This window comes from Ruegeria sp. BB10 (genome assembly GCF_056535725.1).
This window is the reverse complement of record NZ_JBQFIW010000001.1, coordinates 1,972,336-2,025,380: the sequence shown is the minus strand read 5'-3', so window position 1 is coordinate 2,025,380 and position 53,045 is coordinate 1,972,336. Positions and strand designations below refer to the sequence as shown.

Sequence of the window (53,045 nt, the reverse complement as noted above, 5' to 3'; positions counted from 1 at the left end):
CTATCCTCATCGGCACACATACCCTGTGCGCCGGGTTAAGTAGGGGCATTCGCATCCGGATGTGCCGCGGCAAAGGCGGGATGGTCGGCACAGGCGGCCTCGACTGCAAGGAGGCGGGGCAGGTCTGACAAATCAACCTGCCAGCGCCGCGCATTATAGAGCTGCGGCATCAAGCATAGATCGGCCAGCCCTGGGCTGCTGCCCGTGCAATAGGGTGTCTGGTCAAATCCCGCCAACAGCGTTTCAAACGCCAGCAGGCCGGGTCGGATGAAGTGGCGCATCCAATCGCCCGGCATCCCTTCGGCACCGTTGCTCAGCGTTGTGGCATATTGCGCCACCGACAGGTTGCAGACCGGGTGGATGTCCACCGCGATGGAGTGTGCCAGCGCCGTTGCCTTGGCGCGCAATGCAGGCTCGGCAGACAATAAGCCCAACCCCCGGCTTTGATCCAGATAGTCGATGATTGCCAAAGATTGCGTCAATCGCAGCCCGTCAATATCCAGCACCGGAACCAGCCCCTGCGGGTTACGCGCAAGATGGTCTTGTGACTTCTGGTCCCCGGCCTTTAGATCAACAAAGACAGGACGATAGGCAATTCCCGCCAAATTCAGCGCGATGCGCACCCGGTAGCTGGCCGATGAGCGCCAGAAATCAAAAAGAACCACTTCGCCCATTGTTTCACGTCTCTCTAAGGGCCGCGGCTTCGACTGCCTGGTTCAGCACGTCGGAGTCCCCGATATGGTTCGCCAAAACCAGAACCAGACGCGCGTTCAGCGCGTCGCTTGCGGATTTGTCCAACCCGTCATGGGCGGCCAGCAGTCCGGCATAGAAATCATCGGCATTGTCGAGATTGGGGGTGAGGATCAGATCAGTCATTTTCTTACTCCTTGCCGGTGGCCCGGCGGATCGCCTGCCGGAACGCGTTTTCTTCGTAGCTGTCACGCCGCGCGGCAACATGCTGGTCGGGGCGGATCAGGTAGACCGCGCCGGCGGCATCGCCCAGATACCGACGCTTGAGTTCCAGCGTCAGGTCATCCTTGACCGACAACGCAAGCCGGGTGGCTTCAACCCCGTCTTCTTCGATCCGCTCGGGGGCGTCGGCGTCAATGGTCAACAGGGTGAACTTGCCTGCCAATTTTGGCAACAAGAATTCATCGCCCAGCGGCGCATCCGAGCAGGCCGAGCCCGGTCGCGTGATATCCGGGCCGTCCAGTGCATCGGCTGAGCTGAGCGAAGACCCCTGATAGGCGCAGGGCGTGCTCAACCGTCCGGAATTGACCAGAGGGCGGGCAAATTCGAAATGTTCGCTGAGGTCCAGAACCGCGTCCCGCAACAGTCGCGACATCTGGGACTTCGGCGTGATGAAGTCGGTCGAGCGGCTGGATTTCGTGATATTCTCATCCGCTGCCTGCACTCGCTCGCGGCTATAGCTGTCCAGCAAAAGCTCGGGCGCTTTGCCGTCCAGAACCAGTTTCAATTTCCAGCACAGGTTATCAGCGTCCTGAATTCCTGTGTTTGCCCCAAGTGCCCCAAACGGGCTGACCTGATGGGCGCTGTCCCCGGCAAACAGAACGCGCCCATGGCGGAACCGCTCCATCCGGCGGCATTGGAACGTATACACCGATACCCATTCCAGATCGAAATCCACATCCTCGCCCAGCATCGCTTTGAGGCGGGGGATGACATTCTCGGGGCGTTTTTCGCGCTCTTTGTCGATGTCCCAACCCAATTGCAGGTCAATGCGCCAGACATTGTCGGGCTGCTTGTGCAACAGAGCCGACTGCCCGCGATTGAACGGCGGATCGAACCAGAACCAGCGCTCGGTTGGGAGATCGACCTCCATCACCACGTCGGCGATCAGGAAGTTGTCTTCGAAGACGCGGCCATCGAAATCCAGCCCCAGCATGCGACGGGTCGGAGAGCTGGCACCGTCGCAGGCAATCAGCCACTCGGCTTCGACGTTATAGGGCCCCTCGGGGGTTTCGACCTCAAGCACCACGTGGGTGTCATGGGTGCCGATGGCCTCGACCTTGTTGCGCCCACGGATTTCGATGGGCGCGCCCGAAGCCTGCAATTGCCGCACACGGTCGACCAGAGCATTTTCGAAATAGTATTGCTGAAGATTGATGAAGGCCGGGTTTCCAAAACCCGTGTCGGGTTGCAGATTGAACTCATAGACCTGGCGATTGTCGAAATAGACCTTGCCGACATTCCACTGCATGCCCTTGTCCACCATAGGGCTACCCGCGCCCAGACGGTCAGCAATATCCAGTGTACGTTGCGAAAAGCATATGGCCCGGCTGCCGAAGCTGACCTTGTCATTGTCATCCAACACCACGACCGGGACACCTTGCTGGGCCAGATCTATCGCAGTGACCAGCCCGACCGGCCCGGCACCGACCACAATGACCTTGTGCCGGATGGCGATGGCAGCGTCCTGATCCGGGCTGCGTTCGTAGGCGTAAAGTGGGACTTCGAAAATCTTGTTCATGGGTTCTCCCCCGATACATATGCGCGCAAGACGCAAATCTCCTGTCCTCTGACGCGGCCACGCCCGAGACCTTGCCCAATGCTTTCATTGATTTTTCCGACGCAAAACGATCTGGATCAAATGCGACGGAATGTCCTTAACTTTGCAGATCCGACCACATCTCAAGGTCGCGCTGGGCGGTCCAGATGCGTGGGGTGTCAATGCCGCGTGCCTCGTCATAGGCGCGCGCGACGTTGAAGGGCAAACAGTGTTCATAGATCGCATAGTCGGCGAATTTGGAGTCGCATTCAGCGCGCACAGCATCCCAGGCCTGTTTTAAGGTGCCGCCGCCCGCAGCGACCCGTGCCGCCGGTCGGTAGGTGCTGTTGACGAAGTCGCGGGTGCTTTCAATCGCTGCGTTCACCATGTCTGCCCCGATCAGCGCATCTCCGCGCCCCGGGGCGATGGCATTCAGATCAAACGCCTTGATTGCGTCCAGCGTACCGCCCCAATCGCCGAAATGCCCGTCACCGCAGTAGCAGGCGGAATGATATTCGACGATGTCGCCAGTAAACATCACGTTCTGGTCTGGCACATGAATCACGATGTCCCCGGCAGTGTGGGCGCGACCCAGGTGCATGAGGTCGACCCTGCGATTGCCCAGATAAACAGTCATCCTGTCCCGAAATGAAGTCGTGGGCCATGTCAGGCCGGGAATGCTTTCGTACCCTTCAAACAGGCGGGGAAAGCGCTGAAACTCGCTATCCCAATCCTCTTGCCCGCGTTCGGCAACCATAGCGCGGGCCTTGTCCGACATGATGATCTGCTGCGCCTCATAGGCACTGGCGCCCAGTACACGGACCGCGTGATAATGCGTCAGCGCCAAATGTGTAATCGGCTTATCCGTGACCGAACGCACGCAGTCGATCACCTTGCGTGCCAGCCGTGGTGTGGCTTGTGCTTCGATAATCATCACGCTGTCGTCGCCGATGATTACGCCGGAATTTGGATCGCCCTGCGCTGTAAAGGCATATAGGCCCTTGCCAATTTCGGTGAACGAGATCGCCTTCTCAGAAAGATCCGATTGCGAGGCGAAGGCCTTTGTCATCAGTTTGTTTCCTGCAGGATCTTTGCCAGCTCAGGTGTGACTTGTAACGTCACGCGCTGCATGTCAGCGGACAGGGCTCCCATGGTTTGCTGCATGAACGGCTGCATTTTGCCCATGATGGCGCTGCCATGCTCTGATCCGTAGAAATCGATCAATGCAGACAGTTCTTCGGCCGAGAACAAGTCAGCGCTGCTGTCGATCATCTGCTGTTCCAATTTCGGACGCAGGCTTTGCATCGCGCCAGACATCACAACACCGATACGCTGCAACTGATCCTCCGTCACAGTAACGCCCGGCGGGAGAGTGGCCGCAACCTGCGCTGCCATACCTTCGGGTGAAAACATGTTGTCCATCATCAATTGCACATCCGGCAACTTCACATATTCCTCGGCTAAGGCTTGATTATCCGCGGCCAAGGCCGAATGGCTGAACCCGATGGCCAGTATCAGAGAAGCAACAAGAGTTTTCAGGGTCACGTTTGATCCAATCACGTTTGGGCACGATTCATCGTGCATATGGGGTGTCGAGCGCGGCGAGAACGGTTCCGGTGCAATTGCCGAAGCCAATCGTGTAACCGTCACCTTTGGCAGCGCCCTTCAACTCTAGCGTGTCGCCATCTTCGATGAAACTGCGGGTTTCACCGCTGTCCAGAGTCAGGGGTTCCTTTCCTCCCCAGCTTAGCTCCAGCAGTGAGCCGCGTTCGGGCTTGGTTGGGCCCGAAATGGTCCCAGACCCAAGCAGATCGCCGGTGTTCATCGGGCAGCCGGATGTGGTGTGATGCGCCAGTTGTTGCGCGGCTGAATAGTACATTTCCTTGTAATTAGTTCGCGTGATGATTGTGGGGGCCTTGCCATTGGGCGCCATGGAGATTTCCAGATCGATATCATACAGCATCGGGCCGCAATCTTTCAGGTGATCCAGCAGTTCGACCTCACGTTCCGGAGTGTCGCAGCGGAACGGCTCCAACGCCGCTTTGGTGACGATCCACGGGCTAATCGAAGTGGCCGTGGCCTTGGCCTGAAACGGGCCGAGAGGCTGGTATTCCCAGGCCTGGATATCACGCGCGGACCAGTCGTTCAGCAGGACGTAGCCAAAGATGTTGTCGTCAGCCTCCTGCACCGAGATCGGACCCTCCGACGGGGTGCCGACGATGGCGCCCATCTCAAGTTCGATATCGAACCGTGCCGAGGGGGCAAAGCGGGGCGTGTCGTCATTTGGCCCTTTCAGCTGACCCCACGGGCGGCGAATGTCCGTACCCGAGACAACAACTGACGACGCCCGGCCGTTATAACCGATCGGGATGTGTAGCCAGTTCGGCGGCAGCGCGTTTTCCGGGCCGCGGAACATGGTTCCGACATTCTGGGCGTGATGCCGTCCCGCATAGAAATCGGTGTATTCGCTGACGGCAAACGGCATGTGCATTTCAGCCTCTGCCTGCGCGATAAGCAGGGGTTCGACCTTGTCTTGCTCTTCCGACCCTTCGGTCAGCAAATCTGTCAGCCGATCGCGCAGGGCAGCCCAGACGGCGGGGCCCTGCTCCATCAGCGGGTTCCAGAAGGGCAGGTCAAACAGCGGCTCATCGGACAGGTCGATCAAACCCTCGGCTTCGGCCGTGGTGACATCCAGGATCAAGTCTCCGATGGCGACACCACAGCGGGGCTCGTCGCCCCCGGTCGAAAACACGCCATAGGGCAGGTTGTTCAGTGGAAAAGGGTGGGCCGCGTCATTGGCCGAGGCCACCCAGGATTTCATCAAAGGCATCTGTGATCCTTGTTTGTCTGATCTATTGCGCGTCGCGCAAGGATTTTAGCCCCAGCAAAAGCGCGGCCACTATCATGAACCCGCCCCCAGCCCGGTCCAGCCACAACCGCGCTGCACCCTTGAGCCGCGCAGCCAGCCAGCTGGCGCTGCCGCCATAGGCAGTCAGAAACAGCCCATCGATGGTCAGATAGGTGGCAGAGAGGATTGCGAATTGCGGCCAGAATGGCAGCGCGCCGTCAATGAATAGCGGGAACAGGGCCGCGAAGAACACCACAGCCTTGGGGTTGGCGGCCGAGGTGATGAAACCCTGCATCCACAGCGCCTTGCTGCTGGCGCGCGGCGCGGTCTGCGTGGTCTTGCGGTCCGCCTTTATGATCATCTTCACCCCAAGGAACACCAGATAGGCCACGCCCAGCCATTTGATCACCGCCAGCACTGTGCCCGAGGCCGCAATGATCGCGGCCAGACCAAGCCCCGCAGCGAGCATTTGCAACAGATTGGCCGTCAGGTCTCCGGCTGCCGTGAACACGCCGCGTTTCAGGCCATTGGTTGCAGAATTGGACAGCATCAGCAATTGGCTGGGGCCGGGTGTGCTCATCAGCAGCAAGACGGTGACGACATAGGTGATCCAGATATCAAAGCTCATCTCAGCCTCACTTTTTGCCAGGGGTTCCGTCGAACTTTTTCTCAAGAGAGGTCCAGCAGTCAATGTAATCGTCCTGCAAGGGGGCCTCGTTGGCGGCAAAAGGCGTCAGATGTTGTGGGAAGCGGGTCTCGAACATGAAGGACATGGTGTTGTCCAGCTTGTCGGGGCCCAGGTTGGCATTCGAGGCCTTTTCGAACGCGTCTCGATCCGGCCCGTGCGGCAGCATCATGTTGTGAAGGCTCATCCCGCCGGGAACAAAGCCCTGCGGTTTGGCGTCATACTGACCGTAGATGTTGCCCATCAGCTCGGACATGATGTTCTTGTGATACCATGGCGGGCGGAACGTATCCTCGGCCACCATCCAGCGTTCGCGGAACAGGACAAAGTCGATATTGGCCGTGCCCGGCTGCCCCGAGGGCGCAGTCAGCACAGTAAAGATCGACGGGTCGGGGTGATCAAACAGGATCGCGCCGACCGGGCAATAGGTGCGCAGATCGTATTTGTAGGGCGCATAGTTGCCGTGCCAGGCAACCACATCCAGCGGGCTTTGACCGATCTTCGTAGTATGGAATTGCCCGCACCATTTGACGGTCACGGTCGAGGGTACCTCGCGGTCTTCAAACGCCGCCACCGGCGCTTTGAAGTCTCGCGGATTGGCCATGCAATTGGCGCCGATCGGGCCACGACCGGGCATCTCGAATTTCTGACCGTAATTCTCGCAGACAAAGCCACGTGCGGGGCCTTCCAGTACCTCGACGCGATAGACCAGTCCGCGCGGGATGATGGCAATCTCTTTAGGTTCCAGATCGATGATCCCCAGCTCGGTGGCAAAGCGCAGGCGGCCTTCCTGCGGCACCACCAGCAGCTCGGAATCGGCTGAGAAGAAGTAGGCATCCACCATCGACTCGGTAACCAGATAGATATGGCTGGCCATACCCACCTGCGTGTTCACATCGCCCGCCGTGGTCATCGTGCGCATGCCCGTCAACCAGGTCAGCCCCTGATCGGAATGAGGCACTGCATCCCAGCGATACTGGCCCAGGCTGATCACATCCGGATCAACGCAAGGCGCGGATTTCCAATAGGGCAGGTCGATCTTCTCGTAGCGATGCGAATGCTTGACCGAGGGCCGGATGCGGTAACACCACGTCCGCTCGGGCGGGTTGGCGGTAAAGGCTGTTCCGCTAAGCTGTTCGCCATAAAGGCCATAATTACAGCGCTGCGGGCTGTTCATTCCCTGCGGTAACGCGCCGGGCAAGGCCTCGGTTTCAAAGTCATTTCCAAAGCCAGGCATATAGCCTGCATGGGTGCCCACGGGCGTGCTGGCCTGGGTCATTTTGTGCGGATCAGTCGGATGGTTCATCCTGTGTTCCTCCATTTGCTGCTTGAGGAATAATAGTTGTTTTTGTAACTAACAAGCATGACAGATGATCAATTCAGCGAAAATGATGGCTTTGATCTGCAAGATTTCCTGCCCTATCTGCTGAACCGCGCGGCCGAGGAAATCTCGTTAGAGTTCCAGCAGATCTACAAGGATCGTTACGGTATGCTGCGCACCGAATGGCGGGTTCTGTTTCATCTGGGCAATTATGGAGAGATGACAGCCAAAGAGATCGGCGAACGCGCCCGATTGCACAAAACTAAGATCAGCCGCGCAGTACACAGGTTAGAGTCCCGCCGGTATCTGGTGCGCAATCGCAGTGAAACAGACCGCAGGGTCGAAAACCTGATGTTGACCCACATGGGGCAATCCGTCTATCGCGAGCTAAGCGGTATTGCCGAGCAATATGACGCAAAACTGACGGCCCAATTTAACCCAGATGAAGTCGTGCTGTTGCGCAATATGCTGCGGCGGCTGGCACATATGGATTGAGTACTGGTAATCGCGGCCTCTGGTCCCCAGATGACAACCAGAGCGGACACTGGAATAAAATAAAAATGACAACCCTGACTGCCGAAACGGCAAAATCCAATGATCTTATTGACTGGTTGGTTACACGCGGCCTGGAAGGGGCAGCGAAAGAAGAGCTGCTGGATGGCTATTGCAACAAACTTTTGGAACTTGGCGTGCCGCTAATGCGTTTTCACGCCGCGCAGTCGGCCTTGCATCCCGTGTACGGCGGGACCGGGTTCAGCTGGTACGAGGGCAGAGGCGGAGAATCCGAGACCTTTGAGTATTCCGAGCAACCCAGCGAACAATGGCAGCAAAGCCCTTTGTTTGCGATCTTGAACAATGAGATAGACGAGATCCGCGAACGCCTGGTCGATCAAAATGAGCCCAGCCGTTTTCCCCTGTTAAACGACCTGCGTCAGATCGGTGCGACCGACTATTACGCCACCGGTGTTAATTTTGACGTTCCCACCCACAACGCTCCGAAAGACGCCAAAAAGGCGGTGGACGGGGTGCTGTTGTCTTGGACATCGAACGCCCCCAAGGGGTTCGAGGACAAAGATCTGGAATTGATCCACACAGCCTTGCCCCATCTGGGGTTGGCGCTGAAATCTGCTGCAAGTGCGCGTGTTTCCAAGGATTTGATGCGGGTCTATCTGGGTCGCGATGCGGGACGGCGGGTGCTGTCTGGTGAAATCCGGCGGGGATCACTGCAGCAGATCGATGCGGTGATGTGGAATTTTGACCTGGAAGGATTCACCAGCCTCTCCGAAGAGCTTCCGGGTGCTGAAATCATCGACATGCTGAATGACTATCTGGCCGTAGCCGTTGGTGTCGTTCACGACAATGACGGCAATATTCTGAAATTCATGGGCGATGGGCTGATGGCGATGTTCGACGTCGGCGAGATCGACGAAGACGCGCGCGCAGCGCTGAAGGCTGTACCGATGTTGCAGCAGCGGATGGAGGCCCTAAACGCCCGCCGTAAGGCAAACGGTTTGCCAGTGGCCAACTTTACTCTGGCCCTGCATGCGGGCGAGATTCTGTATGGCAATATCGGGTCCGAGACCCGGTTGGATTTCACTGTTATCGGGCCAGCAGTAAACCAGACCGCACGGATCGCTGGGATGCACCGGTCGCTGGGGCAGAGAATTCTGATCTCGGATGATGTAGCCCGCGCGGCTCAGCCTTGCGGTCAGGACCTGATCTCGGTTGGGCGTTACATGTTGCGGGGTGTGTCCGAGCCGAAAGAGTTGTTTACGGTCTACAATGCCGCCGAGGCCTAGCCGGGGCATTTAACTGGCTGGATTGATTAGCTCTCTGCCGGTGAAACGGCCCGCTGATACAGGTGCCAGGTGGTGTGGCCAAGGATCGGCAGAGTAAAGATTAAGCCCAGAAACGCCGGAACCATCGATAACAGCATGGTGACCGAGATGATCGCCGCCCAACTAAGCATGACCACCGGGTTTTCCGTGACGACGCGAATGGACGTTATCATGGCAGAAACAAAATTTGTTTCCCGGTCCAGCAGCATGGGCATGGCGATGACGGTCACCGAGAACAGCACAGCAGACAGAAAGCCGCCTACGCAGGTGCCAACAGCCAGAAAAGTCCAGCCCTGCGGCGTGAAGAAGACAGTGTTCAAGAACCCGTCAAAATCCGAGAAGGATGCATTCTGCAGGATAATCGCCAGCCAAAGCCGAACCTGATATACCCACACCCAGAATATGAACAGGGTGACGAAGGCCATCCAGCCCAGTTCACGCTTGCGTTGATTGGCCATGACGGTGAGGATTTCAGACCAGCCGAAGCTTTCCCCTTTTTGCAACCGACGGGACATTTCATAAAGCCCGGCCGCGGCGAAAGGCGCGACCAGTGGAAAGCCTACAATGGCGGGAATGATCATCCAAATCTTGCCGAGCCAGACCAATCCCCAAACAAACAGGATTCCGAAAACGGCATAGAAGAGGCCGAAGAAACCGCTCATTAAGGGGCGAGCTAAAAAGTCGGAAAACCCGGCCTTAAGCGACGCAGTGATATCACCGGCGGTTACTTTGTTGACTTTGGGCAAAGCCTGCTGCTGCGGCGTCAGTTTGTCAGGTGGCGTGGAACCAGCGGTCTTGGATGTCATGACATACCTCCTCCGCAAACAAGTTTGCGTCAGTGGCAGCGCAAGAGCAAGGGTGGAGTAGCACGGCTTGGTTGCACCGCCTTGTCAGAACAACTTCTAAAAGTCGATCTCGACCCCAGGCAGGTTCAATTCCTTCATCATGTCGCGCAGTTCCTGCCGGGCTGCGATGTTCGAGATGTTCAGCTGTTTGACCCCGATATCCTTGAGGTCCAACAGTGTCAGGCCACGCGGGAACAACTCGCGAAAGATAACCCGCTCGGAAAAGCCTGATGCGACGCGGAAGCCGATGCGCTGGGACAGCATTTCGATCGCGCGCTGCATCTTTTCCTTGTTGACCATACGCTGTGTACCGACGCGGTTACGCACGACCACCCAGTCGATAGGTTTGAGCCCGGCCTGCGCCCGCAATTGCCGCGCGTTCCAGACCATTTCGGAATAGACCGAGGGCCCAAGGATTTTCTCGCCCTTTGAATCGATCCGTGCCAACAGGTCAAAGTCGATGAAGCTGTCGTTCAGCGGTGTGATCAGCGTGTCGGCCAGCGAATGCGCAACCTGACTGAGGCGGGTATGCGAGCCGGGGCAGTCGATCAGGATAAAATCGCTGTCGCTTTCCAGTTCAGAAACGGCGGCGGACAGGCGGTGGTCATAGATATTCTCACCGGGTTTCAGCTTGGAGGCGTCGATCTCGGGCAGGTCATGGTGGCGCGGGCTGGGCAAGGGGACCTCGGACCCGTTCATGAATTTGCCGCGATTTTCGAAATACCGCCCCAGGCTGCGCTGTCTCAGATCCAGGTCCAGGGTGCTGACTTTGTGACCCAGCCGTGCCAGTGCGGTGGCCACATGCATCGACACGGTCGATTTGCCTGCGCCGCCCTTCTCGTTTCCGACTACGATGATATGTGCCATGCCTGTATTCCCATGTCCCGCCGTGCTTCGCACACGTTGTTGCGAACCACTATATGTTGTGGAAACCGAGATGGGAAGAACCTCAATCGGTGATTTCAGGCTCTAAATTGGAAAACTATGACGTGGAATAGGGTTAAGCTGTGTGCTTGTCAAAAGTGGTGCCCTGTTTCAGTGTCAGACGCAAAGAATTGCGATAGGGGCGACCGGTGGATCATCTGTTTCTGAACGTTCTGAACGTGGTCCTACCCGTCCTGATCTGCGCCGGAATCGGATATTGTCTGGCCCTGATCAAAGCGCCGTTCGACAATAAGGTGATCGGGGGGATCGTGTCGCGGGTGGGGTATCCGACGCTGATCATCTCGCATCTGACCGCTACCAGTATCGCTATTGGTACTTTTCTGGATGTAATGGCCGCCGCTGCACTGGCCATCGCCGGATTCGGAGTGCTGGGGTTCGTCGCCCTCAAGGCAATGCGCCTGCCGGTACGCGCATTTCTGACACCGCTGATGCACAGCAACGTGGGTAATATCGGCTTGCCGATCACGCTGCTGGCGTTGGGGGACGCAGGCATGGCCTATGCGATGGGGTTCGTTGTCGTCGTGCTGATCAGTATCTTCACCATCGGTATGTGGATTCCGGCCGGAGAATTCTCGCCCCGTAAAATTGCCACCTCGCCGATCATCTACGCTGTGACCCTTTCGCTGATTTTAATGGCGACCGGGTACAGCCTGCCGCAACCTATCGCCAAGTCCTTCGACATTCTCGGCGGGTTGTCGATTCCGCTGATGTTGCTGACGCTGGGCCATACACTGGCGACTTTGCGGATCAAACGTCTGGGTCTGGCGGTGGTGCTGACCCTGCTGCATCTGGTTATGGCGGTTGCGATCTCAAGCGCGCTGGTCTGGGCGTTTGGCTTTACCGGGGCTGAACGCGGCGCGTTTATCCTGTGTTGTCTGATGCCATCTTCGGTTGCGACCTACCTGTTCATTGATCAGCACATGCCGGAATACGGCCCGGATGTGGCCGGATTCATTTTGGTTTCGACACTGACCACGATTGTTGTTCTACCGGTTGCGCTGGCCTACTGGATCTGACGCGCACCCTATGCGAAGCGAAAAAAACTGCTAAACTGCTGATAAATTGGATTAAAGACCTAAAATTTAAGGGACGTTGATGACTGACAAGACCTCGGAAGAAGTCACCCCGCAGGCTCGTGCCCGCGTGGTGCTGGCGATGACAGCGATCTGTATGATGGTTGTGGGGTTCAATACCACCGCCGTGACAACCATCCTGCCCAACTTGAAGGCCGAATTCGACCTGACCCCGTCCGGGCTGCAATGGGTGATGGCAACTTATTCCGTGGCCAGCGCGACACTTGTTACCATCGTCAGCCGTCTGGGCGACATTACCGGCAAGATGGGCGTTTTTTTCTTTGGTATGATCGTCTTTGCGATCGGGTCGGCCTTGGCGCTGTTTGCTCAGGATGGGGTGATGCTGCTGATTGGTCGTGGTGCGCAGGGGGCAGGGGCAGCAGCGCTGTTCGGCACCTCTTTGTCCTTGTTGACCGCCGCTACGCCCGAAGAACAACGCGCCAGTGTCACCGGGGCCTGGGGCGCGATCGTTGGTCTGGCCATCGGTGTCGGGCCTATCGTCGGCGGAGCCTTTGGTCACTATGTCAGCTGGCGGGCCGTTTTCGCGGCTGACTTGGTATTACTAGCTGTGGCCTTTGCCATCGGAATGCACGTCAGCAAGCGAAACTATATACCCGATACCCGTCTTGCAGGTGCGAAATTCGACTATCCGGGGGCGGTTGCCATCCTGTTGTTCCTTGGACCACTGTCCTTTGCACTCAGCAATGGGGAAAGCGGTGGATGGGACACGCCACTTACGTTGGTTCCGCTGGCCATCGCGGCGATGGCGACCATCGTGCTGGTGATCGTCTCACGCCGCAGCTCAGATCCGCTGGTTGAACTGCGGTACTTTCGCCATCCGCGCTACTTTATGGCTGCGGCGGGCATGTTTGTTACCGGTTTCACGCTGTTCTGCTTCTTTGTATATTTCAACACCTTCGTGCAGTCGCCGGACGCCTTCAGATACAGCTCTATCGGGGCAGGGCTGGCGATCATGCCGCTCAGCCTCAGCATGTTCGTCATCTCGGTGACCGCGCCCCGCTTTTTGGCGCCCTACAGTTTCCGGTGGCCCGTTACAATTGGCCTGGGGGCGATGGCCTGCGGGTTCCTGTTGCTGATGACAACCAACAATTCCACGCAATATGCCGAGATTTGGTGGAAGCTTTTGATTGTCGGCGTCGGTATGGGCATCTGTTTTTCCTTGCTGCCGCGCCTCGGCCTGCGTCTTCTACCCGAAGAACATGTTGGCCAGGGGTCAGGCGTGATCAACGCCTGCCTCTATTTCGGAGCCACCCTTGGAGCGGTGGTCGGTGGTCTGGCCGAATCTATCACCATTCGTCGCGGTCTGTCCGAGGTGATCGCTGCGCTGCCCGCTGGGTCAACCCAGCGCGAGGATCTGGCACATGCGCTGACCCACGGCACGCCCAGCCAGATCCAGCAATTGATCGCGGGGATGGACCCGTCGACCAGCTCTGTCGTAGCCAAAGCTTTGCGCGAATTGCAGGACAATGCCTTTGACAGCGCCATGTTGGTCGCCGCGGTTGCCGCGCTTGTCGGCATGGTACTGGCCTTGCTGCTACTGCGCGGGCCGGTGCCGCCGTTGCACAGTGCGGCAGAGCTGACGCGCGCACCCAGGTAAATGCATTAGCGGAAAAGGACGTCGACCGGTCTGGATCAAATGGGTTTAACCTCCAAGGTACACCCCATCTTTGGGTCGATAAAAAACCTTCTGATCGTGCAGCTTGCCAAGAAGATCATGGACGCGGCGCAGGGTGTTTTCGCGATCCACTTTCCCATCATCCGTTTCATCTGGTGTTGCCAGCGAACGGGAGGCAGCCAAGCCGCGCAAGGCTGTTTCGATCAGATCCATATCCTGCACCGAAAGTTCGAACATATCATTGTACTTGGGCATTTCAGGGTCTCCGTCGTATCAGGGCGGTTCTTGGTGCCAAGTGTAGCACCTTTTCAGCATTGTGCGGCGGTTACTGAGGTTGACGAGTGAGATCCGCGAGGGTGTCTTCAGGGGCTTCCTTTCTGGCAGGCCCATTGCACCGTCTCACATGCCTGCCCTGAAAAGAAAAAGGCCGCCCCAAGGGACGGCCTTTCGCATCTCAATCGGGTCAGGTTTAGAAGCCCAGACCTTCGTATTTCTTCTTGAACTTCGACACGCGGCCGCCGGCGTCCATCAGGCGCGACGAGCCACCGGTCCACGCGGGGTGCGAGGAGGGGTCGATTTCCAATGCCAGCTGGTCGCCTTCGCTGCCCCAGGTGGATTTCATCTGAACCACGGTGCCATCGGTCATTTTGACGTTGATGAAGTGGTAATCGGGATGGATGTCTTTTTTCATCTTTCCGCTCCTTACGCCTCGGCGCCAGCTTTGGGCTTGTAGTTTGTGACCTCTGCGATACGTGCGGATTTACCGCGACGGGTGCGCAGATAGTACAGTTTGGCGCGACGGACGCGGCCACGGCGGACAACGGTGATGCTGTCGATGTTGGTCGAATGCAGTGGGAACACACGCTCCACACCTTCGCCAAACGAGATTTTGCGGACGGTGAACGATCCGGCGATGCCCTCGCCACCTTTGCGCGCGATGCAGACGCCTTCGTAGTTCTGCACACGGGTGCGCGACCCTTCGGTCACTTTAAAGCCGACACGGATGGTGTCACCGGCTTTGAAATCGGGGATGTCTTTCCCCAGGGCGGCAATCTGTTCCGCCTCAAGCTGTGCGATCAGGTCCATCGCAGTTACTCCTATCTGCTCGTGGTTGGTCCACGAAGTTAAGCACGGCCTGAGAGCTCTTGGTCTTCACCGGGTCCTGCGTACAGCCCGCCAGAGGTCAGATCGAATGTTCCTTTGGTCTGGCCTGCCCTGACACGCCGTGGCTGAAGAAAGCTGAGCGATGCGCCATGATGAAAACCAAAACACCGGAGTCGCGTTACGCGGCACCGGATTGCGCTGCTTTACGGGGTTTGCGATCAGGGATCAAGATAAAAACACCATATTTTCAACGCAAGGGTGGTGGGTTTTCGCCGTAAGCAAACTGCACCGTTGCGTTATCAGGCGGATCAGGCATTCTGGGGGCAATTATAAGAGCAGTAATTTAAAAACAGGAACCGATCATGCGCATTGCATTGATGCTGGCCGTCATGGCCTTTGCGACCCTGTCCTGTGGTCGCAGCACACCTCCGCCTCAAAAGGTCGAGGCCAAAGCTTTTCTAAGTACAACTTCCCCTTCAGTCATCTACCCGGCCTTTGGCGACGCCGACCCGCATGACTGGGATGGGCGGCATCCTGGCCACTATCCGGTGCATGGGCTGGATGTCTCACGCTGGCAGGGGCCGATCGACTGGCATCAGGCCAAGGCATCAGGCGTCAGTTTTGTGTTCATCAAAGCGACCGAAGGTGGAGATGTCGCCGACCCCTTGTTCGAAGACCATCGCCGTGGCGCGCAAGCTGCGGGCGTGCCGTGGGGGGCGTATCATTATTATTATTTCTGCCGCCCAGCGCATGAACAGGCCCGATGGTTCATCAAGAACGTGCCAAAAGGGGCTGACCTGCCGCATGTGCTGGATATGGAGTGGACGCCGCATTCCAGAACCTGCAGGTTGCGCCCCGATGGTGCCACCGTCCGGGCCGAGGCTAAGCGGTTCTTAGATATCTTGGAACGTCACTATGGACGCCGTCCGATCGTCTATACAACGGTGGATTTTCATGGGGATACAGAAATAGGACGTCTGCGCGGGACCGAATTCTGGCTGCGATCCGTTGCCGGACACCCCCATCAGGTTTATCCGAGATCGTCCTGGCGGTTCTGGCAATATACCGGCACCGGGCTGGTGCCTGGCGTGCAGGGCAAGGTGGATATCAACACGTTCAACGGCCACCCCGAAAGCTGGGCGCGCTGGAAGGCGGGGGGCTAGTCCCGCACTTTTCGGTAGATCTCCCACAGATCGGGTCGCCGTTCGCGGGTGATCCGTTCTGACATTTCGTGCCGCCAATCGGCAATGCGCCCGTGGTGGCCGGACATCAGAATGTCGGGGATTGGGCGGCCCTTCCATTCGGCGGGGCGCGTGTATTGCGGATGCTCCAGCAAACCAGACGAAAAGCTCTCTTCCTCGGCCGAGGCTTGATTGCCCAATACGCCGGGGATCAATCGCACCGTGGCGTCGATAAGTGCTTGCGCTGCGATCTCACCACCGGTCATAACGAAGTCGCCCAAGCTGACCTCTTGGACGCCATAATGTTCCAGCACCCGCTCATCGACACCCTCGAAGCGTCCACACAGCAGAGTCATGCCGTCGCAGCGCGCGAGGTTTTGCATCATACGTTGATCCATCCGGCGTCCACGCGGGCTGAGATAGATCAGCGGCCAATTGCCCTGAACACCCGCCATCGTGTGTTCGATCGCCTCTCCAAGAACGTCGGCACGCAGCACCATGCCTGCACCACCACCCGCAGGTGTGTCGTCGACGTTGCGATGTTTGCCGATGCCGAACGGGCGCAGATCAACGGTTTCCAGCTGCCACAAACCTTCCTGTAATGCCTTTCCGGTCAGGCTTTCGCCCAGCACCCCAGGAAAGGCTGAAGGAAACAGAGTGATGATCTTGGCCTTCCACACCCCGTGCAGATCAGGCGTAGGAGTCAACAGCTCGCGCGGTTTCAAGGTTGGGCGGATCGCCTTGCGACCGTGGGATTTACTGGGTTTGTCTGTCATGTCGTGCCGGTCAGAGCGCCTTTTGCGCGTTCAATTATCGCCGTCTTTTGCGCGATCAAGGCGGCTTCGTCCAGACGCGAGCGATTCAAATCCAGCAATTCCGCCAGAACGTCCTCGGGTAGGCGATTGTTCACCCGGGAAGGCGGCACCAGACGTTTGGTCTTGTCGCGCGACAGGTTCAGAAATTCGGCGAACGGGGTGCCGGGACCAAAGCGTTGCAGTTGCAATTCCTCAAGCCAACCTGTCTTCACCGTGACTGAAGGCAACCGATCGCGGATTTGATCTGCCGTGTCTTGCAAAGATGGCAGATGATTCATGCTCGCCCGGAAGGCTTCGAAGTCATGGACCTGACGCATGCGTTCCAGATCATGCGCCCAGAGGCTGCGCAGCCAGCCGCCGCGCTGGCGTAAGGACAGGTAGATTGTGATCTCGGCCTCTTGCTGGTCAAAGCGGTGCCGGACCGCGTCCACCATACAAGCGGCAAGTTCCGGTGCGGCTGCGTAGCCCTGTTCGATGTTGCGGCTAGGGCGTAATCCGGCAAAGTTTTCTTCGCTGACGATCAATCCGCGTCTGGTGCCGAAATCCAGTGTTTCGAGAAAGGCGCGCATCCGGGTTCCGAATTCGGACAACGTACCCACGGTGCCATATATGGAATGTGTGGTTGCCGCGCGGGACAGGCCCGAGTTTCGGGTGCGATAGGGCAAGATCAGCGAGAAATGCGGCCAGATCAATTCGCGGTTGTCATACAGGAAAGATTGGGCCGCGGTGGTGCCGGTTTTGTGCAGCCCTAGATGCAACAAAACCCTCCGCATCAGATCAGCCCTTCGGGCGGATCAGCGACAATGCGGCCCTTGTCCAGATCAACCGTCGGAACAGCCTCGCGCGTAAAGGGCAGCAAGACCGTAGATTTCAGACCCGGACCGTGCAGTTCCAGCAAGTCGGCTGCGCCGTGGTTCTGCACCGATTTCACCCGGCCCAGCAGAGTGCCGCCTGTATCATAAACCTCAAGCCCGATCAGATCGGTGTGATAAAATTCGTCGTCGGGCAACGAGGGCAGCTGATCGCGACGGGCATACAGACGCAGGCCATTGATCGCGTCCGCTTGTTCTTTGGTTTCAATCCCGCCCAATCGGGCGGCGAACCCGTTCTTGATGGGGCGGGTCAAAACCAAGGGGTAACGCTCGCCGCCGTTTTCGTCCGTCAGTGGGGAATAGGCCTCGATATCCTCGGGGACCGCGCAAAAGCTTTTCAGGCGCACTTCGCCGCGCACCCCGTAAGAGCCCGCAATGCTGCCGACACAGATCAGATCACTCATTTGGCTTGTCCACCGTCACACATAATCCGTCCTGCCAATCGCCGCGTGCCTCACAGGCCTCGCGCTGGTTCGAGCGTTCAAAGAACACGCCCACAATAAATGCGATCATCAGCAGGATGGGAAGTCGAATAAGCCCGAACATTCTTAGCGCACCTCAATCGGCAGCGTGTCGTGGCGGCTTTCCCAGCCAACACGTTCCAATTCGGGGGTGTCGGAAAACTCTTCCGGCTGCCCGACGCAGAAATAGCCGATCAGCCGCCAGTCGTCCGACACGTTCAAGTCACGGGCCAGCCGGTCAGGGTCCAGGATCGACACCCAGCCCAACCCCAGCCCTTCGGCCCGCAAGGTGAGCCAGAACAGGGTAACGGCCGACACAACAGAATAGCGCCGCATCTCGGGCATGGTTCCGGCACCCAGACCTTGCCCCTTATCGGTGGCATCATCGCAGAAAACGGCCAATTGTACCGGGGCTTCTTGCATGCCGGACAGTTTCAACTGGCTGTAAAGTTGCGCTTTTTCGCCGGAGTAACCGTCCAACGCCTGCGCGTTGGCGGTTTGGAAATTCTCAAGCGCCGCGGCACGCGCGGCTTCGCTTTCGACGCGGATCACACGCCAGGGTTCGCTAAGCCCCACCGAAGGGGCCAGTCGAAACGCGTCGAGGCAGCGCGTCAGCACTGCCTCGTCTATCGCATCGGTGCGGAACCGGCGCACATCGCGCCGGAGCCGCATCAACAGATCGAACTGCGTGCGGAAATCGTCAGTGAAAGTCTGATCCTGCACGCGCTCGCCTGCTTATTCTTCTGCTGCTGCTTCTTCAGCCGGTGCAGCAGCTGCTTCGGCAGCTTCAGCAGCCTTTGCAGCTTTCTCTTCCGCGCGTTCCTGAGCTTTCTTGCCCGGGGTCCCCTTGTTGGGGTTGTTACGCTCGGCTTTGTCACGGGTGCCAGCGGCTTCCAGCATGCGCGCGATACGGTCGGTGGGCTGTGCGCCCTGATCCAGCCAGTACTGGATGCGCTCCATGTTCATTTTCACACGCTCTTCGCTGTCTTTCGGCAGCAGCGGGTTATAGGTGCCCAGTTTCTCGATGAAACGACCGTCGCGAGGCATACGGCTGTCAGCAGCCACGATGCGGTAGAAAGGACGTTTTTTCGAGCCGCCGCGGGCGAGACGAATTTTCATTGCCATGGTGGTATCTCCTTTGGATGGCGTTTACCGGGATCGTTTCCGGTTAATTCTGGTGTTTCTTGTGGTGTCGGATGACTTCCTGAATGATGAAATTCAGGAAAGCCTTGGCGAAGTCGGGGTCTAGATCGGCCTCTTTCGCCAGGTCTTCTAATCGTGCGATCTGCGCAGCCTCGCGCGAGGGATCGGACGGGGGAAGGTCGTGTGCGGCCTTGAGCTTGCCAACAGCCTGCGTGTGCTTGAACCGCTCGCCCAGCGTATAGACAAGGATCGCGTCCAGCCGGTCGATGCTTTCGCGATGCTCTTTCAACAGCGCGGCAGCCTGTGTCACGGGGTTGGTCATTGGCCGTTCCTCTTTGCGGGCAAAGCGATGTGGGTCATGCGTAGGCCTCCATGCCGCCATTCACCAGATCGGCGGGGGCAGGGTGGCGCCAGATTTCGGTCGCGCCGAATTTCGGGTGTTCGTAGTGGTAGTCGAGCTTAGCGCCCAGCCGTTTGGCCACGGCCTTGCTGGCGTGGTTTTCCGGGTCGATCAGTGAAATCGCCGTGTCCCAGCCCAATATGTCATAGGCATGGGCGCGCGCGGCCAGAGCGGCCTCGGTCGCATAGCCCTTTCCGGTCGCATGATTCATCAGGGTCCAACCGACCTCGGGCTCGGGCCAACCTTCGGGGAACCAAAGGCCGATCCGCCCGACATAGTTGCCAGAGTCTTTTTCGTCGACGCTCCAATATCCATAACCACGCAGAGCCCAATGGCCAAAATGCATGGCAATGATCCGCCAAACTTCATCCCGACGCAGAGGTCCGCCGACATACTTCGCAGCATCGCTGGCAAAGAATGCGGCGTCCGCGTCCAGATCAGTTTCAGATGGTGCGCGCAGGATCAGACGTTCGGTTTCCAGAGTCGGTATGGCCAGAGCAAGTTTCATGCCGGCACCTCGCCATAGCGCCAGACATGCTGGTCTGCATCAAATGCACGTTCGGCAACTGCGTCGCGCGAAGCACCCAGGCGCTTTGCCAACGCATTCGAACGGGCATTTGAAGCCGATACATAGCTTACGAATTGCCCCGATCCCAACAGGTCAAAACCGAAATCGCGAACAACTGAGCACGCCTCGGTGGCGTAACCCTGCAGTCTGTGATCCGCGCGGAACAAGTAACCAAGCTCGGGCTCCTGATCGTCCCATTCGAGACCCAGAATGACAAAGCCAATGACCTGAGCATCCTCTTTCAGTGTGACGGTGAACAGACCATGTCCGTGCAACAGCCAGCCGGAGGTATAGTAGGAAAACTCGGTCCAGGCGTCCTGATTGGTGTCGCCAAAGCTCTCTTTGCAGATCGACGTCCACACAGGAAGGTCGTCCAGGGTGGGCGCGCGCAAAGCCAGCCGCCGGGTCTGAATGACCGGCAGGGCCGCGCGATACTGCGCTGCTGCCATCGCCGCCTTGCCGGACGGGGGCTGGGTGCAGCGTGCTGACGTCACTTCTTCTTCCCGAACCCGCTCAGACCCGGGGGCAGACCCATGCCGCCGCCCATGCCAGGCATACCGGGCATCTTGCCGCCCATTGCTTTTGCGGCTTGTTCCAGCGCCTTGGGGTCCATGCCTGCGGCCATGTCTTCAGGTGAGGGGCCGCCTTTGCCGAACATGCCTTTCATGGCCTGTTTCAGCATCTTGCCTTTGCCCATCTTGCCCATCTTCTTCATCATGTCAGACATCTGTCGGTGCATCTTGAGCAGCTTGTTGAGGTCGCTGACCTCCATCCCCGAACCGGCGGCGATGCGTTTCTTGCGGCTGGCTTGCAGCAATTGCGGGTTGGCGCGTTCGCGTTTGGTCATCGACTGGATCATGGCGATCTGCTGGCGCAGGATCTTGTCGTCCAGACCTGCCTGATCCATCTGTTTGGCCATTTTGTTCATGCCCGGCATCATGCCCATCATGCCCTGCATGCCGCCCATCTGGATCATCTGTTCCAGCTGCATCTTCAGGTCGTTCATGTTGAACTGACCTTTGACCATGCGCTTCATCATGCGCTCGGTCTGCTCCATCTCCATCGTTTCCTGGGCCTTTTCGACCAGGGCCACGATGTCGCCCATGCCCAGAATCCGACCGGCGATCCGGTCCGGCTCGAAGGTTTCGAGCGCGTCCATCTTTTCGCCCAGACCGACGAAGCGGATCGGCTTGCCTGTGACCGCGCGCATCGACAGCGCCGCGCCGCCGCGTCCGTCACCGTCCATCCGGGTCAGGACCACGCCAGAGATACCGACCTTGGCGTCGAACTCCTCGGCCACTTCAACGGCGACCTGACCGGTCAGGCCGTCAACAACCAGCAGGGTCTCGCGCGGGTCAACTGCATTGCGGACCTGCTCGACCTCGTCCATCAGGACTTCGTCGATGTGCAAGCGGCCCGCAGTGTCCAGCATATAAACGTCGTAGCCACCCAATGTCGCCTGCTGCTTGGCGCGTTTGGCGATATCGACCGGTTTCTGGCCCGGCACGATCGGCAGCGTATCGACGCCAACCTGCGTGCCCAAAACCGCCAGCTGATCCATCGCCGCCGGGCGATAGACGTCGAGCGAGGCCATAAGGACCTTCTTGCCCTCTTTCTCTTTCAGGCGCTTGGCGAGTTTACCGGTGGTGGTCGTCTTACCCGAACCCTGCAGACCGACCATCAGGATCGGGGCAGGCGGGTTGTCGATCTTCAACGCACCGGGGTCTTCCTCGCCGCGCAGCACGTCGACCAGCGTATCATGCACGATCTTGACGACCTGCTGACCTGGGGTGATCGACTTGGTGACCGCCTGACCGGTGGCCTGGCTTTGAACCTTCTTGACGAATTCACGGGCAACCGGCAGCGAGACGTCAGCCTCAAGCAGCGCAACCCGAACCTCACGCAGGGCGGTCTTGACGTCTTCCTCGGACAGGGCGCCCTGCTTGGTCAGCCGGTCAAAGACGCCGGAAAGGCGTTCGGATAGATTTTCAAACATGCCTTCGGCCTCCTTAGCCGGTTATCTCGTGGCGCCTCTTAGATAAGAAACACCGGTTAAATGCACAATTGCCCCCTCCCACTGAATTAGACGTGGGGGTAATGCCAAATGGCATTGCCCCCACGGGCGAAACTCGCTGGTGGGGGGCGATCCCTGAACGACTCAAGGGACCGGAAGATCAGACGCTTCCGGATGTTTGCGGCGATTTAGGCCGATTGGCTGGCAGAGTCAACCTTGCGTGCCGGAAGCCATTCATTGACCGCATCCACCAGCCGATGCGCGCCGCGCCCACTGGAATAGGCCTCAACAATGGGGTGCCGACCCGCGCTCATGCCTTTGTCCAGTATGAGTACGGGGCGATACAGCGTAGATGAGCCCTTGTTGCTGCGCGAAATCGTTGTTTCAATCTCGGCATGGGACAGGTTCGACAGCATGTGTTCGACGGCATCATAGCCAAAAACCGAATGCCTGCGGATCACGATGCTGTCTTTGTCCCGGTCCAGAATGACCTGAACACGCCGTACAAAAGCGCAGAAGGCCCCAAATCCTAACCCTCCGCCGCCGAGGGCGAATATCAGGCCGAACAGGATGGCCTCGCCCCCCTCGGTCATCAAGAAGAGACCGAGGCCGACAAAGATTAGAATAAATAAGACGAGTGTGATGCCTATGAACCATGGGGTATCTGACAGGATCAGTTGGTTCGGTGTATTGCGCGTGACATTCATGGCGGCACGCTAGCACTGTGTCGCGGGTCTGTCGTGCCTTGAATCTTGTTCCATGTTGCGCGAAGAGCGCGTTACATAGGAGGTTCCCATGGACGCATCATCTGCCTTTCAAGATACATTGCCGCTCAGCTCTGACGCGCTGCTGACGCAGTTGGGCGATTGGGCGCTGGCCTATCGGTTGCACAGCCATATCCCGCTGCGCACGGTCGAGGATGCGAAAGGGGTTGAGGATCAGTTTCTGGTGCCCGGAGAAAATACGCTGCGGCTCAAGAACCTGTACCTGCGTGACAAGAAAAAGCGGAACTATCTGGTGACGCTGGAACAGAGCCGCGAGATTGACCTTAAAGCCCTGGGTGCGGAGTTGGGTGTCGGGAACCTGTCCTTCGGTTCGGCGGATCGTCTGATGCAGAACCTCGGTATCCGGCCCGGCGCGGTCAGCCCACTGGCGATGATCAATGGGGTTCAGAACGAAGTGCGGTTCTTTATGGATAGCGCGGCGCAGAATTCAGACGTGATCAACATGCACCCGCTGGTGAACGACCGTACCGTAGTAATGACGCGCGCCGATCTGATGGCGTTCTTTGACCGGATCGGCTGTGAAGTGACCTGGTTGCCCTGATCAACCCTCCAGCGCTTCTTTCAAAGCCGCCTCGACATGCGCTGCGGACGGGTTAATGAATAGGTGTCCGTCGGACTTGAAAACGGGATCGTCCAGATGATCAGGAAAGGCCAGGGGTAACTCGGTGCAGGCCAGGAGGATGGCGGTGCCGGGGGTGGCATGTTTGTTGCAAAAGGTCAGTAGTCGTGTGCGGGCCGTGTCCGACGCGCCGCCGTAGAATTCGCTGTCGATCATGGCCTGCATCTCGGCAATCTCGGGTTCCGGCAGGCGGTCGTTGGCCGTGATGTCCTCTTTGGCCAGCCGATCGGCATAGTCAGTCGCCTGCATGGTCACCGCCGTCCCCAGAACCAGAGCGCTTGATGCTCCGGCAGAGGCAGTGGCTTCGGCGGTTGCGTCAAAAATGCTCAGAATTGGCATCGCCACACCTTGCCGGATCGCGTGCAGCCTTGCGTGTGGCGTGTTCGAGGCGATGATGCCGAAATCGCAGCCTGCGCGTTCCAACGTCAAAAGGGCCTCGCGGAAGACGGCGTCGAATTCGGCCCAGCTGGCCTCATCCCCTGCCACACCGCGCAGGGCGCGGGTTTTGGCCTGTGTGACGGATTCAATGGTCATGGGCGGGATGGGTAGTGGCGAGCCGTGACCGAGGTCAGCAAAATACCGGCCCGCGCCCTGTGCAATCGCCCGGTAATAATCCACGGTCGAGGCCCAGCCCACTCCGCCCAGAATTCCGATCTTTTTCATAACTAACGCCCAGCCTGCCAATTCCCGTTCGGGAGGCAGACTGGACGTTTCGGCGTATAAAGACCAGAGGCGATCAGGCCGCCAGCTCAGTTACTGCCTTGTGGGCGTTGTTCAGCGTGGCCTCGGCGTCCAGCGCCATTTTGTCGGCGGCGACCACGTCGATATTGGTGATGCCAATAAAGCCCAGAACGTGACGCACATAGTTGGTAGCAAAATCGATCTCGGACCCAACGGCAGTGCCGCCCGAGGCGATGGCCAGAACCACGCGTTTGTCTGTCAGCAGTCCCACTGGGCCGTTCTCAGTATACGAGAATGTCAGGCCGACGCGGGCAACCAGATCAATCCAGGCTTTGAATGCGGCAGGCACCGAAAAGTTATAGATCGGCAGACCGATGACGATGGTGTCGGCCTGTTGCAGCTCACCCACCAGGGCATCGGACAGCGCCAGATGCTTGCGTTGCGCGTCATTGCGCTGATCGGCGGGGGTGAAATTGGCGCTGATCCAGTCCTCGGTCAGCAGGGGCAGGGGGGAGGCCAGATCGCGGCGGATAATGCGTGCAGCACCCAGATGGTTGACGATACGGTTGGACAGATCGCGGGTAGCTGAACCTTCACGGCGGGCCGAGGCGTCGATATGCAGGATGGTCTTGGTCATTTCACTTGGTCCTTCTGATAGGATTTTCGTCTGCGACCAATATGGATATTGCGATAATGAACAAAACTCGGATATATCAACACTGACTGTTGGAATTTGCACATCCGAGGTGATGCCGTGGACAATTGGGACGAAGTAAGAACCGCTTATCAGGTTGCCCGTATGGGGACCGTCAGCGGCGCGGCCGAGGTTTTGGGCGTGCATCATGCCACCGTGATCCGCCATATCGACGCGATCGAGGCACGGCTGGGTGTCAAACTGTTCCAGCGCCATGCGCGTGGTTACACGCCGACCGAAGCCGGGGATGATCTGTTGCGTGTGGCACAAGCGACCGAGGATCAGTTCAACCAACTGGTCGGGCGAATGAAGGGGCGGGGGGACGATGTCTCGGGGGAGTTGGTTGTAACGTCTCTGTCCTCACTGGCGCCTTTGGTGGTTCCGGTACTTAGTGAATTCCAACGCCTGCACCCGGGCTTGATCGTGCGCTATCTGACTGGGGATCGCCTGTTTCGTCTGGAATATGGCGAAGCGCATGTGGCGATCCGGGCGGGTTCGGCCCCTGATCAACCGGACAATGTGGTGCAGCCATTTATCGATCAGGAAGTCGGGCTTTATGCCAGTACAGCATATGTGGAGCGTCACGGTCAGCCCAAGAGTGTCGAGGACCTTAGAAACCATTTCTTCGTTGGTGCCGACGATGAAAACAGCCGCGCTCCGTTTTCGCGCTGGTTGCGCAAGACCGTACCGGCCGAAAACATCATATTTCGCTGTACCAATAATTTCTGCAACCGCGAGGCGGTTATGTCCGGGGCTGGGATCGGCTTCATGGCTCGTTGGGAGGCGGGCCGTGACCCCAGTCTGATCGAGGTGATAGAGCCGCTGCCCGAATGGTTCGGGAATCTGTGGCTTGTGACCCATGTGGACCTGCACCGCACCACCAAGGTTCAGAGTTTCCTGACCTATCTGAAAGAGCAATCCAAAGGTTGGTCGGCGTGAGCCCTCAGGCCCAGGGCCATCTGGCCATGCTGGTTTTTTCGGCTCTGGTGGCGGGCAGTTTTTCGCTGGGGTCACTGATCGCCAACCAGATCGCGCCCGAAGCAATCACGGCAGCCCGTTTTCTGATCGCATCGGTTGTGATCGGCGTTGCGGCGCTTCTGACGACGGGCTTGCCTCGAAGTGCGGCGCAGGCACCCTGGCGTTATCTGGTCTTGGGCGGATTGTTTGCCAGCTATTTCGTGCTGATGTTCCATGGATTGAAGACCGCACCCCCGGTCAGTGCAGCGGCAGTGTTCACGCTGACGCCGGTGATGTCAGCGGTTGCAGGGTGGGTGTTGTTGCGGCAGGTCACCACGCCAAGAATGGCTTTCGCCCTGTCAGTTGGCGCAGTGGGCGCGCTTTGGGTCATATTCCGGGCCGACTGGCGGGCCTTTATGGCGTTCGAGATCGGTGGCGGTGAGATCATCTATTTCTGGGGCTGTTTGGCGCATGCGATCTACACGCCCATGGTGCGCAAGCTGAACCGAGGTGAGCCGGCGGTGGTGTTCACCTTTGGTACTCTGGTCGCGGGCTGCGTGTTGCTGACGTTGTATGGTTGGGCCGAGATCCGTGCGACCAACTGGGCCAACCTGCCGCTGATTGTTTGGGTCGGGCTGCTCTATGTCTCGATCTTTGCAACGGCGGCCAGCTTTGTGCTGGTGCAATTCGCAACCCTGCGGCTGCCTTCGGCCAAAGTGATGGCTTACACCTATCTGACCCCCAGCTGGGTGATCCTGTGGGAGGTTGCATTGGGTCAGAAGCCCCCAGGCTTACTGGTGTTTGTGGGTGCAATTCTGACCGTCGTGGCGCTTGTACTCTTGTTAAAGGTCGAGGGTCAGCCGCGCGCATCATCCAAGCCCGTGCCCGAATGACGCTTGTGTTCCCGTCAGATTGTGCGAGCGTTGGTCGCAGGCAAAACAGGGGCAATAACCAATGAGACCAGCACTTTATCTGATCACGGTGGTGGGGCTGTCGGCCTGTACGCAAACGTCCTCGGGCAATGCGGTTTCAGAAACGGATTTGCAGGGCAGTTGTGAAGCGCTTGTTTCCGCCGAAACGGGGGTTGGCCCCAAGGACGTGAACGCCATTTCCACCCGGTCCGAGCCGACAGGGTCGGTGACAACCTTGTCGGTCGCAGGGGCGCAGGCACCATGGTTGTGCATGTCTGATCCGTTCGGTGTCATCACGGGTGTGCAATACAGCCAAGAAGGTTAGTGGCCGTCAGGGTTCAGCACGCCCGTTGAGGCAGATCAATGTCGATACATGCGAATAACCTTATGCTTGGGACCAAGGAGGAATTCGTCATGTATACTCACATTATGTTCCCAGTTGACTTGCATCTTCCCCCCGAGGTTCGCAAAGCCGCCGATGTCGCTGCTGAAGTTGCCAAGTGGCAGGATGCGAAGATAACCGTAGTCAGTGTGACCGGAACTCAACCCGGTGACCCGGTTCAGACGGACGCAGCAGTCAACGAGGAATTGCAGGGTTTCGCCGATGAACTGGCCAAGAGCGGCGGGACAGAAGTCGCATACCGCAATATTCACTCGGTCGATGTTGCAGCGGAGGTTGATGGTGACCTGATGCGCGCCGCCGAGGAAATTGGTGCTGACCTGATTGTTGTGGGAACTCACGCCCCGCGGATCACGGACTATATCTTTTCAAGCCATGCAGGATACCTGGCCAATCACGCCAAGGTTTCGGTTTTCGTCGTGCGCTAAATCTAGGGATCGTCAGCCGCAGGCAGTTCAATTTCCAGAAACCGTTCGAACGCGTCCAGATTGACGGGCTCGAACTGTCCAAAGCCTTGCATCCAGACCGACGCTGTGCGCAGGGCGTCAGGTTCCAGCTTGCACCATTTCACCCGTCCGCGTTTTTCCTGGCTGATCAATCCAGCCTTGGTCAGGATCACCAGATGTTTCGAGATTGCGGCCAGCGACATCTCGAACGGTTCTGCCACATCGGTCACGGCCATATCATCCTCAAGCAGCATCGCCAGAATGGCGCGGCGCGTGGGGTCGGCGAGAGCTGCGAATACGGTGTCGAGATCATTGGACATGCCTTCGCTCAACCACAGCCTTCGAGTTTGGTCAACCATTTGGTTGAATATGCGGATTCAGGGGTTTTGGTTGAAGCCGCTGCGCTTGCGCAGGTTTTCCCCTGGCTGAGGTTGGGTGAAAAACTATTAAAATCAATTATTTAAACTGCGGCAATTCGGTTGCTCAACGCCGTTGACTCTGTGCGCCTTGCCCCTTAGCACCCTACCCAAGACTGTGCGAGGGAAACGCCCGTGACCGATGATGACCAAAAGCAGCGTATGGCGCAGCTGGAGGCGAAGATCGAGGCGGCGAAAAAGGCGAAGCAGCCAAAGCCTCGTGCAGATGCTGACGTGTCCGGGGGCGAGCTTGCCTGGAGGATGGTCATCGAAATGGTATCCGGTCTGGGGATCGGATTTGGCATCGGATACGGGCTGGACAGCCTGCTCGGGACGATCCCGATCTTTCTGGTGCTGTTCACATTGCTGGGCCTCGTCGCCGGAGTGAAAGTAATGCTCCGCAGCGCCAAAGAGGTTCAAGAGAAACAGATGGCGGCCAACGATCAGGCCGACCGAGACGAAAGGGACTGAACGTGGCGACTGAGACCACCGCAGCAGAAGGCAGCAGCCTGGTTTTCCACCCGATGGATCAGTTCATCGTCAAACCGCTTTTCGGTGACGGTGCAATTGCATGGTACACGCCCACCAACGTGACCCTGTGGATGTTCCTGGCGATTGCCGCGATCTTTGCTCTGCTGGTTCTCAGCACTTCGAAACGCGCGATTGTTCCGACCCGGATGCAGTCGGTGGCTGAACTGGCCTATGGTTTCATCTACAAGATGTTGGAAGACATCTGCGGCAAGGAAGGCGTTAAGTACTTCCCCTATGTCATGACCCTGTTCATGTTCATCGTCTGCGCAAACTTCCTGGGCATGATCCCGACGTCCTTTACCACCACATCGCATTTCGCCGTGACCATCCCGCTGGCGTTGGCCGTGTTCCTGACCGTGACTGTTCTGGGTTTCGTCAAGAACGGTGCCGCGTTTCTGGGTCTGTTCTGGGTCTCCAGCGCACCGCTGGCCCTGCGTCCGGTTCTGGCGATCATCGAGCTGATTTCGTACTTCGTACGCCCTGTCAGCCACTCCATTCGTCTTGCCGGTAACGTCATGGCGGGCCACGCGGTTATCAAGGTGTTCGCTGGCTTCGCCGCGATCGCCGTGATCTCGCCCGTGTCTGTTCTGGCGATCACCGCAATGTATGGCCTCGAGGTCCTTGTGTCCTTTATCCAGGCCTACGTTTTTACCATTCTGACCTGTGTTTATCTGAAAGATGCGCTGCATCCTTCGCACTAAGGTCTGATACCCCAACATCGAAACTTCCAATTCGTAAGGAGAAACATCATGGAAGGCGATCTCGCACACATCGGCGCAGGCCTGGCAGCAATCGGTTCCGGCGCAGCCGCAATCGGGGTGGGCAACGTTGCAGGCAACTTCCTGGCCGGCGCCCTGCGCAACCCTTCGGCGGCTGCTTCGCAGACCGCAACCCTGTTCATCGGTATCGCATTCGCAGAAGCCCTGGGGATCTTCGCATTCCTGGTCTCGCTGCTGCTGATGTTCGCCGTATAATCTGCGGAACCTGATCCTTACGCGCAGGTGGGCCCAAGCCATAGCGGCCCGCCTGTTGTAAAGACAACGTTCCGACGGAGGACAACATGGCGACTGAACCTATTGCCGAAGAAGTAGTTGGCAAATGCGTAGACTCCCATGGCTCGGCCATCGGGATGCCGCAGCTCTGCTTTGATTGGTTCCCCAACCAGATTTTCTGGCTGGTCATCACGCTGGTCGTCATCTTTCTGGTCCTGTCCCGCGTGGCCTTGCCGCGCATCGCGGCAATCCTGGCTGAACGTCAGGGGACCATTACAAATGACCTGGCTGCGGCCGAAGATCTGAAGGCCAAAGCGGTCGAGGCCGAAGAAGCCTATAACAAAGCGTTGGCCGATGCCCGTTCTGAGGCGCAGCGTATCGCTGCCGAAGCACGCGCCGAAATTCAGGCTGGCCTGGATGACGCGATCGCCAAGGCGGACGCGGAAATCGCTGCAAAGGCGGCTGAATCGGAAAAGGCGATCGCCGATATCCGTGCAGGTGCGCTGGAAAGCATTCAAGTGGTTGCCAAGGACACGGCGGCTGAACTGGTTACTGCACTGGGCGGTGAGGCGGATGCCAAAGCCATAGACGGTGCTGTTGACGCGCAGATGAAAGGATAAGCGACATGCGGAACACTCTTGCCCTTATCCTGACCTTTGGCGCTGCCAGCCCCGCGCTGGCCGCAAGCGGCCCGTTCTTCTCGCTTGGCAACACCGACTTTGTGGTCCTGTTGGGCTTTATCGTCTTCATCGCGGTCCTGTTCTATTTCAAGGTGCCGGGTATGATCGGTGGCGCGCTGGACAACCGCGCCGAGGGCATCAAGTCCGAGTTGGATGAAGCCCGTGCCCTGCACGAAGAAGCCCGCACCCTGCTGGCCTCGTACGAGCGCAAGCAACGCGAAGTTCAAACGCAGGCAGACGCGATTGTGGCGGCTGCAAAAGACGACGCCGCGCTGGCGGCCGAACAGGCCAAGGCCGATCTGGAAAAATCTATTGCGCGCCGTCTGGCCGCTGCACAGGATCAGATCGCATCGGCCGAGGCTTCGGCAGTTAAAGAGGTGCGTGATCAGGCGATTACCGTTGCTGTTTCGGCGGCAAATGCGGTTCTGGCCAAGCAGATGACGGCGACGCAGGCGAACAAGCTGATCGACGCTGCAATTGCCGATGTGGGCGAAAAGCTGCACTAAGATCTTCACATGATGAAATTGAAAAACCCGGCCTCAGAGCCGGGTTTTTTCTTTCTTACGATGCGAAGATCAAGCCGCTGAGCGTTGACTTGGCAGCCGGTTCAGAATGTCCGCATATTTGGCTGAGGCGACAAACAGTTCCGGTAGTTCGCTCAGTACAGCGTCGATGGGATCGTAAACCGCCGACGCTTGATCTAGAATCTCATCGGGTATGGATTTCTTTGCGCGTTCTATTCTTTCGGGCAGGGAAAAGTTCAACTCCAGAAAATCGGCAACTTCGCTCTGTCTGCGCCAGATGGCATCATAGCTCAGGCACAGGACAGGCACGTTTTCGAACGTGGCCCATTGCCTCATCTGCTCTGCTTGGTTGAGAACGTCATATTTGAATAGATCCTCAAAAGTTCCTTTGGCGTGAAGATGTTCGAAATGCTGGCGGATCCAGTCGCGACCATAGCGACCAAGTACGGAATAGACCGAAAGCGCCGAGTCTTTTGTCGGGCCATAGCAGAACAAGACCTTGACGTTGTCACGACCTCTCAGCACGCCGGGAAAATCATGTGTTTTGACAAGGTTTCCCTGATGCAATTCGGCCTGTGCCAGCTCCATTTCAAAGGTCGCCTTGGGCTTGGGCCACACACGCCGCCGCTTTTGCGCCTTCCACAAAGCATCAAACATGAGCGTGCTACCGGATCGACCGTTGCTGGCAACGATCAAGCAGGGGTTCGTTTTTGGGCGTTGCCCGGGTTTGAAAAGGATCATGTCAGGCACCAGGGTTTCAGCGACGATTAAGGTTCGCGACTTGCCTGTTTAATTGGTTTAGCTGCGGGTCAATATCCAGCAGATAACCAGCAGAAATTGCGTAATAAATTATGAACTTTTTGTGTTCGGATTTGAGTCGCGACAGTTGGGCGCTGCACTGATACCTCGCGCGCCTCTTCAGGTTTGACCGGTCTCATGCTGCAGCCGTTGCTGTGCGATGGCTTCGTTTCGCAGGGCTTTCTGGTGATCTTCCATGCAGCTCTGGACATAGTTCAGATGCTGCTGGACTGCATCGCGGGCTGCATCGGGGTCGCGTGCCTGCAGGGCTGTGTTGATCGCGCGGTGCTGGTCCAGAATGGCACCACGCGTTGTGCGCTGCTGAAACATCATCTGACGATTGTAGAATACGCCCTGTTGCAGCAGGTCGTACATCGACCGCATCATATGCAGCATAACTACGTTGTGGCTGGCCTCGATTATGGCCATGTGGAATTGCGCATCCAATTGTGCCTCGTCCTGAGGGGCGTTGCGCGCATGCGCAGCCTGCATCTTGTCGAAAATCGCCTGAACCACTTTCAAATCGCTGTCTGATCCCAGCCGTGCGGCACGCTCGGCCGCCAACCCTTCTAGATCGCGGCGGAAAGACAGATAGTCGAACACCGCTTCTTCGTGGCTGCTGAACAGCCGAACCAGCGCCGGGGAAAAGGCAGAGCCCAGAACCTCGGCCACATAGATACCGGACCCGGCCTTGGCGTTCAGCAACCCCTGATCCTGCAATTCCGAGATCGCTTCGCGCAACGAGGGGCGCGATACGCCCAACCGCTCTGCCAACTCGCGTTCCGCCGGAAGCCGCTCGCCTGGGCGCAGGATGCCACGCAGGATCAGCAATTCGATCTGTTTCACCACTGCGATGGACAGCTTTTCAGTCTGGACTTTTTGAAAGGGCATGTCGGCTTTTCCGAAATTGGTCAAATCATATGACCACGTAATATTGACCGGTTCAAGAACAGGTGAATGTTAGTTCGGAATATTAGGTCAGAATGATTGACATTAAATAAATCACGCTTAGTCTGCCCTGCGAGGTAGGGGAGGAGACCAATGTCGACCAAAGACCTGTTTGCCACGCGAACAAAGCGGATGAAGGCGTCCGAGATACGTGAATTGCTCAAGCTGTTGGACCAGCCGGGCATTATTTCCTTCGCGGGAGGAATTCCGGATCCGGCGTTGTTTCCAGCAGAGGGTTTTGCCGCTGCGTTCCAGAATGCACTGGGCACTGAACTAAAAGATCAGGCGCTGCAATATTCCGTCAGCGAGGGCTATGCCCCGTTGCGTGAATGGCTGGTCGATCATATGCGCCAGATCGGGATCGACTGCGGGCTTGATAACATCCTGATCACGTCGGGTTCGCAGCAGGCACTGGACTACTTGGGCAAGTTGTATCTGTCGCCGGGTGATACAGCACTGGTCGGATGGCCCACCTATCTGGGGGCATTGGCCGCGTTCAATGCTTATGAACCGCGCTTTGACCGGCTTGGCATCAACGGCAACCGCAGGGCGGCTGAATACGCTGCCGCAGCGGGTGAGGGGGCTGTTAAATTTGCGTATCTGTCGCCTGACTTTGCCAACCCGACCGGAGAAACTGTAGACCTGCGCGGCCGCGAAACCCTGCTCGATCTGGCGGACGAATTGAACTGCGCTGTGATCGAAGACGGCGCCTATCAGGCCCTGCGCTATGATGGGGAAGCAATTCCGCCAGTTCTGGCGTTGGAATTGGCGCGCAAAGGGTCGATCGAAAACTGCAGGACGATTTATTGTGGCAGCTTCTCGAAAACTTTGTCTCCGGGTCTGCGGGTGGGATGGGTCGTGGCGGCCAAGCCGGTGATCTCGCAGCTGGTGTTGATGAAACAGGCGGCTGACTTGCATTCCGCGACGATCAACCAAATGGCTATCAACGAAGTGGCGCGTGCCTGCTTTGATACGCATATCCCCATGTTGCGCCGCGTTTACGGCGCACGACGCGATGCGATGCTCAGCGCATTGCGCGAACATATGCCCGATGGGGTGGACTGGACCAAGCCCGAGGGCGGCATGTTCATTTGGGTGACCTTGCCCAAGGGGCTGAGCGGGGCTGATTTGCTGGCCAAGGCGCTTGAGACGGTGAAGGTGGCTTTTGTTCCAGGCCAGGCGTTCTTTCCGGACGAAACCGGGGCCAATACTATCCGTCTGAGCTTTTCGAATTCGGATGAGGCAACAATCCGCGAGGGTATCCGCCGGTTGGGCGACGTCCTGCGAACCTAAATGCAGGAAAGGTTCTGTTAACCATATTGCGGCAATGCTGGCCGTATGATCCGGTATCTGTTCCTCCTATCGGTGCTGGCCGCCTGTTCGGCCGGCACCCCCTATTTCCGGGATATCCCTGCAACCCGCATCGCCGTGAACGGCAGTGTCTTTGACGTACGCGTGCGCGGGGATCTGGCCGAGGCCGTGCGGATCAACACCCAATACGCCCCGCGTTTGGGGCCGATCAAAGATCGGGCGGGGCTGGCCATGGCGCAGGTTTCGGGCTGTCCAATCCTGGATGTACTGGGCGACGCCGCGGTGACCGTTGGTGTGCTGGGCTGTGACCGCGAAGCGGGGGAACGTCTGTTGCTGACCGCCATCTCGACACCGAATTACGAATGCGTCGATTATGGTGTTTATGAGGATATCGGGAAGGAGTACGGCCTTCAGGTGTTCGAGTGTACGCCGTACTGAGATACGCGTATTCCTGCGCATTTCGGCAAGATATTGTGGATAAGTCGGGGTGATATCCCATATCCTGCGCAACTTCGTTGACTCAGCCCCCATCCGTTGCGCAGACTTCCTTCACATAGGAATCACAGGACTCATTGCCTTTGCGCTTTAGCAAACTCAAACTTACCGGCTTCAAAAGCTTTGTTGATCCGACCGATCTGATCATAGCGGATGGGTTGACCGGTGTGGTGGGCCCGAATGGCTGCGGCAAGTCCAACCTTCTGGAAGCTCTGCGTTGGGTGATGGGGGAAAACCGCCCCAAATCCATGCGTGGCGGCGCGATGGAGGATGTGATTTTTGCAGGCGCCGCGACGCGCCCAGCCCGTAACTTTGCCGAAGTTGTCCTGACCATGGACAACTCGGAACGGCTGGCACCGTCAGGGTTCAACGACGCGGATCAGCTTGAGATCGTGCGTCGCATCACCCGCGACGTGGGCAGCGCCTATAAGACCAATGGCAAGGACGTGCGGGCGAGAGATGTTCAGATGCTGTTCGCCGATGCTTCGACAGGTGCGCATTCACCTGCGCTTGTTGGGCAGAACCGCATTGCCGAACTTATCAACGCCAAACCCCGCGCCCGCCGCCGCATTCTGGAAGAGGCCGCAGGTATCTCGGGTCTTTATCAACGTCGGCACGAAGCCGAATTGAAGTTGAAGGGCACTGAATCCAATCTGACCCGCGTCGACGATGTGCTTGAACAACTGGGCGGTCAGCTTGCGCAACTGGCGCGCCAGGCCCGTCAGGCCGCGCGCTATCGCGAGATTGGCGAGCAACTGCGCCAAGCCGAAGGCATGTTGCTCTATCGTCGCTGGAAAGAGGCAGACATGGCCCGCCAGCAGGCCGAAGAAAAGCTGCGCGAACGGATCACCGAGGCGTCGCGGGCCGAGGCCGAAGCCCGCGCGGCCGCCACCAAACGTGCCGAAATCGAAGAGACCCTGCCACCTCTGCGCGAAGAAGAAGCCATCGCCGCCGCCGTCTTGCAACGCCAGCAGGTACAACGTGATGCTCTGTCGGATCAGGAAACTCGCGCCCGCCAGACCATTGAGACGCTGACCAACCGTATTCAGCAATTGGGCAACGATATAGAACGCGAAACCGGCCTGAATCGCGATGCCGGCCAGATGATCGAACGTCTGGAATGGGAAGCGCGCGAATTGGCCAAGGCCGCCGAAGGGCACGAGGATAAGGTGGCCGAGGCTGCCGAAATCGCGCGTGAGGCGGCGTCAGTGTTGCAGGACCGTGAAGATCATCTGTCGCAGGAAACCGAGGATATGGCGCGCTTGGTCGCCCGCCACCAATCGGCGCAGCGTCTGGTTGAAGACAGCCGCAAGACGTTGACTCGATCCGAGGCCGAAGAGGAAAAGGCCCGCAGCGCCGTGGATGAGGCGCGCGAAGCTTTGACCAACGCAAGCGACGCGTTTGAGACTGCGCAAGAGGGCGAGGAAGAAGCCCGCGAAGCGGCTGAGGCCGCCGAGGAAGCGTTGGCCGCGGCAGACGAATTGCGTAATGACACGCAGGCGCGTGAGGCCGAAGCCCGCGCGCAACGGTCCGAGGCCGAGGGTGAATTGGGCGCGATCCGTGCCGAAACCTCGGCGCTGGCAAAGCTGGTAGAACGCGACACAGCCGAAGGCGGTCAGGTACTTGACCTGCTACGCGTCGAACCCGGTTTCGAAAAGGCACTCGGAGCTGCACTGGCCGATGATCTGCGTGCCCCACTGGTCGAAGGCGACGGTCCATCGGGTTGGGTGCAGGTAGCGGGCTATGATGCTGATCAGCCATTGCCGGATGGGGTTGAACCGCTGGCGCTGCATGTGTCTGGCCCGGATCGCCTGAGCCGTCGGATCGCGCAGATTGGTCTGGTTGATGCGGATCAGGGTGCGCGTTTGCAGGCTTCGCTGAAGCCGGGGCAGCGTCTGGTGTCCCGGTCCGGCGATTTGTGGCGGTGGGACGGGTTCCGCGCCTGGGCTGAGGATGCACCAAGCGCCGCTGCCCTACGGCTGGAGCAGCTCAATAAGCTGGAGGCGCTGAAACAGGAGCTGACCCGCACCGAGGCACAGGCCGAAGGTGCCCGCGCCGCGCATGAGGCGTTGTCGCAGCAACTGGCTGATGTCACCGAAGCGGACCGCCGCGCCCGCGATGCCCGCCGCGCCGCCGATCAGCGTATGGCCGAAACCGCTCGCGCGCTCAGCCGCGCCGAAGCTGACCGCAATCTGGCGCAAGGCAAGCTTGAGACTCTGTCGCTGGCTGTGGATCGCCACAAAGAGGACGCCATGTCCGCCCGCGCGCAGCTGCGCGAGGCCGAGGGGGCGTTGACCGGTCTGGGCGATCTCGACACCGCCCGCGCGCAGGTCGAAGATATCAAACAGACGGTCGAGGCTGCGCGGATCACTATGCTGACCCATCGCTCGTCCCATGATGAATTGCGCCGCGAGGGCGAGGCCCGCACGCGACGCTCGCAAGAGGTCACAAAAGACCTCAGCGGTTGGAAGCATCGTCTGGAAACGGCGGAAAAACGGATATCAGAACTGGCCGAACGCAAGGAAAGTTCGGAAGAAGAGCTGTCCGAAGCGATGGCTGCGCCCAGCGAGATCGCCGAAGCCCGCGAGGAGCTGAACGAGCTGATTGAAACAGCCGAGGCCCGTCGCGCCGAGGCCGCCGATAAGTTGGCCGAAGCCGAAACCCAGCAGCGCGAAGTGGTGCTGGCCGAACGGGATGCGGAACGTCAGGCTTCGGAAGCACGCGAATCCCGCGCGGCGGCAGAAGCACGTTGTGATGCCGCCAAGGAAAGCGTGACTGCAACGGCAGAACGGATTGCTGAAGATCAGCAGCTGACCCCGAACCAGTTGCTGAATCAGTTAGACGTGAACCCCGATCAGATGCCTGCCGCCGACGCGCTTGAGGCCGAAGTGAACCGTCACAAGCGCCAGCGCGATGCGATGGGAGCAGTGAACCTGCGCGCTGAAGAAGATGCCAAAGAAGTTCAGGAAGAGTTTGACACACTGAACAGCGAAAAGGCGGATTTGGAAGAGGCAATCAAAGCCCTGCGCTCTGGTATTGCCAGCCTCAACCGCGAAGGCCGCGAACGTCTGTTGACCGCGTTTGAACAGGTGAACTCAAACTTTGCCATGCTGTTCAAGCACCTCTTCGGCGGTGGCGAGGCCAATTTGGTTATGGTCGAAAGCGACGATCCGCTGGATGCCGGGCTTGAGATCATGTGCCAGCCGCCGGGCAAGAAATTGTCGACGCTCAGCCTGTTGTCGGGTGGCGAACAGACCCTGACGGCGACGGCCTTGATTTTTGGCGTCTTCCTCGCCAATCCGGCCCCGATCTGCGTGCTGGATGAGGTCGACGCGCCGCTTGACGATGCTAACGTTACCCGGTTCTGCGATCTGCTGGATGAGATGTGCCGCCAGACCGATACACGTTTCCTGATCATCACCCACCACGCGGTGACGATGGCGCGGATGGATCGTTTGTTCGGCGTGACCATGCAGGAACAGGGCGTCAGTCAACTGGTCTCGGTCGATCTGAAAAAGGCCGAGCAGATGGTCGCTTGACCCATCACTGCAACGTTATGCCCTTTTCATCACCACTCGGGGTAGGGTGTTGGTATGATCCGTCTATTGATCCTTATCCTGCTGATCGCAAGCCCGGTATGGGCGGCGGAATGGCCAACCAAACCTGGAGATGTTCCCCTGACGCCAACAGAACTGGAGGCGCTGGCCGGGCGCACACTGACCTTTTATGATGATGGGCAGTCCAGTTTCTCGGTCGGTGGAGCCTACTCTTACACCTATGCCAGCGGTGAATCCGCCTTTGGCACCTATTCGATCGCCGAGGATGGCAGCGTCTGCATCCAGTACAGAAACGGGTTCGACCGCTGCGATTTGTATGTGCGCAGCGGCGAACGACTGATCCTGATTGATCAAAAGGGCGATCGTTATCCGGTGCGACCGGAGTAATTGATTGCCAAATGTGAACTCTGGTTGTCATGTGATAGAAGAAATTCCAAAAAAGTTAGAAATTTGGGAAAAAAACTACACAATGAGTTGATATACCAGCCACATCTGAAATTTTTGAATAGGCGAACAGATGTGTCGGTTTCTGGCTTGGGTCGGCGAGCAGCGGTATCTTGATGAATTGGTTCTGGATCAAGAGCAATCTCTTGTCATTCAGAGCCGCAACGCGCTGATCGGGAAGACGCCCGTAAATGCTGATGGATTTGGGCTTGCGTGGTATTCTGATCGTGAGACGCCATGTTTTTATAAAGATACACACCCAGCCTGGTCGGACGCAAACCTTAAGCAATTGACCCATCATACCAGATCGCGCCTTTTCCTGGCCCACGTTCGGGCCTCGACCGGGACAGCCACGTCTCGGAACAACTGTCATCCTTTTGGGGTCGGTGCATGGAGCTTTATGCACAATGGCCAAGCCGGAGGGCATGATCTGATCCGGCAGGAACTGGACGCGATGATCCCGGCACATCTGTATGGGTATAGATTTGGCGCAACAGAAAGCGAAGCGATCTTTCTGATCGCGCAAGGCGAGGGGCTAGACGCTGACCCGGTAGCAGCAATGTCCCGAGCGGTCGCGCGAGTGGAGGCGGCGTCAAGACGATGCGGTGTGTTGCCCTATCTTAGGTTCGCGGCCTGCTGGTCAGATGGAGAACGTATATTTGCAGCGCGTTATGCTTCGGATCGGTACGCGCCGAGCCTGCATTACCGTCGCTGCAAAGATGGTATTATCATCTCATCAGAGCCATTGGATGGTGACAGCGACGGCTGGGTCGAAATTCAGCCGAACACTGCAATCGAAACGGAAGGATCAGTGATCATTTCACACGCGTTCGAACCTGGCCGAGCACTTTTTGCGGCAAAAAGCGCGTAATCCAACAACATTTTACAAACGTCCAAGCAATTCGGCCGTCGGCCAGGCATCCGCCGGTAATCCGAGCCGCGCTTGTTCGGCCTGAACAGCAGCCCGTGTACCCGCGCCCAGAATTCCGTCGATTTTGCCTACATCATACCCGCGCGCCTGTAGCTTGCTTTGCAGCTGTTTCATTTGTGCGCCTGAAAGCCCCTGTGGAGCATTACCGGCATCATAGATTTGTCCACCTTCCAGCCGTGTGCCGAAATAGGCGGCGGTTAGAACGTAGACAAAGCTCTGATTCCATTCGAAATAGACGTCGAAATTCGGATAGGCTAAAAAGGCCGGGCCGTTGTGGCCCTGCGGCAATATCAGCGATGCGGGCAAGTTAGCCAAAGATCCGTTGCGGGCCTGCACACCCATGGCCTGCCAGTCGGACACTGGGCGCGGTTTGCCCGGGCCGGACAGCGACCAGTCCATTTGCGCGGGCACCGTCACCTCTTGCAGCCACGGCTGCCCCGGCTGCCAGCCCAGGTGCGACAGCATCTTGGCGCCCGACATCAGCGCGTCCGGCGCAGACGTTTTCAACGAGACCGTGCCATCTCCGTCCCCGTCGACACCGTTTTCTAGAATGTCGCGAGGCAGCATTTGCACCATTCCAATCTCACCAGCCCAGGCACCGGTGGTGCGATTCGGTTCGAAATTGCCCTGTTGGTACAGCTCGATGGCCGCAAAGATCTGTGGTCGGAACAATTCTGGGCGGCGGCAATCATGGGCCAGTGTCACCAGCGCGTTGCGGGTGTTGAAGTCGCCCTGAAACGCACCATAGTCGGTCTCGAACGCCCAAAAGGCCAAAAGAACCCCGCGTGAGACGCCGTATTCCTGCTCAATCCGATCAAACACCGCATCATATTTGCGTGACATGGCCTGACCCCGGTCGATCCGGTTTTGCGAGATCAAATGGCGTGAGAAGTCGATGAACGGTTTCTGAAACACACCCTGCGCGCGGTCGGCTTTCAGGACGGCGCCGTCCTGCTGCACGCCATTGAAAAACGCATTGACGGTGGATTTGTCGAAACCTTGCTGTATGGCCTCAGCCTTCAGCCCTTTGACGAAGGAATTGAATCCGCCACCGCATTGGGCAAGGGCGGGCGAGGCGAGCAAAACGGCGGCAACAAGGCCGGAGAGAATGCGCATGGGCAGGTCCGTCAGAGAATAAAGCTGACCCCAACCCACACCGATAGAAGGCCGAGCGCAAGCCCCCAAACGGTCCACAGCATGTTACATGCGCGGAAAACCTCTGACGCGCCGATTTCGCGCGGAGCATCGCTGTTCACCCAGGCTAGATCGCGGACCTTGCCGTCATAGCTGCGCGGGCCCGCAAGGGCCACGTTCAGGGCGCGCGCCATGGCGGCCTCGGGCCATCCTGCATTGGGAGAGATATGGCGGCGCGCATCCGCCACCATGTCAGGCCCGCGTGCCCATTGGCCGGACAGTGCCACGATCATCAGGCAGGTCAGGCGCGCGGGGATCAAGTTCAGCACGTCGTCCAGTCGGGCGGCGGCCCAGCCAAAGTCGCGGTACTTTTCGGTGCGGTAGCCGATCATACTGTCGGCGGTGTTGATAGCCTTGTAAATCAGCAACCCCGGCAACCCGGCGAGCAGGAACCAGAAAGCAGGTGCGATGACCCCGTCGCTGAGGTTCTCAGCCGCGCTTTCGATCGCAGAGCGGGCAACCTGCGCCTCGGTCATGTCGCGAGTGTCGCGGGACACGATCATCGCCACCTTGGCACGGCCCTCGGCCAAGGAGACGCGCAGCCCTTCGCCCACATCGCGTACATGCGACACCAGCGATTTCTGCGCCAGCAGGATGGCACAGAGTATGATCTCAGCGACTGGTCCTAGCAGTGCCAGCAAACGCCCAAGGATCAATGCGCCAACGACCAGCAATATCACTACTGCGACGCCTTTCATCCGCCGCTGCGCGCCGTGGTTCAGGTGCTTGTCCAACCACCCGACGATGTTGCCCATCACGACTGCCGGGTGGCGAACGCGCGACCAGAGCCAGTTCGGCTCACCCAATGCCGCGTCCAGACACATGGCGCAGACCAGCATGAAAGTGATGCTCACAGTGCGGCCTCTAACCTGCTCCATCCATCCGCTGGGGGCAGGCCAACCCGCAAGTAGGTCTGGGAATAGGGGAAGACGCGGCTCCAGATATGGGCTTGGGCCAGACGGTCCTGCCATTGGGCTGCGTTTTCGACGGTGTAGAGGCGAAACAGCGTGGTGCCCCCGACCAGGGTGGCTCCTTTATTGATCAGTAATCGATCCAGCCGGTCAGACTCGGCGGTCAGGTGCTGACGGGTGGAACTGGCCCAGTCAACGTCCCGCAAAGCCTGCTCTCCGATCCGCAGGGCAGGGCCGGACACGGACCAAGGCCCCGTCAGGTCGTTCAGCCGGGCGATCAGGTCAGGATGACCGATGGCAAACCCCAGCCGCAGCCCGGCAAGCCCCCAGAACTTGCCAAAGCTTTTCAGCACGATCACACCGGGGCGCGCGGCCAGATGGATCAGTGAAACACCGGGGCTGATATCGCAAAAGCTCTCGTCGATCACGGTCAGCGGGGCGTCTGCATCTGCCTCGGACCAAATCCGGCCATCGGGATTGTTGGGATGCACGATGACACGGGCGTCGGCTGGGCCGTTGGGTTGAACGGTCCAGCCTTGCGCGGCGAAGGCGGCGGCATGTTCGTTGTACGTGGGCGTTGTGATCTGAACCCGACCACGGGCGGCCAGCGCCGGAATGCGGGAGATCACCGCTGATGCGCCGGGCGCGGGCAGGATTGCGGCCCCCTCGGGCACTGCCCAGAACTGGCGGGCGGCCTCAGTCAGGCGTTCGAAGGCACCATGATCCGGCAACTCAGCCCAGTCTGAAGGGATCAGTCCAGACACCTGATAGGGGTGAGGATTTATCCCGGTGGACAGGTCCACCCAATCGGTACGCGTGCCGCCATAAGATGCGATGGCCCCGTCCAGCCCTCCGCCATGGTCGCGTGCGGCGCGCGGGTTCAAATTCTCGGTAGGGCTTGCCATGGGGTTTCTCGCTGGAATCGCCTGTTTCGGCCCGTTTCAAGCGGATTTTTGCCGTTTACACAAGCGAATCCGCAAGTTCCGGGCCTTGCGGCAACGTCGTTAACGCTTTGTTAAGGAATAAGCGTGATCACAATTCACGGGGGGTCGGCACCATTCACTCTTTTTTGGGCCGAGGTTGTCGCAAATGAATGTTTTGATTGTTGAGAGTAACCCCGACCTTGGTCGGGTCTGGAAAAGGCATCTTGAACGGCACGGCACCGAAGTGACGCTGGTGGCCGGGCAGGAGGCAGCGATTCTGGCGCTGTATGGTCAGGAGTTCGATATCATCGTGCTGGATCTGGTGCTTGAAACCGGCAGCGCGCTGGCCGTGGCCGATTTTGCCAGCTATCGTCGCCCCGAGGCGCGGGTGATCTTTGTCACAAACACCACCTTTTTCTCGGACGGTTCGATCTTTGCCCACAGCCCGAATGCATGCGCCTATGTGCAAAGCGCAACGCCGCCAGAGGATCTGGCGGCGATGGTCGAACACTACGCGGCGGGTCGCTGACCGCGCCCGTGGGGCTGCAGATAATCCAAGGATGGGTTCACTGGGATGATCCGGCTCGGATTGATTGTTTCGTGGCTGTAGTGATAGTGGCGCACGATATGGTTCATATTTACCGTCTGTGCGACACCGGGCCATTGATATAGCTCGCGTGTGTAGGCCCACAGGTTCGGATAGTCGATCAACCGCCGCTTGTTGCATTTGAAATGCAGATGATAGACCGGATCAAACCGGATCAGGGTGGTGAACAGCCGCCAATCTGCTTCAGTCACCTGATCGCCCATCAGATACCGGTTTCGGGCAAGGCGATCCTCAAGCCAGTCCAGTGTGTCGAACAGGGGATGCACGGCGGCGTCATAGGCCTGTTGCGTGGTGGCAAAACCGGATTTGTAGACCCCATTGTTGATGTCGGAATAGATGCGGGCGTTGACCTCTTCGATCTCGTCCCGCATGGCGTCGGGCCAGTAGTTGTCGGTGTTGCCGGTAATGCCGTCAAAGGCCGTATTGAACATACGGATGATTTCCGAACTTTCGTTCGAAACGATGGTCTGTTGTTGCTTGTCCCACAGGATCGGCACAGTGACACGTCCCGAATAAGCTGGATCAGCCTTGGTATAGATTTGATGGGCGTAATCGAATCCATAAAGGGTGTCGCCGGTTGCACCGTGGTCGTCAGTTTCAAAGGTCCATCCCTTGTCCAGCATGTCTGGATGCACCACCGAGACGGAAATCAGATCGCTCAGCCCTTTTAGTTCGCGAAAGATCAGTGTGCGGTGTGCCCAGGGGCAGGCGTGGCTGACATAGAGATGATAGCGATCCGGTTCCGCCTTGAAACCGTCCTTGCCGGACGGCCCTGCGCTGCCATCTGCGGTCAGCCAATTGCGAAACTGCGCGGCGCTGCGTTTGAAGGCGCCGCCAGTAGATTCGGTGTCATACCATGTGTCGTGCCATTTGCCGTCGACCAATAGGCCCATTGCGTATCCTCCGCTTGTGCGTTTCGACAAACATAGGGTGTTGAACACAGCCTTGACACGTGAAGGGTCGCGCACTGGCTCTGCGTCTGCGCACAGGGCATGCGATGATTTCCCAGCAACAGATCGTCAGCGCATGGCGCTATGTGACGGCCTTCACTGGATTTTTACAGTTGAGCCGTCACAATGGAATCCATTGCCGGGGGAATAATTGTTATGAGTACCTATGTTTCAAAGGAAATAAGCGAAGAATTGGACGCGGCGCGAATCGCGGGGTTGAAGAAAACCAGCCGCCTTCGTGTCGAAGTTGACGACAATACGTTCAAAATACTCAGATTGTGGAAGGATGGCTTTACGGTTGAGGCCGCTACGACACCGCAATTGCGTGGATTGGTCGATATCTACGACGGTGCGCGCCATTTGTATCAATGCCTGATCATCGCCGATGATGAAGAGGCCGGTGAGATGCGGTATGATTTTAAGCGTAGTACGGCCGCGGCCGACAAGGCCCCGCTGGATTTCTACCGCGCCCCCGACGCGCCGATTGCTTTGCTAGGGCACAAAGACTAGGGACGGATTTTTCGAACAGGATGTAATCGGTTTGGTTGCTTGCGGCACCAATGCGGCGCGGGCGTGCGCAGGTCTAATCTGTGCCAGCTAATCCACGCCGCGGCAGCCAGTACGACAAGCAGGATCAATAGCTCAATCTAGCGCGACGCTATTGAAGGTCGCCAAACGCGCGTTTCAGGCGCGCGCAGGCTTCCTCGACGCGGCTGCGCTGGGTGGCCAGATTGAACCGTTCGAAAGTCTCTCCGCCAGCGCCGAATCCGGGGCCGGAGGAGGTGGCAATCCGGGCGTCCTCGCGCAGACGTCGAACAAACTCGTCGTGATCCATCCCGGTGCCCGAGAAATCGACCCAGGCCAGATAGGTGGCCTGCAGGGGCATTGACCACAGACCCGGTATTTCGGCGATGGCGGCGTCAAATAGTTTGCGGTTGCCGTCCAGATGCGCCACCTGCGTATCGGCCCAGGCCGCGCCTTCCGGTGAATAGGCCGCAGTGATCATGGCCACGCCCAAGGCGCTGGGCGCATAGTCCAACGTTTTCAGCCGATGCCGCATAGTGGCGCGCAGCTTGTCATCGGGGATGATCATGTTGCCGGTCCGCTGGCCTGCGATGTTGAACGTCTTTGACGCCGCAGTCAGCGTCACGGTCCAGGGGCGTGCCTCGGGCGCGGCCTTGTCCATCGGCACGAAGGTATGACCGGGATAGACCAGATCCTGGTGAATTTCATCCGACACAAGGATCAACCCGTTGCGTTCGGCAAAGGCGGCGACGGCCCGCAGCTCCTCGGGGCTCCAGACCCGACCCGACGGGTTTTGCGGTGAGCACCACATCAACAGTTTTTCAGACCCGTCCAGCCGTGACTGTGCATCCTCAAGATCAATGCCATAGCTGTCGCCTTGCCGCGCCAGCGGGCATTCCACCACGCGCCGCCCAGAGGTGTTAATCTTATGAGCAAACTCGTGATAGACCGGGGTAAAGATGACAACACCATCCTCCGGCTGGGTCCAGACATCCAGGCACAGGGCAATTGCATTGCCCAGCCCTTGCGAGGTCAGCACCCAATCGGTGTCAATCGCCCAATCGTGACGGTTCTGCATCCACCACTGTACAGCGGCCAGATATTGCGGGTGTTCCCAGGTATAGCCAAAGGCCCCATGATCGGCGGCATCCCGGACAGCCTCGATTACGCAAGGCGCGGTGGCATAATCGGAATCGGCGGTCCACATGGCCAGCCCATCCTGTGGCGAGACACCGTACAGCTTTTCCATCTTGTCCCATTTTGAGCTGTTGGTGCCCCGGCGGTCGATCAGGTCGTTAAAAGTCATATCTGCTCCATCTGTCCGCAGGAAAGCTAGCTACAATTCCCGCAGGTGCAAGGGGGGCGTTGCGGCGGGGGGCGGGATGGCCTAAATCAACCCCATGAAGCGTAATATTTTGATCCATCCCGACCCCCGTCTGAAAAAGGTTTGCGCCCCGGTGACCGACCTGTCGGACGAACTGCGCAAACTGGCCGACGACATGCTTGAGACGATGTATGATGCGCCCGGCATCGGGCTGGCCGCACCGCAGATCGGCGTGCTGGACAGGCTGATCGTGATGGACTGCATCAAGGAAGAAGGCGAGACGCCACGCCCTCTGATCATGTTCAACCCCGAGGTCATCGCTTCGTCAGACGAGACTAACGTCTATGAAGAAGGGTGCCTGTCGATCCCTGAGCAGTTCGCCGAGGTGACGCGCCCGAAAGTGGTGGACGTGACGTGGATGGATCGCGACGGGAACTTGCAGAAAGAGACGTTCGATGGGCTCTGGGCAACCTGTGTGCAGCACGAGATCGATCATCTGAACGGTAAGCTGTTCATTGATTATCTCAAACCGCTGAAACGTCAGATGATCACTCGTAAGATGCAGAAACTCAAACGCGAACAGGCCCGCGCATGACCGTCCACACCTGCCTGCCCTGGCCGGACAAACGTCTGCGGACCAAGGCCGAGGATGTGTCTGAAGTAACCGACGAAATTCGTGCTATCTGGGATGACATGATCGACACGATGGAGGCCATGCCTGGCGTTGGCCTTGCCGCCCCGCAGATCGGTGTGATGCTGCGCTTGGCGGTCGTTGACGGATCGACCGAGCGGGGCCGTGCAGTACGTCTGGCAAATCCCGAAATTCTGCACAGCTCTATCGAATTGCGAGAACACGAAGAGGCCAGTCCGAATCTGCCCGGTGTCTCGGCCAAGGTGAAACGCCCGCGTGCGGTGACGGTCCGGTTTCTGAACGAACAGGGTATGATCGACCGCCGCGACTTTGTCGGGATCGAGGCCACCAGCGTGCAGCATCAAATCGATCATCTGAACGGTCGGATGTATTTTGATCGTCTCAGCAAGGTCAAACGAGACATGCTGCTGCGCAAAGCCAAGAAACAGGGGTAGAAATGCGCGTCATCTTCATGGGCACGCCCGATTTTTCGGTCCCTGTTCTGGATGCGCTGGTTGAGGCCGGGCATGAGATCGCCGCAGTCTATTGCCAACCTCCGCGTCCGGCCGGGCGGGGCAAGAAAGACCGCCCGACGCCCGTACATGCCCGGGCCGAGGCGCTGGGCCTGACTATCCGCCATCCGGTTTCACTAAAGTCGCCTGAGGAACAGGATGCCTTTGCCGCACTGAACTCTGATGTGGCCGTAGTGGTGGCCTACGGGCTGTTGTTGCCTCAACCCATTTTGGACGCCCCGGCGCAAGGCTGCTTGAACATTCACGCCAGCCTACTGCCACGCTGGCGCGGGGCGGCTCCGATCCATCGGGCGATCATGTCAGGCGATGCGGAAACCGGCATCTGTATCATGCAGATGGAGGCCGGTTTGGACACCGGCCCCGTCCTGTTGCGGCAGGCCACTGATATCGGGCCGCAGGAAACCACGGCGCAACTGCATGATCGTCTAGCACCGATGGGGGCTGATCTGATCGTAAAGGCTCTGGCCCGTCTGCCCGAACTGACGCCCGAGCCTCAGCCCGAGGATGGCGTGACTTATGCTTCGAAGATCGACAAGGCTGAGGCGCGGGTCGACTGGACCCGCCCGGCGGTCGAGGTGGATCGCCAGATACGCGGCCTGTCACCATTTCCCGGTGCGTGGACTTTGATCGGAGGGGATCGGGTCAAGCTGCTGGCCTCGAAATTGGCCGAGGGACAGGGCGCGCCCGGAGAGGTTCTGAACGACGCGCTGCGCGTGGCCTGCGGTGATGGGGCGATTGACCTGTTGCGCTTGCAGCGAGCAGGAAAAGGGGCACAGGATACGGAAACCTTTTTGCGGGGCTGGTCGGTCGTGGCCGGAACCCGCCTGAACGCGGAGTAGGACAGATGTTCATGGTCTTGATGGGCACCGTCGTGATTGCCGGTATCGTGGGCTATCTGGCCGAGAAGACCGGGTTTACCCATAACGGATACCTGCCCTCGATCATCATTTGCGTGGGTGGGGCGTTTCTGTTCTATTTTGTCCGCATCATGTTCGGTATCAGTTTTGGCTCGCCCGGTCTGAACGCAGTTCTGTCGTCCATTGGTGCGCTGATTATCGTGCCAACGCATTGGAGGAAGTAACGTGCCCGTCCTTGCCCTGATCGTCATCGGTGCCGCTGCCGGATTTCTGGCCACCCGGTTGATGCGGATTGAGGCAAACATACCAACGACCATGCTGATCGGAATCATGGGTGCGCTGGTGGGTGGCTTCCTATTGCGCTTTATTATTACAGTGGCAGGTTGGCTGTCGGGCTTTGTGGGCGCGGTACTGGGCGCATTGTTGGTGATCTGGATCTGGCAGACCTATCTACGCCGCTAACCTCTTGACGTTTGGGCAGGATGCCAGCCAGATCGCCGGAATATCCAACCTGAAAGGTGCCTCATGCCACATAACCTGAATTCCGGTGACGTCGCTCTGATGGGAGTGCCGCTGGATTTGCATTCGTCTTTTCTGCAAGGACCTGCCTTTGCACCGGGTCGTATCCGCGAAGCGCTGCATTCCGGGGCCGCCAATCTGACAGCCGAGGATGGAACCGATCTGGGCGCGACGGACCGCTTCAAGGATACCGGCGACCTGGAGGTGTTCGAGATGATCGGGCAGGAACCCATCGACCGGATCGAAAAGGGCGCTGCCGCCCGCATCGCAACCGGTGCGCGGCTGTTGTCACTGGGCGGGGACCACTCGGTCGCTTATCCGCTGATCAAGGCGCATTCTGAGCGGTATGAGGGGCTGAACATCCTGCATATCGACTCGCATCCTGACTTGTATGACAGCCAGCAGATCGGCCCTTTGGGCCACGGTTGCCCGTTCGCGAGGGTGATGGAAACCTGTCAGATCAATCGTCTTGTGCAGGTGGGCATCCGCACCATGAACAAACACCAGCAGGAACAGGTCGACAAGTTCGGGGTCGAGGTCATCGACATGCGCAACTGGCGCCCTGATTTGGATATCCGTTTTGACGGCCCGGTCTATTTGTCGTTAGATCTGGACGCGCTGGACCCGGCTTTTGCGCCCGGTGTGTCGCATCATGAACCCGGCGGGTTGAGTACGCGTGAGGTGATCAATCTGATCCACCGGTTCGAAGGTCAGCTTGTTGGTGCGGATATCGTCGAGTTGAACCCCCATCGCGATCCCTACGGAATGACCGCAATGGTGGCGGCAAAATTCGTCAAGGAAATTGGCGCGCGGTTGTTGTCGCGTTAATGGCGGGGCGGGCGGCTTTTGTAAGCGGGCAGTCTCCAGCCGAACAGCAATGACCCCGCCCGCAAGGCCCAGCAGATCAGCGCGCAGGTCGCTAGCGTCACAAGCTCGTCGACCCCAAGACGGTGTGCGATCACGGCGGTCACAGCACCTGCGAAAGCGCATGAGACGTAAAGCTCGCCCTGTTTCAAAACCAACGGTACCTCGTTGCAAACCACATCGCGCATCAGCCCGCCCAAGCATCCGGTGCAGACACCCATCAGAACCACAATGGTGCCGGACTGCCCCAACGACAGCGCCGCACCTGTTCCAGCCGCGACCGCAATAGACAGGGCAAAACTGTCCAGCCAGACTAGCCAGTTATAACGGCTTTCAACGAGGTGAGCGGTGAAAAACACCAGCACCGCTGCGGCTACGGCGATCAGGATATAGTCGGGTTGCCCAATCCAGAATACCGGATGCCGGTTCAAAAGAACGTCGCGCACAGTGCCACCGCCTACGGCCGTCAGGCAGGCGATGAAGGCAAAGCCCACCAAATCCAGCTGCGCTCGGCTGGCCACCAGCGCACCAGTTAGGGCAAAGACAAGAACCGAGGCATAGTCCAGCAGGGCCAGACCGTTCACGATTTGGCCTTTTGGGGCTTGAACGGTGCCATGCCGGCGCGGGCTAGCTCATCGGCTTTTTCATTTTCGGGATGGCCCGCGTGACCCTTGACCCATTCCCAGATCACATCATGCCGGGTCTGGGCCTCATCCAACCGCTGCCACAGATCGACATTCTTGACCGGTTTTTTGTTCGAGGTCTTCCAGCCGTTCCGCTTCCATCCGAAAATCCACCCCGTCACACCATTCTTTACATAGGCACTGTCGGTTATGACGGTGATTGTCGAGGCGCGATCCAGCGCCTCTAGCGCATTGATCGCGGCTAGCAGTTCCATGCGGTTGTTGGTGGTCTCGGCCTCTCCGCCCTTCAACTCGCGCTCTTTCAGGACTTTGTCGCCATCCATTGCGCGCAGCAACACGCCCCAGCCGCCGGGTCCGGGATTGCCGGAACAGGCTCCGTCGGTATAGGCAAACAGTTCAGGCATGGGCCAGCACCAGAATGAACCCGTCATAAGACCCGGCCAGACCCGTTCCCATACCGGTGGTGATCCGGTCGATGGTGAACCCGGTTTGTTCCAGCGCAGCCTCGATCTCGGTCTGAGAGAAATAGGTGTAGTAGCGATCCAGATCGTCGCGGTGTTCGCCCGTGCCCAGCTTCAGGCCGAGAAAAAAGATGCCCTCGGACTTCAGTGCCCGGTGAATGGCCGCCAGGTGGCGCGAGAAATCTGCGCGGGGGGCGTGCAGCAAGGAAAAGCTGGCATAGATGCCGTCATAGGCGTCCACCTCGGTCACATCGTCAAACGTGCCCAGATGCGCGTCGACACCATTTTCCCGCGCGTGTTCGACGAAGGCAGGGGTTGCGTCCAGTGCGCGGACGGTCAGACCCTCGCGCATGAAAAAGGCGCTGTCTGATCCCGGGCCCGAACCCAGATCCAGAATGTGGCCACTGCCAACGGCCTCGGCAAAGGCCAGGCGGGCCTCGATCTGTTCCGGGGGCAGGGGGATTTGCAGGTACTCCGCCACCCGTGTCGTATAGGCGTTGATCGTTTTATCGTCGGTCACAGGTATACTCCTACGGCGAGGCAAACCAACACGACGGCGGTCAACATGACTCGCAACCGCAGCCACCAGGTTGGGGTCAACCGCCAATAGGCAAAGATGGCATCCAATACCAACAACCCGGCAAAACCGTACATCAGATTGGTGCCGGTGCTGACAGGACCGCCCCCGGTTTTAAAGAACGCCCATAGCGCGGGTAGAACCGACAGGGCATAACATGTCGCCGCCTTGCCGCCCGAGGTTTTGGTGGCGAATCCCCACAAAACGCCGGACATAAAGCTCAGGATCACCGAGCCATAGAACAGCTGTACATAGGGCCCGACGAAACGCGAGCCAAACATCTGCGTACCCCAACTATGCAGATCATCGTTCAGATAAGTCAGCGCGCCCCAGATAAACGGGATCAGCCCCGCCAGTCCAAGAAAAAGCGGGGCCGTTGGTATGCCCCTCATGCAGGTTCTCTGAGCACGCGGGGCACTTTGAACTCGACGTTTTCCGTGGCGGTTTCGACCAGCTCGACGGTCACGTCATAGTGGGCGCGGAAGGCGTCGATCACTTCATCGACCAGCACTTCGGGAGCCGACGCCCCGGCGGTGATCGCAACCGACGAGATACCTTCGAGCGCGCGCCAGTCGATCTCGGTCGCGCGTTGCACCAGCTGCGCGTAATTGCAGCCTGCGCGCGAGGCGACCTCAACCAGGCGGCGCGAATTCGAGGAATTCGGCGCGCCGACAACCAGCAAGGCATCCGATTTCGGGGCTACGGCCTTGACGGCCTCTTGCCGGTTGGTGGTGGCGTAGCAGATGTCTTCCTTGTGCGGTCCAACGATGGCCGGGAACCGTTGTTCTAGCGCGGCGATGATGTCCTTGGTGTCATCCACCGACAGGGTGGTCTGGGTGACAAAAGCCAGTTTACCCGGATCGCGCACTTGTACGGTGGCCACATCCTCGACGGTTTCTACCAGCAGAACCTCACCCTCGGGCAGCTGACCCATGGTGCCGACGGTTTCGGGATGGCCTTTGTGACCGATCATGATCATTTGCAACCCGGACTCGGCGTGGCGCTGGGCCTCGACATGGACCTTGGACACCAGCGGGCAGGTTGCGTCGACATAGATCATCTCGCGCTGTGCCGCGGTCGCGGGGACGGATTTTGGCACACCGTGGGCTGAAAAGATCACCGGACGGTCGTCGGGGCATTCGTCCAGTTCTTCGACGAACACGGCACCCTGCGCGCGCAATCCGTCGACGACGAATTTGTTATGCACGATCTCGTGGCGCACATAGACCGGCGCGCCCCATTTCTGCAGCGCCATCTCGACGATCTTGATGGCGCGGTCGACACCGGCGCAGAATCCGCGCGGGGCAGCAAGGTAAAGAGTCAGGGGGGGCTTAGTCATGTCACGGTCTCCTTAGGCCACAGGTAAGTCTTTTCCCGGCCTTGGTCCAGACAGGAGCTTGTCATTTCCCTGACATGAATCGGTGCTAGCCAATAGATGTTTCAGCACCTGTTCATTGTTAAAAATGGCGCGGTCAGGATTGAGACACTGACCGCGCCGATTACTTTCCCCGGTTTGATAGGTGGCCGGGGCTTATTGCCCGCCTGCAGCCGCAACGCTACGCGGCTCCATCGGCATTTCCCGCGGAGGCCGCCCGATCACATCGCGCAAGTCTTCCAGTTCGATGAAATTGTCGGCCTGGCGACGCAGCTCGTCCGAAATCATCGGCGGCTGGCTGCGGATGGTCGAAACAACCGAAACACGCACGCCTTGGCGCTGAAGGCTGGCAATCAGCGGGCGGAAATCCCCATCGCCCGAAAACAGCACGATATGATCAACGCGCGGTGCAAGTTCCATGGCATCAACGGTCAATTCGATGTCCATGTTTCCTTTGACTTTCCGACGCCCCATGCTGTCGGTGTATTCTTTTGCCGGTTTGGTCACCATCGTGAAGCCGTTGTAATGCAGCCAGTCAACCAAGGGACGGATCGGCGAATACTCGTCATTTTCCAATAGCGCTGTGTAGTAGAAAGCACGAAGCATCTTGCCGCGGCGCATGAACTCCTGGCGCAGCAATTTATAGTCGATGTCAAACCCCAGTGCTTTTGCGGCCGCATAAAGATTCGAGCCGTCGATGAACAGCGCTAGCCGTTCGTCTTTATAAAACATAAATAGATCCTTCCGGTACTAACCAGGACGCCGGATGATT

68 protein-coding genes are annotated in these 53,045 nt (G+C 58.5%); 28 read left to right on the top strand and 40 right to left on the bottom strand.

Annotated features, from left to right (window positions below):
* Positions 1–35 precede the first annotated feature (35 nt).
* From maiA to hmgA, 8 genes are all read right to left on the bottom strand, one after another.
* Positions 36–674, bottom strand: a complete 639-nt coding sequence (gene maiA / locus ACR3EP_RS10350; RefSeq protein ID WP_480637632.1) for a maleylacetoacetate isomerase — start codon at positions 672–674, stop codon at positions 36–38.
* Between the two features lie 4 nt (positions 675–678).
* Positions 679–876, bottom strand: a complete 198-nt coding sequence (locus ACR3EP_RS10345) for a DUF2783 domain-containing protein (RefSeq protein WP_170350302.1) — start codon at positions 874–876, stop codon at positions 679–681.
* Positions 877–880: 4 nt separating this feature from the next.
* On the bottom strand, positions 881–2,491 hold the full coding sequence (locus ACR3EP_RS10340; RefSeq protein ID WP_480637630.1) for an FAD-dependent oxidoreductase: 1,611 nt from the start codon (positions 2,489–2,491) through the stop codon (positions 881–883).
* 136 nt (positions 2,492–2,627) lie between these two features.
* Positions 2,628–3,578, bottom strand: a complete 951-nt coding sequence (locus ACR3EP_RS10335; RefSeq protein WP_480637629.1) for an MBL fold metallo-hydrolase — start codon at positions 3,576–3,578, stop codon at positions 2,628–2,630.
* On the bottom strand, positions 3,578–4,054 hold the full coding sequence (locus ACR3EP_RS10330) for a DUF2059 domain-containing protein (protein WP_170359943.1): 477 nt from the start codon (positions 4,052–4,054) through the stop codon (positions 3,578–3,580). Before ACR3EP_RS10330 ends, ACR3EP_RS10335 begins: the two co-directional genes overlap by 1 nt.
* A gap of 28 nt (positions 4,055–4,082) precedes the next feature.
* On the bottom strand, positions 4,083–5,339 hold the full coding sequence (gene fahA, locus ACR3EP_RS10325) for a fumarylacetoacetase (RefSeq protein WP_480637627.1): 1,257 nt from the start codon (positions 5,337–5,339) through the stop codon (positions 4,083–4,085).
* 22 nt (positions 5,340–5,361) lie between these two features.
* Positions 5,362–5,985 carry a LysE family translocator gene (locus ACR3EP_RS10320; protein WP_480637625.1) on the bottom strand — a complete coding sequence of 208 codons (624 nt, stop codon included), beginning with the start codon at positions 5,983–5,985 and terminating at the stop codon, positions 5,362–5,364.
* Positions 5,986–5,992: 7 nt separating this feature from the next.
* Positions 5,993–7,348, bottom strand: a complete 1,356-nt coding sequence (gene hmgA / locus ACR3EP_RS10315; RefSeq protein ID WP_480637623.1) for a homogentisate 1,2-dioxygenase — start codon at positions 7,346–7,348, stop codon at positions 5,993–5,995.
* Positions 7,349–7,405: 57 nt separating this feature from the next.
* Between hmgA and ACR3EP_RS10310 the strand changes: the two genes are divergently transcribed.
* Positions 7,406–7,858: a MarR family winged helix-turn-helix transcriptional regulator gene (locus tag ACR3EP_RS10310; protein WP_170359952.1), complete on the top strand. Its 453-nt coding sequence runs from the start codon at positions 7,406–7,408 to the stop codon at positions 7,856–7,858.
* 65 nt (positions 7,859–7,923) lie between these two features.
* Positions 7,924–9,162, top strand: coding sequence for an adenylate/guanylate cyclase domain-containing protein (locus ACR3EP_RS10305; RefSeq protein WP_170350310.1), 1,239 nt, complete (start codon positions 7,924–7,926; stop codon positions 9,160–9,162).
* A gap of 26 nt (positions 9,163–9,188) precedes the next feature.
* Here the strand turns inward: ACR3EP_RS10305 and ACR3EP_RS10300 are convergent, their stop codons facing one another.
* A complete protein-coding gene (locus ACR3EP_RS10300; protein WP_170377437.1) occupies positions 9,189–10,007 on the bottom strand; it encodes a DUF2189 domain-containing protein in 819 nt (272 codons plus the stop codon).
* Between the two features lie 96 nt (positions 10,008–10,103).
* Complete coding sequence (locus tag ACR3EP_RS10295) at positions 10,104–10,913, bottom strand: division plane positioning ATPase MipZ (RefSeq protein WP_170350312.1); 810 nt, start codon at positions 10,911–10,913, stop codon at positions 10,104–10,106.
* Between the two features lie 206 nt (positions 10,914–11,119).
* Between ACR3EP_RS10295 and ACR3EP_RS10290 the strand changes: the two genes are divergently transcribed.
* Positions 11,120–12,007, top strand: a complete 888-nt coding sequence (locus ACR3EP_RS10290) for an AEC family transporter (RefSeq protein WP_480637622.1) — start codon at positions 11,120–11,122, stop codon at positions 12,005–12,007.
* Between the two features lie 79 nt (positions 12,008–12,086).
* A complete protein-coding gene (locus tag ACR3EP_RS10285; RefSeq protein ID WP_480637620.1) occupies positions 12,087–13,682 on the top strand; it encodes an MFS transporter in 1,596 nt (531 codons plus the stop codon).
* A gap of 45 nt (positions 13,683–13,727) precedes the next feature.
* On the opposite strand, the gene ACR3EP_RS10280 is transcribed toward ACR3EP_RS10285, so the two are convergent.
* The 3 genes from ACR3EP_RS10280 to rplS form a co-directional block, all read right to left on the bottom strand.
* Complete coding sequence (locus tag ACR3EP_RS10280) at positions 13,728–13,955, bottom strand: hypothetical protein (protein WP_170517944.1); 228 nt, start codon at positions 13,953–13,955, stop codon at positions 13,728–13,730.
* Between the two features lie 214 nt (positions 13,956–14,169).
* A complete protein-coding gene (rpmE, locus tag ACR3EP_RS10275; protein ID WP_170350316.1) occupies positions 14,170–14,391 on the bottom strand; it encodes a 50S ribosomal protein L31 in 222 nt (73 codons plus the stop codon).
* 11 nt (positions 14,392–14,402) lie between these two features.
* Positions 14,403–14,786 (bottom strand): 50S ribosomal protein L19, encoded by a 384-nt coding sequence (gene rplS, locus ACR3EP_RS10270; RefSeq protein ID WP_170657767.1) that lies wholly within the window; start codon positions 14,784–14,786, stop codon positions 14,403–14,405.
* 380 nt (positions 14,787–15,166) lie between these two features.
* Between rplS and ACR3EP_RS10265 the strand changes: the two genes are divergently transcribed.
* Positions 15,167–15,967 carry a glycoside hydrolase family 25 protein gene (locus ACR3EP_RS10265; protein ID WP_170350318.1) on the top strand — a complete coding sequence of 267 codons (801 nt, stop codon included), beginning with the start codon at positions 15,167–15,169 and terminating at the stop codon, positions 15,965–15,967.
* On the opposite strand, the gene trmD is transcribed toward ACR3EP_RS10265, so the two are convergent.
* From trmD to ACR3EP_RS10210, 11 genes are all read right to left on the bottom strand, one after another.
* Positions 15,964–16,761, bottom strand: coding sequence for a tRNA (guanosine(37)-N1)-methyltransferase TrmD (trmD, locus tag ACR3EP_RS10260; RefSeq protein ID WP_170550814.1), 798 nt, complete (start codon positions 16,759–16,761; stop codon positions 15,964–15,966). The genes ACR3EP_RS10265 and trmD overlap by 4 nt on opposite strands.
* Positions 16,758–17,573, bottom strand: coding sequence for a hypothetical protein (locus tag ACR3EP_RS10255; RefSeq protein ID WP_480637617.1), 816 nt, complete (start codon positions 17,571–17,573; stop codon positions 16,758–16,760). Before ACR3EP_RS10255 ends, trmD begins: the two co-directional genes overlap by 4 nt.
* Positions 17,573–18,076 carry a ribosome maturation factor RimM gene (gene rimM, locus ACR3EP_RS10250; RefSeq protein ID WP_226688906.1) on the bottom strand — a complete coding sequence of 168 codons (504 nt, stop codon included), beginning with the start codon at positions 18,074–18,076 and terminating at the stop codon, positions 17,573–17,575. The genes ACR3EP_RS10255 and rimM overlap by 1 nt, the downstream gene beginning before the upstream one ends.
* A complete protein-coding gene (locus ACR3EP_RS10245) occupies positions 18,069–18,218 on the bottom strand; it encodes a hypothetical protein (protein ID WP_165590802.1) in 150 nt (49 codons plus the stop codon). The genes rimM and ACR3EP_RS10245 overlap by 8 nt, the downstream gene beginning before the upstream one ends.
* Before the next feature lie 2 nt (positions 18,219–18,220).
* A complete protein-coding gene (bluB, locus tag ACR3EP_RS10240; RefSeq protein WP_480637615.1) occupies positions 18,221–18,856 on the bottom strand; it encodes a 5,6-dimethylbenzimidazole synthase in 636 nt (211 codons plus the stop codon).
* 12 nt (positions 18,857–18,868) lie between these two features.
* On the bottom strand, positions 18,869–19,258 hold the full coding sequence (gene rpsP / locus ACR3EP_RS10235; protein WP_170350323.1) for a 30S ribosomal protein S16: 390 nt from the start codon (positions 19,256–19,258) through the stop codon (positions 18,869–18,871).
* A gap of 43 nt (positions 19,259–19,301) precedes the next feature.
* Positions 19,302–19,598, bottom strand: a complete 297-nt coding sequence (locus ACR3EP_RS10230; RefSeq protein ID WP_170350324.1) for a chorismate mutase — start codon at positions 19,596–19,598, stop codon at positions 19,302–19,304.
* Between the two features lie 34 nt (positions 19,599–19,632).
* Complete coding sequence (locus ACR3EP_RS10225) at positions 19,633–20,184, bottom strand: GNAT family N-acetyltransferase (protein ID WP_170550823.1); 552 nt, start codon at positions 20,182–20,184, stop codon at positions 19,633–19,635.
* Positions 20,181–20,738 carry a GNAT family N-acetyltransferase gene (locus ACR3EP_RS10220; RefSeq protein WP_480637613.1) on the bottom strand — a complete coding sequence of 186 codons (558 nt, stop codon included), beginning with the start codon at positions 20,736–20,738 and terminating at the stop codon, positions 20,181–20,183. Before ACR3EP_RS10220 ends, ACR3EP_RS10225 begins: the two co-directional genes overlap by 4 nt.
* Positions 20,735–22,240 (bottom strand): signal recognition particle protein, encoded by a 1,506-nt coding sequence (gene ffh, locus ACR3EP_RS10215; RefSeq protein WP_480637611.1) that lies wholly within the window; start codon positions 22,238–22,240, stop codon positions 20,735–20,737. The genes ACR3EP_RS10220 and ffh overlap by 4 nt, the downstream gene beginning before the upstream one ends.
* A gap of 206 nt (positions 22,241–22,446) precedes the next feature.
* Positions 22,447–22,965: a hypothetical protein gene (locus tag ACR3EP_RS10210; RefSeq protein WP_480637610.1), complete on the bottom strand. Its 519-nt coding sequence runs from the start codon at positions 22,963–22,965 to the stop codon at positions 22,447–22,449.
* A gap of 88 nt (positions 22,966–23,053) precedes the next feature.
* Between ACR3EP_RS10210 and ACR3EP_RS10205 the strand changes: the two genes are divergently transcribed.
* On the top strand, positions 23,054–23,584 hold the full coding sequence (locus ACR3EP_RS10205) for a prolyl-tRNA synthetase associated domain-containing protein (protein WP_480637608.1): 531 nt from the start codon (positions 23,054–23,056) through the stop codon (positions 23,582–23,584).
* Here the strand turns inward: ACR3EP_RS10205 and ACR3EP_RS10200 are convergent, their stop codons facing one another.
* On the bottom strand, positions 23,585–24,325 hold the full coding sequence (locus ACR3EP_RS10200; protein WP_170550830.1) for an aspartate/glutamate racemase family protein: 741 nt from the start codon (positions 24,323–24,325) through the stop codon (positions 23,585–23,587).
* 73 nt (positions 24,326–24,398) lie between these two features.
* Positions 24,399–24,980, bottom strand: a complete 582-nt coding sequence (locus ACR3EP_RS10195) for an FMN-dependent NADH-azoreductase (protein WP_480637606.1) — start codon at positions 24,978–24,980, stop codon at positions 24,399–24,401.
* Positions 24,981–25,097: 117 nt separating this feature from the next.
* Here ACR3EP_RS10195 and ACR3EP_RS10190 point away from each other — a divergent pair, with 117 nt between their 5' ends.
* The 4 genes from ACR3EP_RS10190 (at position 25,098) to ACR3EP_RS10175 (ending at position 27,733) form a co-directional block, all read left to right on the top strand.
* Positions 25,098–25,976, top strand: a complete 879-nt coding sequence (locus ACR3EP_RS10190; protein WP_170359977.1) for a LysR family transcriptional regulator — start codon at positions 25,098–25,100, stop codon at positions 25,974–25,976.
* Complete coding sequence (locus ACR3EP_RS10185; RefSeq protein WP_170398615.1) at positions 25,973–26,887, top strand: DMT family transporter; 915 nt, start codon at positions 25,973–25,975, stop codon at positions 26,885–26,887. The genes ACR3EP_RS10190 and ACR3EP_RS10185 overlap by 4 nt, the downstream gene beginning before the upstream one ends.
* A 61-nt stretch (positions 26,888–26,948) precedes the next feature.
* Positions 26,949–27,230 (top strand): hypothetical protein, encoded by a 282-nt coding sequence (locus ACR3EP_RS10180; RefSeq protein ID WP_170359979.1) that lies wholly within the window; start codon positions 26,949–26,951, stop codon positions 27,228–27,230.
* An 89-nt stretch (positions 27,231–27,319) separates the two neighbouring features.
* Positions 27,320–27,733, top strand: a complete 414-nt coding sequence (locus ACR3EP_RS10175) for a universal stress protein (protein ID WP_170359981.1) — start codon at positions 27,320–27,322, stop codon at positions 27,731–27,733.
* A 2-nt stretch (positions 27,734–27,735) separates the two neighbouring features.
* Here ACR3EP_RS10175 and ACR3EP_RS10170 read toward each other — a convergent pair whose 3' ends face one another.
* Positions 27,736–28,071: an ArsR/SmtB family transcription factor gene (locus ACR3EP_RS10170; RefSeq protein ID WP_170350335.1), complete on the bottom strand. Its 336-nt coding sequence runs from the start codon at positions 28,069–28,071 to the stop codon at positions 27,736–27,738.
* A gap of 231 nt (positions 28,072–28,302) precedes the next feature.
* On the opposite strand from ACR3EP_RS10170, the gene ACR3EP_RS10165 reads away from it, so the two are divergent.
* From ACR3EP_RS10165 to ACR3EP_RS10145, 5 genes are all read left to right on the top strand, one after another.
* On the top strand, positions 28,303–28,638 hold the full coding sequence (locus ACR3EP_RS10165) for an AtpZ/AtpI family protein (RefSeq protein ID WP_170398618.1): 336 nt from the start codon (positions 28,303–28,305) through the stop codon (positions 28,636–28,638).
* Positions 28,639–28,640: 2 nt separating this feature from the next.
* On the top strand, positions 28,641–29,399 hold the full coding sequence (locus tag ACR3EP_RS10160; protein ID WP_170350337.1) for a F0F1 ATP synthase subunit A: 759 nt from the start codon (positions 28,641–28,643) through the stop codon (positions 29,397–29,399).
* Positions 29,400–29,447: 48 nt separating this feature from the next.
* The gene (locus ACR3EP_RS10155) at positions 29,448–29,672 is read left to right on the top strand and encodes a F0F1 ATP synthase subunit C (RefSeq protein WP_005981269.1); all 225 of its coding nucleotides are present in this window, start codon (positions 29,448–29,450) and stop codon (positions 29,670–29,672) included.
* Between the two features lie 86 nt (positions 29,673–29,758).
* Complete coding sequence (locus ACR3EP_RS10150) at positions 29,759–30,310, top strand: F0F1 ATP synthase subunit B' (RefSeq protein ID WP_170350338.1); 552 nt, start codon at positions 29,759–29,761, stop codon at positions 30,308–30,310.
* Positions 30,311–30,315: 5 nt separating this feature from the next.
* Positions 30,316–30,876: a F0F1 ATP synthase subunit B gene (locus ACR3EP_RS10145; RefSeq protein ID WP_170350339.1), complete on the top strand. Its 561-nt coding sequence runs from the start codon at positions 30,316–30,318 to the stop codon at positions 30,874–30,876.
* A gap of 69 nt (positions 30,877–30,945) precedes the next feature.
* Here the strand turns inward: ACR3EP_RS10145 and ACR3EP_RS10140 are convergent, their stop codons facing one another.
* Both ACR3EP_RS10140 and ACR3EP_RS10135 read right to left on the bottom strand, forming a co-directional pair.
* The gene (locus ACR3EP_RS10140; RefSeq protein WP_480637603.1) at positions 30,946–31,551 is read right to left on the bottom strand and encodes a hypothetical protein; all 606 of its coding nucleotides are present in this window, start codon (positions 31,549–31,551) and stop codon (positions 30,946–30,948) included.
* Positions 31,552–31,812: 261 nt separating this feature from the next.
* Positions 31,813–32,583 (bottom strand): FadR/GntR family transcriptional regulator, encoded by a 771-nt coding sequence (locus ACR3EP_RS10135; RefSeq protein WP_480637602.1) that lies wholly within the window; start codon positions 32,581–32,583, stop codon positions 31,813–31,815.
* Positions 32,584–32,733: 150 nt separating this feature from the next.
* Here ACR3EP_RS10135 and ACR3EP_RS10130 point away from each other — a divergent pair, with 150 nt between their 5' ends.
* From ACR3EP_RS10130 to ACR3EP_RS10110, 5 genes are all read left to right on the top strand, one after another.
* Entirely contained in the window at positions 32,734–33,933 is a 1,200-nt protein-coding gene (locus ACR3EP_RS10130; RefSeq protein WP_170377477.1) for an aminotransferase-like domain-containing protein, read from the top strand.
* A gap of 45 nt (positions 33,934–33,978) precedes the next feature.
* Positions 33,979–34,389 (top strand): hypothetical protein, encoded by a 411-nt coding sequence (locus tag ACR3EP_RS10125; protein WP_170377479.1) that lies wholly within the window; start codon positions 33,979–33,981, stop codon positions 34,387–34,389.
* Positions 34,390–34,529: 140 nt separating this feature from the next.
* Positions 34,530–37,985, top strand: a complete 3,456-nt coding sequence (locus ACR3EP_RS10120; RefSeq protein WP_480637600.1) for a chromosome segregation SMC family protein — start codon at positions 34,530–34,532, stop codon at positions 37,983–37,985.
* A gap of 54 nt (positions 37,986–38,039) precedes the next feature.
* Positions 38,040–38,390, top strand: a complete 351-nt coding sequence (locus tag ACR3EP_RS10115; RefSeq protein WP_170377483.1) for a hypothetical protein — start codon at positions 38,040–38,042, stop codon at positions 38,388–38,390.
* A gap of 130 nt (positions 38,391–38,520) precedes the next feature.
* Positions 38,521–39,318, top strand: coding sequence for a class II glutamine amidotransferase (locus tag ACR3EP_RS10110; protein WP_480637598.1), 798 nt, complete (start codon positions 38,521–38,523; stop codon positions 39,316–39,318).
* 12 nt (positions 39,319–39,330) lie between these two features.
* On the opposite strand, the gene ACR3EP_RS10105 is transcribed toward ACR3EP_RS10110, so the two are convergent.
* Genes ACR3EP_RS10105 through ACR3EP_RS10095 form a run of 3 tightly spaced genes read right to left on the bottom strand, consistent with a single transcriptional unit; the run spans position 39,331 to position 42,388 of the window.
* Entirely contained in the window at positions 39,331–40,494 is a 1,164-nt protein-coding gene (locus ACR3EP_RS10105; protein WP_170377487.1) for a lytic murein transglycosylase, read from the bottom strand.
* 11 nt (positions 40,495–40,505) lie between these two features.
* Positions 40,506–41,426 carry an adenosylcobinamide-phosphate synthase CbiB gene (cbiB, locus tag ACR3EP_RS10100; RefSeq protein ID WP_425081488.1) on the bottom strand — a complete coding sequence of 307 codons (921 nt, stop codon included), beginning with the start codon at positions 41,424–41,426 and terminating at the stop codon, positions 40,506–40,508.
* On the bottom strand, positions 41,423–42,388 hold the full coding sequence (locus ACR3EP_RS10095) for a threonine-phosphate decarboxylase (RefSeq protein WP_480637597.1): 966 nt from the start codon (positions 42,386–42,388) through the stop codon (positions 41,423–41,425). The genes cbiB and ACR3EP_RS10095 overlap by 4 nt, the downstream gene beginning before the upstream one ends.
* A gap of 184 nt (positions 42,389–42,572) precedes the next feature.
* Between ACR3EP_RS10095 and ACR3EP_RS10090 the strand changes: the two genes are divergently transcribed.
* Positions 42,573–42,935 carry a response regulator transcription factor gene (locus ACR3EP_RS10090; RefSeq protein WP_170350350.1) on the top strand — a complete coding sequence of 121 codons (363 nt, stop codon included), beginning with the start codon at positions 42,573–42,575 and terminating at the stop codon, positions 42,933–42,935.
* Here ACR3EP_RS10090 and ACR3EP_RS10085 read toward each other — a convergent pair.
* On the bottom strand, positions 42,917–43,906 hold the full coding sequence (locus tag ACR3EP_RS10085) for a glutathione S-transferase family protein (RefSeq protein WP_480637595.1): 990 nt from the start codon (positions 43,904–43,906) through the stop codon (positions 42,917–42,919). The two genes, ACR3EP_RS10090 and ACR3EP_RS10085, sit on opposite strands and share 19 nt — an antisense overlap.
* Positions 43,907–44,119: 213 nt before the next feature.
* On the opposite strand from ACR3EP_RS10085, the gene ACR3EP_RS10080 reads away from it, so the two are divergent.
* A complete protein-coding gene (locus ACR3EP_RS10080) occupies positions 44,120–44,473 on the top strand; it encodes a hypothetical protein (protein ID WP_480637593.1) in 354 nt (117 codons plus the stop codon).
* A 148-nt stretch (positions 44,474–44,621) separates the two neighbouring features.
* Here the strand turns inward: ACR3EP_RS10080 and ACR3EP_RS10075 are convergent, their stop codons facing one another.
* Positions 44,622–45,794, bottom strand: a complete 1,173-nt coding sequence (locus ACR3EP_RS10075; RefSeq protein WP_480637591.1) for a MalY/PatB family protein — start codon at positions 45,792–45,794, stop codon at positions 44,622–44,624.
* Positions 45,795–45,888: 94 nt separating this feature from the next.
* Here ACR3EP_RS10075 and def (ACR3EP_RS10070) point away from each other — a divergent pair, with 94 nt between their 5' ends.
* The 6 genes from def (ACR3EP_RS10070) (at position 45,889) to speB (ending at position 49,180) form a co-directional block, all read left to right on the top strand.
* Positions 45,889–46,407: a peptide deformylase gene (def, locus tag ACR3EP_RS10070; RefSeq protein ID WP_170360009.1), complete on the top strand. Its 519-nt coding sequence runs from the start codon at positions 45,889–45,891 to the stop codon at positions 46,405–46,407.
* Positions 46,404–46,898, top strand: a complete 495-nt coding sequence (gene def, locus ACR3EP_RS10065) for a peptide deformylase (RefSeq protein ID WP_170360011.1) — start codon at positions 46,404–46,406, stop codon at positions 46,896–46,898. The genes def (ACR3EP_RS10070) and def (ACR3EP_RS10065) overlap by 4 nt, the downstream gene beginning before the upstream one ends.
* A gap of 2 nt (positions 46,899–46,900) precedes the next feature.
* Complete coding sequence (gene fmt, locus ACR3EP_RS10060) at positions 46,901–47,815, top strand: methionyl-tRNA formyltransferase (protein ID WP_480637588.1); 915 nt, start codon at positions 46,901–46,903, stop codon at positions 47,813–47,815.
* Between the two features lie 5 nt (positions 47,816–47,820).
* On the top strand, positions 47,821–48,057 hold the full coding sequence (locus tag ACR3EP_RS10055) for a hypothetical protein (RefSeq protein WP_170350357.1): 237 nt from the start codon (positions 47,821–47,823) through the stop codon (positions 48,055–48,057).
* Between the two features lies 1 nt (position 48,058).
* The gene (locus ACR3EP_RS10050; RefSeq protein ID WP_480637586.1) at positions 48,059–48,295 is read left to right on the top strand and encodes a GlsB/YeaQ/YmgE family stress response membrane protein; all 237 of its coding nucleotides are present in this window, start codon (positions 48,059–48,061) and stop codon (positions 48,293–48,295) included.
* 63 nt (positions 48,296–48,358) lie between these two features.
* Entirely contained in the window at positions 48,359–49,180 is an 822-nt protein-coding gene (gene speB / locus ACR3EP_RS10045) for an agmatinase (RefSeq protein WP_480637585.1), read from the top strand.
* On the opposite strand, the gene ACR3EP_RS10040 is transcribed toward speB, so the two are convergent.
* From ACR3EP_RS10040 to ACR3EP_RS10015, 6 genes are all read right to left on the bottom strand, one after another.
* The gene (locus ACR3EP_RS10040; protein WP_480637583.1) at positions 49,177–49,800 is read right to left on the bottom strand and encodes a trimeric intracellular cation channel family protein; all 624 of its coding nucleotides are present in this window, start codon (positions 49,798–49,800) and stop codon (positions 49,177–49,179) included. The two genes, speB and ACR3EP_RS10040, sit on opposite strands and share 4 nt — an antisense overlap.
* Positions 49,797–50,264 (bottom strand): ribonuclease HI, encoded by a 468-nt coding sequence (gene rnhA, locus ACR3EP_RS10035; RefSeq protein ID WP_170350361.1) that lies wholly within the window; start codon positions 50,262–50,264, stop codon positions 49,797–49,799. The genes ACR3EP_RS10040 and rnhA overlap by 4 nt, the downstream gene beginning before the upstream one ends.
* A complete protein-coding gene (locus ACR3EP_RS10030) occupies positions 50,257–50,841 on the bottom strand; it encodes a class I SAM-dependent DNA methyltransferase (RefSeq protein ID WP_480637581.1) in 585 nt (194 codons plus the stop codon). The genes rnhA and ACR3EP_RS10030 overlap by 8 nt, the downstream gene beginning before the upstream one ends.
* Positions 50,838–51,290, bottom strand: coding sequence for a DUF3429 domain-containing protein (locus ACR3EP_RS10025; protein WP_170350363.1), 453 nt, complete (start codon positions 51,288–51,290; stop codon positions 50,838–50,840). Before ACR3EP_RS10025 ends, ACR3EP_RS10030 begins: the two co-directional genes overlap by 4 nt.
* Positions 51,287–52,237 (bottom strand): 4-hydroxy-3-methylbut-2-enyl diphosphate reductase, encoded by a 951-nt coding sequence (ispH, locus tag ACR3EP_RS10020; RefSeq protein ID WP_480637579.1) that lies wholly within the window; start codon positions 52,235–52,237, stop codon positions 51,287–51,289. The genes ACR3EP_RS10025 and ispH overlap by 4 nt, the downstream gene beginning before the upstream one ends.
* A 192-nt stretch (positions 52,238–52,429) precedes the next feature.
* Positions 52,430–53,005 (bottom strand): LabA-like NYN domain-containing protein, encoded by a 576-nt coding sequence (locus ACR3EP_RS10015; RefSeq protein ID WP_058283597.1) that lies wholly within the window; start codon positions 53,003–53,005, stop codon positions 52,430–52,432.
* Positions 53,006–53,045: the final 40 nt, after the last annotated feature.

Coding starts and splice junctions, on each gene's coding strand:
- maiA (WP_480637632.1), bottom strand. CDS start 674: ATGGGCGAAGTGGTTCTTTTTGATTTCTGGCGCTCATCGGCCAGCTAC.
- ACR3EP_RS10345 (WP_170350302.1), bottom strand. CDS start 876: ATGACTGATCTGATCCTCACCCCCAATCTCGACAATGCCGATGATTTC.
- ACR3EP_RS10340 (WP_480637630.1), bottom strand. CDS start 2,491: ATGAACAAGATTTTCGAAGTCCCACTTTACGCCTACGAACGCAGCCCG.
- ACR3EP_RS10335 (WP_480637629.1), bottom strand. CDS start 3,578: ATGACAAAGGCCTTCGCCTCGCAATCGGATCTTTCTGAGAAGGCGATC.
- fahA (WP_480637627.1), bottom strand. CDS start 5,339: ATGCCTTTGATGAAATCCTGGGTGGCCTCGGCCAATGACGCGGCCCAC.
- ACR3EP_RS10320 (WP_480637625.1), bottom strand. CDS start 5,985: ATGAGCTTTGATATCTGGATCACCTATGTCGTCACCGTCTTGCTGCTG.
- hmgA (WP_480637623.1), bottom strand. CDS start 7,348: ATGAACCATCCGACTGATCCGCACAAAATGACCCAGGCCAGCACGCCC.
- ACR3EP_RS10310 (WP_170359952.1), top strand. CDS start 7,406: ATGACAGATGATCAATTCAGCGAAAATGATGGCTTTGATCTGCAAGAT.
- ACR3EP_RS10305 (WP_170350310.1), top strand. CDS start 7,924: ATGACAACCCTGACTGCCGAAACGGCAAAATCCAATGATCTTATTGAC.
- ACR3EP_RS10300 (WP_170377437.1), bottom strand. CDS start 10,007: ATGACATCCAAGACCGCTGGTTCCACGCCACCTGACAAACTGACGCCG.
- ACR3EP_RS10295 (WP_170350312.1), bottom strand. CDS start 10,913: ATGGCACATATCATCGTAGTCGGAAACGAGAAGGGCGGCGCAGGCAAA.
- ACR3EP_RS10285 (WP_480637620.1), top strand. CDS start 12,087: ATGACTGACAAGACCTCGGAAGAAGTCACCCCGCAGGCTCGTGCCCGC.
- ACR3EP_RS10280 (WP_170517944.1), bottom strand. CDS start 13,955: ATGCCCAAGTACAATGATATGTTCGAACTTTCGGTGCAGGATATGGAT.
- rpmE (WP_170350316.1), bottom strand. CDS start 14,391: ATGAAAAAAGACATCCATCCCGATTACCACTTCATCAACGTCAAAATG.
- rplS (WP_170657767.1), bottom strand. CDS start 14,786: ATGGACCTGATCGCACAGCTTGAGGCGGAACAGATTGCCGCCCTGGGG.
- ACR3EP_RS10265 (WP_170350318.1), top strand. CDS start 15,167: ATGCGCATTGCATTGATGCTGGCCGTCATGGCCTTTGCGACCCTGTCC.
- trmD (WP_170550814.1), bottom strand. CDS start 16,761: ATGACAGACAAACCCAGTAAATCCCACGGTCGCAAGGCGATCCGCCCA.
- ACR3EP_RS10255 (WP_480637617.1), bottom strand. CDS start 17,573: ATGCGGAGGGTTTTGTTGCATCTAGGGCTGCACAAAACCGGCACCACC.
- rimM (WP_226688906.1), bottom strand. CDS start 18,076: ATGAGTGATCTGATCTGTGTCGGCAGCATTGCGGGCTCTTACGGGGTG.
- ACR3EP_RS10245 (WP_165590802.1), bottom strand. CDS start 18,218: ATGTTCGGGCTTATTCGACTTCCCATCCTGCTGATGATCGCATTTATT.
- rpsP (WP_170350323.1), bottom strand. CDS start 19,258: ATGGCAATGAAAATTCGTCTCGCCCGCGGCGGCTCGAAAAAACGTCCT.
- ACR3EP_RS10230 (WP_170350324.1), bottom strand. CDS start 19,598: ATGACCAACCCCGTGACACAGGCTGCCGCGCTGTTGAAAGAGCATCGC.
- ACR3EP_RS10225 (WP_170550823.1), bottom strand. CDS start 20,184: ATGAAACTTGCTCTGGCCATACCGACTCTGGAAACCGAACGTCTGATC.
- ffh (WP_480637611.1), bottom strand. CDS start 22,240: ATGTTTGAAAATCTATCCGAACGCCTTTCCGGCGTCTTTGACCGGCTG.
- ACR3EP_RS10210 (WP_480637610.1), bottom strand. CDS start 22,965: ATGAATGTCACGCGCAATACACCGAACCAACTGATCCTGTCAGATACC.
- ACR3EP_RS10205 (WP_480637608.1), top strand. CDS start 23,054: ATGGACGCATCATCTGCCTTTCAAGATACATTGCCGCTCAGCTCTGAC.
- ACR3EP_RS10200 (WP_170550830.1), bottom strand. CDS start 24,325: ATGAAAAAGATCGGAATTCTGGGCGGAGTGGGCTGGGCCTCGACCGTG.
- ACR3EP_RS10195 (WP_480637606.1), bottom strand. CDS start 24,980: ATGACCAAGACCATCCTGCATATCGACGCCTCGGCCCGCCGTGAAGGT.
- ACR3EP_RS10180 (WP_170359979.1), top strand. CDS start 26,949: ATGAGACCAGCACTTTATCTGATCACGGTGGTGGGGCTGTCGGCCTGT.
- ACR3EP_RS10175 (WP_170359981.1), top strand. CDS start 27,320: ATGTATACTCACATTATGTTCCCAGTTGACTTGCATCTTCCCCCCGAG.
- ACR3EP_RS10170 (WP_170350335.1), bottom strand. CDS start 28,071: ATGTCCAATGATCTCGACACCGTATTCGCAGCTCTCGCCGACCCCACG.
- ACR3EP_RS10155 (WP_005981269.1), top strand. CDS start 29,448: ATGGAAGGCGATCTCGCACACATCGGCGCAGGCCTGGCAGCAATCGGT.
- ACR3EP_RS10150 (WP_170350338.1), top strand. CDS start 29,759: ATGGCGACTGAACCTATTGCCGAAGAAGTAGTTGGCAAATGCGTAGAC.
- ACR3EP_RS10145 (WP_170350339.1), top strand. CDS start 30,316: ATGCGGAACACTCTTGCCCTTATCCTGACCTTTGGCGCTGCCAGCCCC.
- ACR3EP_RS10140 (WP_480637603.1), bottom strand. CDS start 31,551: ATGTTTGATGCTTTGTGGAAGGCGCAAAAGCGGCGGCGTGTGTGGCCC.
- ACR3EP_RS10135 (WP_480637602.1), bottom strand. CDS start 32,583: ATGCCCTTTCAAAAAGTCCAGACTGAAAAGCTGTCCATCGCAGTGGTG.
- ACR3EP_RS10130 (WP_170377477.1), top strand. CDS start 32,734: ATGTCGACCAAAGACCTGTTTGCCACGCGAACAAAGCGGATGAAGGCG.
- ACR3EP_RS10125 (WP_170377479.1), top strand. CDS start 33,979: ATGATCCGGTATCTGTTCCTCCTATCGGTGCTGGCCGCCTGTTCGGCC.
- ACR3EP_RS10115 (WP_170377483.1), top strand. CDS start 38,040: ATGATCCGTCTATTGATCCTTATCCTGCTGATCGCAAGCCCGGTATGG.
- ACR3EP_RS10110 (WP_480637598.1), top strand. CDS start 38,521: ATGTGTCGGTTTCTGGCTTGGGTCGGCGAGCAGCGGTATCTTGATGAA.
- ACR3EP_RS10105 (WP_170377487.1), bottom strand. CDS start 40,494: ATGCGCATTCTCTCCGGCCTTGTTGCCGCCGTTTTGCTCGCCTCGCCC.
- ACR3EP_RS10095 (WP_480637597.1), bottom strand. CDS start 42,388: ATGGCAAGCCCTACCGAGAATTTGAACCCGCGCGCCGCACGCGACCAT.
- ACR3EP_RS10090 (WP_170350350.1), top strand. CDS start 42,573: ATGAATGTTTTGATTGTTGAGAGTAACCCCGACCTTGGTCGGGTCTGG.
- ACR3EP_RS10085 (WP_480637595.1), bottom strand. CDS start 43,906: ATGGGCCTATTGGTCGACGGCAAATGGCACGACACATGGTATGACACC.
- ACR3EP_RS10080 (WP_480637593.1), top strand. CDS start 44,120: ATGAGTACCTATGTTTCAAAGGAAATAAGCGAAGAATTGGACGCGGCG.
- ACR3EP_RS10075 (WP_480637591.1), bottom strand. CDS start 45,794: ATGACTTTTAACGACCTGATCGACCGCCGGGGCACCAACAGCTCAAAA.
- def (WP_170360009.1), top strand. CDS start 45,889: ATGAAGCGTAATATTTTGATCCATCCCGACCCCCGTCTGAAAAAGGTT.
- def (WP_170360011.1), top strand. CDS start 46,404: ATGACCGTCCACACCTGCCTGCCCTGGCCGGACAAACGTCTGCGGACC.
- fmt (WP_480637588.1), top strand. CDS start 46,901: ATGCGCGTCATCTTCATGGGCACGCCCGATTTTTCGGTCCCTGTTCTG.
- ACR3EP_RS10055 (WP_170350357.1), top strand. CDS start 47,821: ATGTTCATGGTCTTGATGGGCACCGTCGTGATTGCCGGTATCGTGGGC.
- speB (WP_480637585.1), top strand. CDS start 48,359: ATGCCACATAACCTGAATTCCGGTGACGTCGCTCTGATGGGAGTGCCG.
- rnhA (WP_170350361.1), bottom strand. CDS start 50,264: ATGCCTGAACTGTTTGCCTATACCGACGGAGCCTGTTCCGGCAATCCC.
- ACR3EP_RS10025 (WP_170350363.1), bottom strand. CDS start 51,290: ATGAGGGGCATACCAACGGCCCCGCTTTTTCTTGGACTGGCGGGGCTG.
- ispH (WP_480637579.1), bottom strand. CDS start 52,237: ATGACTAAGCCCCCCCTGACTCTTTACCTTGCTGCCCCGCGCGGATTC.
- ACR3EP_RS10015 (WP_058283597.1), bottom strand. CDS start 53,005: ATGTTTTATAAAGACGAACGGCTAGCGCTGTTCATCGACGGCTCGAAT.